The organism is Rathayibacter sp. AY2B3, assembly GCF_002931755.1.
GTDB lineage: Bacteria > Actinomycetota > Actinomycetes > Actinomycetales > Microbacteriaceae > Rathayibacter.
In genome coordinates, this window is the sequence record NZ_PSUG01000002.1 from 1 (window position 1) to 55608 (window position 55608).

Below are 55608 nucleotides of genomic sequence, written 5' to 3' on the forward strand. Positions count from 1 at the left end.
GGTCACCCTCGACCGCAGCGGCTCCTTCGGCTACACCGTCCGCGTCGTGCCGCGGCCCCGCCCCTGTCCTCCGCTCGCGAGATGCCACTTGAGTACGCGACACGCCGACGAACGCGTGCCGGAGTGGCATCTCGCGGAGAGGGATGGTGCGGGGTCAGCCGGCGGCGGCGGTCAGCCCGAGCTCGGCGGAGCGGGCCAGGAGCGGGTGCCGCGGCACGACGCGGACGGTGTAGCCGAAGGAGCCGCTGCGGTCGAGGGTGACCACTCCGGCGTACGGCACGCGCCCCACCGCGTCGGCCGGCACCACGGCGCCCGACTCCTCGACCACCTCGAGCTCGTGATGGCCGACCTCGGTGAGCGAGCCGTCGGCGGACGTCGTCCCGTAGACGACCTCGACCGAGACGTCCTCCGGCGAGAGCTCGCCCAGGCGCCCGCCCGAGACGAGCACCGTGTCGTGGAGCTCGACGGTCTCGTCGATCACCGTGCGGTGCCGCGTCCTCTGCCCGAGCGGCGAGATGCCGCCGAGCACGTAGCCGGTCCGGCGCTGGGCGAGCGTTGGATCGGCCATCGCCGCCCGCCTGCCCCCGACCGCGGCCGCGAGCTCCTTCAGCCCGAGCGAGCCGGTGACGGGCACGACGCCCACCACGAGCTCGCCGTCCACGTCGACCATCAGCGTCTTGAACACGCGCTCCGGCTCCACGCCGAGCGCCTCGGCCGCCTCGAGCCCGTAGCGCGTCGTGGCCGGGTCGTGCCGGTACTGGCGGGGAATGAAGGGGACGCCCGCCGCCGTCAGCGCGACGGTCGCCGGAGTCCCCGGTCCGCTCCGCGCCATCAGGCGTCCAGCTCGGCCGCCGGCCCGTGCGCGGCGAAGAGCTGCATCGAGGTGCCGGCCACGCGGATGACCTGCCCCGGCTCGAACGACTCGCCGTGCTCCAGCGGCTCCGGCTCCTCGCTGTTCCACAGGCGCGTGTAGCCGGTGACCCCCTCGCCCTCGGCGAGCACGACCGTGGTGTCCTGCTCGACGCCGTGCACCACCAGCAGGACGCGGTCCGGGTCGCCCTCGACCGGGGTCGAGGCCGCGAGGTACTGCAGCGTCCGGTTGGCGGCGGAGGTCCAGTCGTGCTCGCTCATCCCGCGCCCGTGGGCGTCGAACCAGGACATGGTCGTGGCGCCCGGCTCGCTCGCGTCGCCGCTGCCGTAGCGGGAGGGACGCAGCGCCGGGTGCTCGCGCCGCAGGCGCAGCAGGGTCCGCGTGTGCGCGCGGAGCGCGAGCTGCCAGTCGGCCAGGCCCTCCCAGCGCACCCAGGTCAGGTCCGAGTCCTGGCAGTAGGCGTTGTTGTTGCCGCGCTGGCTGCGCCCGGTCTCGTCGCCCGCCGTGATCATCGGCACGCCGGCCGACAGCAGCAGGGTGCCGAGGAGGTTCCGCATCGCCTTGCGCCGCGCCAGCGTGATCCGCTCGTCGGTGGTGGGACCCTCGAAGCCGTGGTTGAAGGAGCGGTTGGTGTCGGCTCCGTCGCGGTTCGACTCGCCGTTGCCGATGTTGTGCTTGACGTTGTACGAGACGAGGTCCGCGAGCGTGAAGCCGTCGTGCGCGGTGACGAAGTTGACCGACGCGAGGGGTCCCCGCTCCGCCGAGAAGGTGTTGGAGGAGCCCGAGAGCCGGGTGGCGAAGCCGCCGATGCCGACGGGGGCCGTGCCGGCGCGGCGGGCGTAGTCGATGTCCGAGAGCCAGAAGTTGCGGGCGCGGTCGCGGTAGCGGTCGTTCCACTCCGACCACCCGGCCGGGAAGTTCCCGGTCTGCCATCCGCCCATGCCCACGTCCCAGGGCTCGGCGATCATCTTCACGCCGGCCAGCGCCGGGTCCTCGACCGCGGCCCGCAGCAGCGGGTGGTCGCTCCGGAAGTGCGCGATCTCGTCCCGGCCGAGGGTCGCGGCCAGGTCGAGCCGGAAGCCGTCGATCCCGACCTCGCCGGACCAGTAGCGCATCGAGTCCAGAGCGAGGCGCTGCGCCGCGGGCCGGCCGAAGTCGATCGTGTTGCCGCAGCCGGTGACGTCCACGTAGTGGCCCTCGGGCGTCTGGCGGTACCAGCCGGCGTCGTCGATGCCGCGCAGGCTCGACATCGGCCCGCCCGGCCCCTCCTCGGCTGTGTGGTTGTAGACCACGTCCAGGATCACCTCGAGGCCGGCCTCGTGCAGGAGCTTCACCATTCCCTTGAACTCGCGGAGCACCGCGGTCGGTCCGCCGCGCTGCGCGGTCGAGGAGGCGTAGGCGGCGTGCGGCGCGAAGAAGTTCAGCGTGTTGTAGCCCCAGTAGTTGGTCAGGCCCTGCCGCAGCAGGCGCTGCTCCGACACGAACGCGTGCACCGGCAGCAGCTCGACCGCCGTCACGCCCAGCTCGAGCAGCGCCGAGACCGTCGACTCGTGCGCCAGGCCGGCGTAGGTGCCGCGCAGCTCCACGGGGAGCGCCGGGTTCAACCGGGTCAGCCCCTTCACGTGCGCCTCGTAGATCACGGTGCGGTCCATCGGGGTGCCGGGCCGGGAGGAGGAGCCCCAGTCGAACGAGTCGTCCACGACGACCGAGCGCCACTCGTTCTCCGCCACCCGGTGCAGGCCCCGGGAGTACGGCTCCAGCAGGGGCCGGCGGGGGTCGAAGCGGTGGCGGGGGCCGGTCGGCCCGTCGACGCGCAGGGCGTAGCGGCGGCCGGGGGCCAGCAGATCGGAGCGCGCGGACCAGACCGCGTCGTCGTCGCGCGCCAGCGGGACCGTGCGGGTCACCCAGGTCGAGTCCTTCTCGTCGTACAGCAGCAGATCGACGGCGCTCGCGCTCTCGGACCAGACCCGCAGCTCACCGCCCTGATCGTCCACGGTCACGCCGAGCCGGGCCAGGGGATCGTGAGAGGTCATGCGACTTACAGTAGTGACGGGCACCGGCTCCCTCCGTGCCCCCGACGCGGGACGAAGGGCTGCTGTGATCTACCTCGACCACGCCGCGACCACCCCGTTGCGCGCCTCGGCGCTCGCCGCGTTCGCCGAGGCGTCCGCCCATGCCGGCAACCCCTCCTCCGTGCACGGCTCCGGCCAGGAGGCGCGCCGCCGCCTGGAGGACGCCCGCTCGGCGCTCGCCGGAGTGCTCGGCTGCGAGCCGATCGAGGTGATCCTCACCGCAGGCGGGACCGAGGCGGTCAACCTCGGCGTCAAGGGCCTCTACTGGCAGCGCCGGAGCGAGGATCCGGCCCGCGTCCGGGTCCTGGTCGCCGAGGGGGAGCACCACGCGACCCTCGACTCCGCCGCCTGGCTCGCCGAGCACGAGGGCGCCGTCCTCGAGTGGCTGCCGCTCGACGACGAGGGAAGCCTGCGACCGGAGGCGCTCGCCGCGGCGCTGGAGGAGGACCCCGGCTCGGTCGCCCTGGTCACGGTGCTCTGGGTCAACAACGAGATCGGCACGATCAACCCGATCGGCGAGCTCGCGGCTGTCTGTGCGCGCGCCGGCGTCCCCCTCCACGTCGACGCGGTCGCCGCCCTCGGGCACGTGCCGCTGCGGATCGCCGAGATCCGCCGAGCCTCCGGCTCCGGGCGCGGCGCGGGACTGGCCGCAGTCAGCGTCTCGGGTCACAAGGTCGGCGGGCCGATCGCGACCGGCGCCCTCGTCCTCGCCCGCGACGCCCGCGCGGTTCCGGTGCTGCACGGAGGCGGACAGCAGCGGGGAGTCCGCTCCGGCACCCAGGACGTCCCCGGTGCCGCGGCCTTCGCCGCCGCCGCGGTCGAGGCGGACGCCGAGCTGTCGGCGGAGGCGCAGCGCCTGGCCGCCCTGCGCGACCGGCTCGTCGCGGGCGTCCTCGCCGCCGTGCCGGGCGCGACCCTGACCGGGCCCGCCCTCGACTCCGGGCGCCGGGTCGCCACCAACGCGCACCTCGCCTTCCCCGGTGCGCAGGGCGACTCCCTCCTCTTCCTCCTCGACACCGCGGGCGTCTCCGTCTCGACCGGGTCCGCCTGCACGGCGGGGATCCCGGAGCCCTCGCACGTGGTCCTCGCGCTCGGCCGGAGCGAGGACGAGGCCCGCGGGGTGCTCCGGATGACGCTCGGCCACACCTCGACCGACGAGGACGTCGACGCCTTCCTGGCGGCGCTGCCCGGCGCCTACGCCCGCGCCGCCCGCGCCGGACTCTCGAACCGCGCGGTGCTGCGCGCCTGAATCCCTGCCGGCCGCGCCCGCGGGAAACGTAGACTCGCACGGTGAAGGTTCTGGCGGCGATGAGCGGTGGAGTGGACTCGGCGGTGGCCGCGGCCCGCGCGGTGGAGGCGGGGCACGACGTGGTGGGCGTGCACCTCGCCCTGAGCAGGATGCCCGGCACGCTGCGCACCGGCAGCAGGGGGTGCTGCACGATCGAGGACTCGATGGACGCGCAGCGCGCCGCGAACGTCCTCGGCATCCCGTACTACGTGTGGGACTTCTCCGAGCGGTTCAAGCTGGACGTCGTCGACGACTTCGTCGCCGAGTACTCGGCGGGCCGCACCCCGAACCCCTGCATGCGCTGCAACGAGCGGATCAAGTTCGCCGCCCTGCTCGAGAAGGCTCTCGACCTCGGCTTCGACGCCGTCTGCACCGGCCACTACGCCTCCCTCCGCACCGCCGCCGACGGGACCCCGGAGCTGCACCGCGCGAGCGATGAGGCGAAGGACCAGTCCTACGTCCTCGGCGTGCTGACGGAGCAGCAGCTGCGGCACTCGATGTTCCCGCTCGGCTCCACGCCGTCCAAGGCGATCGTGCGCGCGGAGGCGGCGGAGCGCGGCCTCAGCGTCGCGAGCAAGCCCGACAGCTACGACATCTGCTTCATCCCCGACGGCGACACCCGCGGCTGGCTCGCCGAGCGCGTCACCCCCGAGACCGGAGCGATCGTCGACCGGGACGGCGCGGTGGTCGGCTCCCACGAGGGCGCCCACGGGTACACGGTGGGCCAGCGCCGGGGCCTGCACCTCGGCGTCCCTGCGCCCGACGGACGGCCGCGCTTCGTCCTGGAGGTCCGGCCGGTGAGCAACGAGGTCGTGGTCGGTCCGCGCGAGGCGCTGCGCATCGGCGAGATCGCCGGCGAGCGGTTCACCTGGGCGGGCGCCGCTCCCGAGGACGCGGACGCGCCCTTCCGCTGCGACGTCCAGATCCGGGCCCACGCCGACCCGGTCCCCGCCTCCGCCGTGGTGTCGCAGGTCGATGGCAGGGTGGAGCTCGTGATCACTCCGGACTCGCCGCTCGACGGCGTCGCCCCCGGCCAGACGGCCGTCGTCTACCTCGGCACCCGCGTGCTGGGCCAGTGCACGATCGACCGCACGGTCGCGGCCGACGCCGCGGTGCTCCGATGAGCGCCGTCGAGCCCGCCGCCCGCGTCGAGGCGCTTCGGACGCGGATCCGGTCGGCGAGCGACGACTACTACGCGGCCGACTCGTCGCCGCTGTCCGACGCCGAGTACGACGCCCTGGTGCGCGAGCTCGCCGCGCTCGAGGCCGAGCACCCCGAGCTCGCCGCCGAGGACTCGCCGACGCAGACCGTCGGCGGGATCGTCGGAGCGGGCCTCGCTCCGATCGACCACGCCGAGCGGATGCTCTCCCTCGACAACGTGTTCTCGGCCGAGGAGCTGCGCGAATGGTGCGAGAAGACGGTGGCCTCGGCCGACCGCCCCGTCGCCTGGCTCACCGAGCTCAAGATCGACGGCCTCGCGATCTCCCTCCACTACGAGAACGGCCGCCTCGTCACGGCGGCGACCCGCGGCGACGGCCGCACCGGCGAGGACGTCACCGTCAACGCGCTCCGCGTCGCGGGAATCCCCGAGCGCCTCTCCGGCGAGGGCCACCCGGCACTCGTCGAGGTGCGGGGCGAGGTCTTCATCCCCGTGGCCGCCTTCGCCGAGCTGAACGCCCTCCAGGAGACTCTGCGCGACGAGGCGGTCGAGGAGGCGCGGACCCGGTGGTCGTCCCGCCCCGCCGCCACCCGCGGCGCCTTCGAGGAGGAGAAGGCGCGCACGAGCGCGCTCCGGCGCTTCCCGACCTTCGCCAACCCGCGCAACGCGGCGAGCGGCGGCCTCCGCCAGCAGCTCGACAAGAAGTCGGGTCTCGACCTGCGTGCGGGCGAGGCGCGCGTCGGCTCCCTCGCGCTCTACGTGCACGGCATCGGCGCCTGGCCGGACCCGCCGGTCTCGACCCAGTCCGAGGTCTACGGCCTGCTCTCCTCCTGGGGACTGCCGGTCAGCGGCCACAACCGCGTCTCGGCCTCGGTGGAGGAGGTGCTCGCCTTCGTCGAGCGCTACGGCCGCGAGCGGCACTCGGTCGAGCACGAGATCGACGGCGTGGTCGTGAAGGTGGACGAGCTCGAGCTGCACGACGAGCTCGGCGCCACCAGCCGGGCGCCGCGCTGGGCGATCGCCTACAAGTACCCGCCCGAGGAGGTGCACACGACGCTCCTCGACATCGTCGTGAGCGTCGGGCGCACCGGCCGCGCGACGCCGTTCGCCCAGATGACCAAGGTGAAGGTCGCGGGGTCCGAGGTGCGTCAGGCCACGCTGCACAACGCCGACGTGGTGAAGGCGAAGGGCGTGCTCATCGGCGACACGGTCGTGCTGCGGAAGGCCGGGGACGTCATCCCCGAGGTGCTCGGCCCGGTGGTGGAGCTCCGCGACGGCACCGAGCGCGAGTTCGTGATGCCGACGCAGTGCCCCGAGTGCGGCACCACGCTCGCTCCGGCCAAGGAGGGCGACGTCGACCTGCGCTGCCCCAACGCGGAGTCCTGCCCCGCGCAGGTCCGCGGGCGCGTCGAGCACATCGGCAGCCGCGGTGCGCTCGACATCGAGGCGCTCGGCGAGGTCAGCGCCGCCGCCCTGACCCAGCCCCTGGTGCCCGCCGAGCCGCCGCTGCGGACCGAGGCCGGCCTGTTCGAGCTCACGGTGGCCGATCTCTTCCCGATCGAGGTCGTCGTCCGCGACTCCGAGACGGGTCTGCAGAAGCTCGACGCGAAGGGCGATCCGAAGGTCGTCACGCCCTTCAAGCGCAAGCGGCAGCTCGCCAAGGACGGCGCCGTCGACCCGGAGGCGGGAGCCTTCGCGGGGGACGCCTCCTCCGTGCCCTCCACCAACGCCCTCCGGCTGATCGAGAACATCGAGCGGGCGAAGACCAAGGAGCTGTGGCGCCTGCTGGTCTCGCTCAGCATCCGGCACGTCGGCCCGGTCGCGGCGCGCGCGCTGGCGGGATACTTCGGCTCGCTCGACGCGATCCGCGGAGCGAGCCGCGACGAGCTCGCCGCGGTCGACGGGGTGGGCGGGATCATCGCCGACGCCCTGATCGCCTGGTTCGAGGTCGACTGGCACGTCGAGATCGTCGACCGCTGGGCCGCGGCCGGAGTGCGCTTCGCCACGCCCGGCCACCCCGGTCCCGGTGCCGCGGACGCCGCAGGCGGGGTGCTCGCGGGCCTCACGGTCGTGGCGACCGGCAGCCTGGAGGGGTACTCCCGCGAAGGGGCCCAGGAGGCGATCCTCGCGGCCGGCGGCAAGGCCGGCTCGAGCGTCTCGAAGAAGACCGACTACGTCGCCGCCGGCCCCGGCGCCGGCAGCAAGCTCGGCAAGGCCGAGGCCCTGGGGCTCCGGATCATCACCGCGGCCGAGTTCCACCTCCTGGTGACCGAGGGACCGGCCGCGATCGCGCTGCCGGAGGAGGCGTCCGCCGACGCGCCGGAGGACGACGCCGTCCCGGAGATCGACGCCGTCCCGGACACGGCCGCCCCGACCACGGAGGAGCCGACCGGGCCCGATGCCTGACGCGGGCGGCGAGGAGCGGCGCGCGTTCCTGCGCCGCTCCCTCGCCGACGCCGCGTCGCTCGCACTCGACGCCGCGGCTCGGCCCACGGCCGCCGAGCGCCGGAGCGCCGAGGCGCTCGGACGGATCGACCACCTGGTCGTGCTCTCCTTCGCCGGCCGCAGCCGCGACCAGGTCCTCGGCGCGCTCGACGATCCGGACGGCCCGGTGTTCGCCGGCGGCACGGACGCCGTGATGACCGCGCCCGGCCCGGACGATCCTCCGGGCGCGCGCTTCGCCCCCGAGATGCTGCCGGTGCACGCGCTGCTCGCCACGGCCTTCGCCCGGGCCGACGACTGGCGCGCCGACGGCCGCGATCCGCTGCCGGCGGCCCTGCACGCGGCCCGGGAGACCGGCACCGGCTGGGCTCTCGCGATCGACGAGCGGCAGGGCGTCTCGACCACGCTCCTCGCCGATCCGGAGTGGCCCCACGGCGATCCGGGTGCCGCCGGCTCCCGTGGCGGGCGCCTCCTGGCCGTCGACGCGCTGGCCGCCGAGGCCGCCGCCGGCACCCTGCCTCCGCTCGTCCTGGTCGAGCCGCGCTCCCTCGTCGATCCGGCCGACTTCGCCGACGCCGCAGCCGCCGGCACCGATCGATCCGCCGATGCGCGGCTCGCGGAGCAGCTGCTGCACGTCGTGGCCGACGCCGTCCGCGCCGGGGAGGGAGCGGGGCGGCGGATGCTGCTCCTCGTCACCGCGCGGGGGAGCGCGGACCGGCCCGGCACCGTGCCGGCGCTCGTGCTGGCTTCTGCGGTCCCCTCGGGCGCACGGATCGGCGTGCCGCTCGGTCCGGAGGCTCCCGCGCAGCTCGTCCGCGCCCGGGCGGGCGTGCGCCGCGCCCTCGTCGATCCGCAGGTCCGAGAGCTGGCCGCACTCCTGAGCGGTCCCGACCGGCCCCTCGCGCGCTGGCCCCGCACGGCACCGGCGTTCGCGCCGCCCGCGCCGGTCGGGCGGCGCCTCCGCGACGCGGCCCGCCGCGCCCGCGTCGACCTCGAGCCGGAGGCCGGACTGCTCGCCCGACTCCGGGCCGCCGCCCCGGGCGCGTCGCTACACTCCGAGCAGGCGCAGGCGGCGCAGGAGAGGCGGCGGAGATGACCAGCGAGCGGACTCCCTCGGAGCACGACGACGCAGCGCCCCGCTCCCGCTCCCGCCGCCGCTTCCTGGCCGGAACCGCCGCCGCCGGAGTCGGAGCCGGAGCCCTCGCCGGCGGCGCGATCGGCGCGGCCGTCGCCTCCGGTCGACGTCGCGAGGAGGAGCCGCGACTGCCCGCCCGTGCGGAGCCGGGTTTCGACCACGTCGTCGTGATCATGTTCGAGAACCGCTCCTTCGACAACGTTCTGGGGCGCCTCTACGGACCGGACGACCTGCCCGCGGGCGAGAGCTTCGAGGGCCTCCTCCCCGACGAGCGGACGAACACCAGCGCCGGGGGCCTGACCGTCGGCACGCACGTCTACGAGGGCGCCACCGACTCCGTGATGCGCCAGCCCGACCCGGATCCCGGCGAGGAGTACCCGCACGTCAACACCCAGCTCTTCGGCACGGTGGATCCGCCCGAGAACGCCGACCGCACCGTCGGCGCCATGATCGCGCCCTTCAACGCGCCCGCCGACGCCTCCGCCCCGACGATGAGCGGCTTCCTCGAGGACTACGTCCAGCACCTGCGGGTGATGAAGAAGGGGCAGGAGCCCACGGCGGAGGAGGCGCGGACGATCATGGGCGGTTTCTCGCCGGAGATGCTGCCCGTCTTCTCCACCCTCGCCCGCGAGTTCGCCGTCTTCGACCACTGGTTCTGCGCCGTCCCCTCCCAGACCTTCTGCAACCGCTCCTTCCTGCACGCGTCGACCTCGCACGGCTTCGTCACGAACAAGCAGGGCGGCGGCTACGAGAAGTGGCTCGCCGACGATCTGGCCGACGCGCCGACCGTCTTCAACCGCCTCGAGGAGGCGGGGAAGACCTGGCGGGTCTACTTCGACGCGCTGCAGGTGGTCTCGTACACCGGGTTCCTGCATGCGCCGGTGCTCGAGAAGTACTGGAAGACGCACTTCTCGACGATGGACCGCTTCTACGCCGACGTGGAGAACGGCGAGCTGCCCGACTACGCGTTCCTCGAGCCGCGGCTCGTCTTCGACCACAACGACATGCACCCGCCGACCGGCGTCCTGCACGAGGACGAGGTCGACGGCACGCCCGTCTACGACAGCGCTCTGTCCGACGTCCGCGCCGGTGAGCTGCTGCTGCACCAGGTGTACTCGGCGATCCGGGAGAGCGCGAGCACGACCGGCTCGAACGCGGTGAACACGCTCCTGCTGGCGACCTTCGACGAGCACGGGGGCCTCTACGACCACGTCCCCCCGCCGCCGGCGACTCCGCCGGGCGACGGCCGCGAGGGCGAGATGGGCTTCGCCTTCGACCGGCTCGGCTGCCGCGTACCGGCGATCGCCGTCTCGGCGTACACGAGGGCCGGCACGATCGTGCACGACGAGCTGCACCACGGCGCCGTGATCCGGACCCTCAGCGCCCTGCACGGCCTCGAGCCGCTGACCTCTCGCGACGCCTCCGCCCCCGACCTCTTCGGGGTGCTGACCCTCGACGAGCCGCGGCAGATCGGCGACTGGCCGACCACGGTGCCGCAGTACCTGCCCCCGAACCCCGAGGCGGCACCCGCGCATCCGGCGCACGTGAACCGCGACAAGCCGCTGAGCCCGCCCGCCGTCGGCCTGATGGGACTGCTGCTGGCCCGGTACGGCGAGCCCGGCGAGGACCTGCCGACCACCTACGAGGGGGCGTACGACGCGCTCCTGAAGCACGGCGCCAGCCTCTTCGGCGGCTCCTGACGGGCGGGCGGCGCGGGCGGAGGCGGTGCGGGTGCGCCGAGTAGACTGGCGGCCGGAAATCCCCCCGAACCACCAGACGGAGACGCATGTCCGAGATCACGGCCGACACGGTCGCCCATCTGGCCCAGCTGGCCAGGATCGACCTCACTTCCGACGAGATCGGGAGCCTCACCAGGGAGCTCGGCCAGATCGTCGACTCCGTGCGCGCGGTCCAGGCCGTCGCCACGCCCGAGGTGCCGGCGACCAGCCACCCGATCCCGCTCGAGAACGTCTTCCGGCCCGACGTGGTCGGCGAGACCCTCACGCTCGAGCAGGCGCTCTCCGGCGCGCCCGAGCACGACGGCAGCCGCTTCCAGGTCTCCGCGATCCTGGGGGAGGAGCAGTGAGCGCGCACGGCGACGAGCTCGTCCGCCTCAGCGCGTCCGCCCTCTCCGAGAAGCTGGCCGACGGCTCGGTCTCCTCGGTCGAGGCCACCCGCGCCCACCTCGAGCGCATCGACGCGGTCGACGGGGCGGTCCACGCCTTCCTCCACGTCGCGCGCGAGGGCGCCGTCTCGTCCGCCGAGGCGATCGACCGCCGGCGCGCCGACGGCGAGTCGCTGCACCCGCTCGCCGGAGTGCCTCTCGCGGTCAAGGACGTCATCGTCACGAACGACATGCCGACCACGAGCGGCTCCCGCATCCTCGAGGGCTGGCGCCCGCCCTACGACGCGACCGTCATGCGCAAGGTCCGCGAGGCCGGGCTGGTCCCGATCGGCAAGACCAACATGGACGAGTTCGCGATGGGCTCGACGACCGAGCGCAGCGCCTACGGTCCCACCCACAACCCGTGGGACCTCGACCGCATCCCCGGCGGCTCCGGCGGCGGGTCCGCCGCGGCCGTCGCGAGCTACGAGGCGCCCCTGGCCCTCGGCTCCGACACCGGGGGATCGATCCGCCAGCCCGCGCACGTGACGGGCACCGTCGGCGTGAAGCCGACGTACGGCGGAGTCTCGCGCTATGGAGCGATCGCGCTCGCCTCGAGCCTCGACCAGATCGGCCCCGTCTCCCGGACGGTCCTCGACTCCGCCCTGCTGCACGACGTCATCGCGGGCCACGACCCGCGCGACTCGACGTCGCTGCGCGACTCCTGGCCCTCCTTCGCCGACGCGGTGCGCCGCGCCGACGTGACGGGCCTCCGGATCGGCGTGGTCAAGGAGCTCGACGGCGGTGAGGGCTTCCAGCCCGGCGTGCTCGCGCGCTTCCACGAGGCGCTCGAGATCCTGCAGGGCGCCGGCGCGGAGGTCGTCGAGGTGAGCCTCCCGAGCGTCGAGCACGCGGTCGCCGCCTACTACCTGATCCTCCCCGCGGAGGCCTCCAGCAACCTCGCCAAGTTCGACTCGGTCCGGTTCGGACTCCGCGTCACGCCCGAGGGCGGCGGCACGGTCGAGCAGGTCATGTCCGCGACCCGCGAGCAGGGCTTCGGCCCCGAGGTCAAGCGCCGGATCATCCTCGGCACCTACGCCCTCTCGGCCGGCTACTACGACGCCTACTACGGCAGCGCGCAGAAGGTCCGGACGCTGGTGCAGCGGGACTTCGACGCGGCCTTCGCGAACGTCGACGTGATCGCCTCGCCGACCGCGCCGACCACCGCCTACCGCCTCGGCGAGAAGCTGGACGACCCGCTGGCGATGTACCGCGGCGACGTCGCGACCATCCCGGCGAACCTGGCCGGAATCCCCGGCATCTCCGTCCCCGCCGGCCTCGCCGACGAGGACGGGCTGCCCGTCGGCGTCCAGTTCCTCGCCCCCGCCCGGGAGGACGTGCGCCTCTACACCGTGGGCGCCGCGCTCGAGGCGCTGCTCGAGGAGAAGTGGGGCCGCCCGCTGCTCGCGCAGGCCCCCGACCTGACCCACTCCGTGCTCTCCGCGACCGAGGAAGGTGCCGTCTGATGGCCTCCGCGCACACGTCCGCTCCCGAGCTGATGGACTACGACGAGGTCTTCGAGACCTTCGAGCCGGTGCTCGGCTTCGAGGTGCACGTCGAGCTCAACACGAAGACCAAGATGTTCTCGGACGCGCCGAACGAGTTCGGGTCCGAGCCCAACACGAACACGACCCCGGTCGATCTGGGCCTCCCGGGCTCGCTGCCGGTCGTGAACGAGCAGGCCGTCCGCTACTCGATCAGCCTCGGCCTCGCCCTGGGCTGCTCGATCGCTCCGTCCAGCCGCTTCGCGCGCAAGAACTACTTCTACCCGGACCTGGCGAAGAACTACCAGATCTCGCAGTTCGACGAGCCGATCGCCTTCGAGGGCTCGGTCGAGATCGAGCTGGCCGACGGCTCGCTCGTGCAGATCCCGATCGAGCGCGCGCACATGGAGGAGGACGCCGGCAAGCTCACGCACGTCGGCGGCGCCACCGGCCGCATCCAGGGCGCCGAGTACTCGCTCGTGGACTACAACCGCGCGGGGGTCCCGCTCGTCGAGATCGTCACGAAGCCGATCCACGGCGCGGGGAAGAGCGCGCCCGAGTACGCGAAGGCCTACGTCGCCACGATCCGCGACATCGTGCTGGCGCTGGGCATCTCGGACGCCAAGATGGAGCGCGGCAACCTCCGCTGCGACGCGAACGTCTCGCTCCGCCCGATCGGCCAGGAGAAGCTGGGCACCCGCACCGAGACCAAGAACGTCAACTCGCTCCGCTCGGTCGAGCGCGCCGTCCGCTACGAGATCCAGCGCCAGGCGGCGATCCTCGCCGCGGGCGGCACGATCACGCAGGAGACGCGCCACTGGCATGAGGACACCGGCCGCACCTCCGCGGGCCGGCCCAAGAGCGACGCCGACGACTACCGCTACTTCCCGGAGCCCGACCTGCTCCCGGTCGTGCCGAGCCCCGAGCTGATCGAGGAGCTGCGCGCCGCGCTCCCCGAGAAGCCCGCCGACCGCCGTCGCCGCCTCACGACCGAGTGGGGCTTCACCGACCTCGAGTTCCAGGACGTCGCCAACAGCGGCCTGCTGGTCGAGATCACCGAGACCGTCTCCGCGGGAGCCGCTCCGCAGGCCGCCCGCAAGTGGTGGACCGGCGAGATCGCACGCCTCGCGAACGCGGCGGGCGAGGACCCGGCCTCCCTGGTCACCCCGGCCCAGGTCGCCGAGCTCGCCGGTCTGATCGAGAGCGGCACGCTGACCGACCGCCTCGCCCGGGAGGTCCTCCAGGGCGTCATCGCCGGAGAGGGCACCCCGCAGGAGGTCGTCGACGCCCGCGGACTCGCGGTCGTCTCGGACGACGGAGCGCTCATCGACGCGATCGACGCGGCACTGGCCTCGCAGCCCGACGTGCTCGCGAAGATCCGCGACGGCAAGGTGCAGGCCGCCGGCGCCGTGATCGGCGCCGTGATGAAGGCCATGAAGGGGCAGGCCGACGCCGCCCGCGTCCGCGAGCTCGTCCTGGAGCGCGCGGCCGGCTGAGCCGGTGCGCGGGGAGGTGGGGTCATGAGCGGTGGAACCGGTGGCGCGCCCCTTCCCGCGCGGCTCGAGCTGCCGGCGGGAGCGCTCCTGCGACCGCTCGTCTCGAGCGACGCGGACCTCCTGCACGCGGTGATCGGCGAGCAGCGGCCGTGGCTCGCGGCTCTCCTCCGCGCGGACGATCCGGCCGCGCTTCCGTCGGCGTCCCTCGGCGACGACGTGCGCGGACTCCTCCGCCTCGAGGAGGAGTCGCGTGCGGGCAGAGCGCACGCGTTCCTGCTCGTCGGCCCCGACCGCACCGAGGCGCTGGGCGCTGTGAGCGTCCGACCCGGCGGCGGCGACTCCGCCGAGGCCTCCTGGTGGGTCGTCCCCGCCGTCCGCGGGTCGCGGCTCGAGGAGGAGCTCGACGCCTACGCGCGCCGCTGGCTCCAGCAGCACTGGCCCTTCGACACGGTCACCACGCCCGACAACCACCCCGACGACCCCGCCGCCCTGGCCGGTGCGAACATCGTCGCGCTCGTGCCCGCCGCTCCGGAGCGGACGGTCCTGCCCGAGCCCGACGAGGCCTCGGCGGCGCGCCTCTGGGCGGAGTACCGCTCCGCCCGTCCGGACGCCGAGGAGGAGCTCCCACCGGTGGAGTCCTTCGGCGACAGCACGGAGATGGCCGACGAGCTGCTGGGACTGGTCCGGCGCGGAGTGAAGACGGCCACCGCCTCGCTCGCCGAGGAGGGAGCGCCCGCGGCCGGCGACCACTGGATCGTGTGCGACGGCAAAGGAGCCGCGCGTGCGGTCCTGCTGATCGAGGAGGTGCGGATCGGCCCGCTCGACTCGGTCGACGACGCCTTCGCCTGGGCGGAGGGCGAGGGGGACCGCACCCGCGCCTCCTGGCTCGACGGGCACCGGCGCTACTTCTCCCGCGTCTCACCGGGCGGCATCGGCGACGTGGTCTTCGAGCGCTTCCGCGTGGTCTGGCCGGAGGCCGACGCCGAGCGAGCGGCCTCCTTCGCCCGCTCGGTGGGGGCGTCCCGGCCCGAGGAGCTCGACGGGACTCCCGCCCAGGACTAGGGGGTTTCCCGGATGTCCCGCTCAGGCGCCCTGCGCCAGAGTGGAGGCATGGCTACTCTCGTGCGCCCCCGTCGGGGCAGGATCATCGCCGGCGTCTGTGCCGGTCTCGCCCGCCGTTTCGGCTGGAGCCCCTTCGTGGTGCGTCTCCTGTTCGTGCTCTCCTGCCTCCTCCCGGGGCCGCAGATCATCGCCTACCTCGTGATGTGGGTGGTCATCCCGAAGCAGAAGTGACCGCGGCCTCCGCTCCGAGCAGCCTCTGAGAGAACGCTCAGCACCTGGAGCGGCGGGAGGCCTACGGTGGCGGTGTGCGTCCGTGGGGCGCCGAGGAGGAGATCATGGGATTCCTGGACCGACTGCTGGGCCGCGACGAGCAGCCCGAGAGCGCACGCCGCTCGACGTACGCGCCGCCGCAGGCCGCGGACCGCAGGCCCGAGTACGGCTCCCCGCCGGCGACGTCTCCGCGCAGCGACGATGAGCGGGCCATCGAGCGCTACCGGTACCTCCTCCGCACCGCACCGCCCGAGGCGATCGAGCAGGTGCACCGCGAGGCGTTCGAGCAGCTGACCCCGGAGCAGCGCCAGCAGGTCTTCCGTGAGCTCAGCGAGGGCGCCCCCGTCGGCGACGCGCCGAAGGACGACGACCCCCGCACGCTCGCCCAGTCCGCCACGCGGAGCGAGCTGCGCCAGCCCGGCTTCATGGAGCGGCGCTTCTCCGGCGGCGGAGGCGGCATGGGCTTCGGCGGCGTCCTCGCCTCCTCGATGCTCGGCACGATCGCCGGGTTCGCGATCGGCTCGGCCATCGCGGGCGCGTTCCTCCCCGACGCGGGAGGCGACTACGCCGGCGGTGACGGCGGGGGAGACGCCTCGGCCGACGGTGGTGCGGATGCGGGAGGGGCGGACGCCTCCGGCGCGGACGCCGGAGACGGCGGCGGCTGGGGCGACTCCGGCGGCGGCGACTTCGGAGGCGGAGGCGACTTCGGAGGCGGTGGCGACTTCGGAGGCGGCGACTTCGGCTTCTAGCCTCGATGCGGAGGGCCCCCGATCACGGACAGTGGTCGGGGGCCCTCCGCTCGTTCCGGGCTAGTCCTCGTCGGTGAGCATGGCCTTCACCTGTCGGCGGAGGACCTTGCCGATCATGCTGCGCGGCAGCTCGTCGACGACGGTGATCCGCTTGGGGACCTTGTAGGGGGTCAGCGCCTCCCGGACGGCCTTGCGGGCGGCCGCGACGTCGAGCTGCGCGCCCGGCTCCAGGACGACCGCCGCCGCCACGGACTCGCCGCTGCGCGGATCGGGCAGGCCGACCACCGCCACCTCCCTGATCTCGGGCAGGCGGAGCAGCACCTCCTCCACCTCGGACGGCGAGACGTTGAAGCCGCCCGTGATGACGAGCTCCTTGATCCGGTCGACGATGCGCACGAAGCCGTCCTCGTCGATCGTCGCGATGTCGCCGGTGCGGAACCAGCCGTCACCGGTGAAGGTCGCGGCCGTCTCGTCGGGCTTGCGGTGGTAGCCCCGGAACACCTGCGGACCGCGCACGACCAGCTCGCCCTGCTCGCCGGTCGCCACCTCCGTGTCGGGATCCTCGGGGTCGACGATCCGCACGTCGGTACCGGGCAGCGGGAGCCCGACCGTCCCGGCGCGTCGCGTCGGACCGACCGGGTTGGCCATCAGGACCGGAGAGGTCTCCGAGAGGCCGTAGCCCTCGACGAGCGTGCCTCCGGTCAGTGCCTCGAACGAGTCGACCAGCGCCGGGTCGAGCGGCATCGCACCCGAGATGGCGATCTCGATGCCGCGCAGGGAGACGCCCCGCTGCTGCGCGCTGCGCGCCAGGCGCTCCGCGATCGGCGGAACGGCCGGGAGGAAGGTGGCGGGGTGCTTCTCGACGACCTTCAGCACCAGCTCCGGGTCGAACTTCGGGAACAGCACCAGGCGCGCGCCCATGCTCATCGCGAAGGTGAGGCAGAGCGTCAGCCCGTAGGCGTGGAACATGGGGAGCACCGCGTAGACCACGCAGTCGCCGCGGCGGACCGTCGGCACCCAGGCGCGCGACTGGGCGGCGTTCGCCGTCAGGTTCGCGTGGGTCAGCTCGGCGCCCTTGGGTGTGCCGGTCGTGCCGCTCGTGTACTGGATGACCGCGAGGTCCTCCGCGACCGGGCGCGGGTGCGCCGGGTCGATCCGCCGGCGCAGCAGCGACTCCCACTCGATCGCACCGCGGGCCGGCCCGGTCAGCGCGGCGCGCGACTCCCGGGCCTTCTTCAGCGGCAGGCGGAGGGCTGCGCGCATCGAGGCGGGCATCGCGCGGGTGAGGTCGACGGCGACGACGGTCTCGACGCCGAGATCGGCCGGGAGGTCCTGCACCGTCGGCACGACGCGGTTCCAGGCGATCGCGACGCGGGCGCCGTGGTCCTCGAACTGGTGGCGCAGCTCGCGCGGGGTGTAGAGCGGGTTGTGCTCGACCACCACTGCGCCGAGCCGGAGGACGGCGTAGAACGCGACGACGTGCTGCGGGCAGTTCGGGAGGACGAGGGCGACCGGGTCGCCCGCGCGGACGCCCAGGCGGCGCAGGCCCTCGGCGGCCCGCTCCACCTCGTCGGCGAGCCGGGAGTAGCTGGTCGAACGTCCGAAGAACTCGAGCGCGACCTGGTGGGGATAGCGCTCGGCAGACTCGGTGACGATGTCGACGAGCGAGCCGGTCGGGAGCTCGAGCTCCGTCGGCACGCCGGGCGCGTAGCTGCGGATCCAGGGGCGGGGCGGGTGGGTGCTCACCCGCCCCACTCTAGGAGGAGGTGCCGGGGCTCAGGCTCCCTGAGCCACCGCGTCCTCGATCGGGGTGGGACCGGAGACGATCTCCCACGTCTTCGCGATGGAGGTCGGCTGAGCCAGGGCGGCGATCACCGTGGCGGCGACGTCCGCTCGCGGGATGCTCCCCCTCTCGACGGAGGTGCCGAGCGTGATCGTGCCGGTGCCCTCGTCGTCCGTGAGTCCTCCCGGCCGCAGGATCGTGTAGTCGAGGCCGGAGTCGCGCAGGGCCGCGTCGGCGTCGCGCTTGGCCTCGACGTAGGCCTTCCAGCCCTCCTCGGTGTCCTCGGGGAGCGGCTCGTCCACTCCGATGGCGCTGACCTGGACGAAGTGCTGGACCCCGACGATCGCGGCGGCCTTCTGGCTGAGGACGGACGCCCCCAGGTCGACGGTGCGCTTGCGCTCCGGGCCCGAGTCGGGTCCGGCACCGGCGGTGAAGACCATGCCGTCGACGTGGCCGAGCGCCTCGGCGAAGGCCTCGGGCGTGGTGTCCTCGAGGTCGTGCACGAGCGGCTCGCCGCCCAGCCGGACGATGTCCTCGGCGTGATCGGGGTTGCGGATCACTCCGACCGACTCGTGGCCGGCGTCGTAGAGCAGGTGCAGGATCTGCTGCCCCACCTTGCCGTGGGCTCCGATGACGGCGATGCGTGTCATGGATGTTCCTCTCCTCGTCGGGGCGGGTCGCCCCGTGTTCGTGGTCACTCCCATCCTGCCGCGACGTCCCTGGACGCCCCAGGCCTTGACGGCGCTCGGGGGCCGGGCCGTCAGGCGGCCAGGCGGTCGTCCCGTCCGGTGATGGCGAGCAGGCGGCTCTGGAGGGAGGCGGCGTCGTCGACCGGCACGGGCGCGGCGTAGAGGCCGCTCGCGCGCAGGGTCTCCTCCTGGGGCGCGAACAGCTCCCAGACCGCTGCGACGAGCTCCTCGTCGAGCCGCTCGTCGCTGCCGGTGGCGCGGGCGAGGTCCCAGGTGTGGACGGTCACATCGGCCGTCTGCTCCTGCAGCAGCTCGACGGCGCTGACAGTGTCGCGCCCCAGCTGCACGGTCGCGGCCGGGTCGACGGTGCGGACCACGACGCGCAGGCGGTCGGTCACGCGGCGCCATTCGCTCCGCAGATCGGTGGCGACGGACTCGAGGCGCAGCGCCGACTCGTCTCCGCCGGAGAGGAGCGTGTGCGCGCGCTGCGCCTCGCGGACGACGTGCAGCACCAGGGCGCGCGTGTCCCACTCGGTGTCGGGCGTGGGGGCCGACCAGTCCTCGACGGCGCCCAGCCGGAGCTCGAAGGCGCGGTGGGCGCGGTCCTGCAGATCGAGCCAGCGGCTCATCTCGGAGCCGGCGCCGGTCTCGGTGGCGGTGGGGGAGTCGGGCTGCTCGTGCGTCATGGTCTCTCCGGAGCGTCGTGGTGCTCGGGTCAACCGCGAGTGGTCGGCGCTCATTCCCGGCCGGCCCGGGGTCGGTGGTCGAGCGGCCGATGTCGGTGGTGCGTGCGAGCATGGCAGGAATCGTGTGCGAGCAGGACGGAGCGGCGTGAGCAGGCAGGACGGCACGGCGTGAGCGAGCAGGACGGCACCGCATGAGCAAGCAGGACGGAAGCGGGCGCCAGGTCACGACGGAGCCCTTCGACGACCCTCGCGCGAGCATCATGCACATCGACATGGACGCGTTCTTCGCTTCCGTCGAGCTGCTCGACCGGCCGGATCTGCGGGGGAGGCCGGTCATCGTCGGCCACCACGGGGCGCGCTCGGTCGTCACGGCGGCGACCTACGAGGCGCGCCGCTACGGCGTCAACTCGGCGATGCCCATGGCGGTCGCCCTCCGCCGCTGCCCGCAGGCCGTGGTCCTCGAACCGCACATGGAGCGCTACCGCGAGGCCTCTCGCCGCGTGATGGCGATCTTCGACTCCTTCACGCCGCTGGTCGAGCGCCTGAGCATCGACGAGGCGTTCCTCGACGTCGCGGGGGCTCGCCGCATCTCCGGCTCCCCGTTCGCGATCGGCACCGAGATCCGCCGCCGGGTGCACGCCGAGCTCGGGCTGACGTGCTCGGTCGGGATCGCCAGCACCAAGTTCGTCGCCAAGCTCGCCTCCGGCCGCTCCAAGCCCGATGGCCTGCTGGTCGTCCCTGCCGACGGCGTCCGCGAGTTCCTCGATCCGCTGCCCGTGAGCGCGCTGTGGGGAGTCGGCGCGAGCACGGAGGAGGCGCTCGTCCGCCGCGGTCTGCGCACCGTCGCCGACGTCGCGACCACTCCGCTGCCGTCGCTGGTGTCCGCCCTCGGCGAGGCGACCGGGAGGCGCCTGCACGCCCTGGCGAACGGGGTGGACCCGCGGCCTGTCGACACCCGCCAGATCGAGAAGAGCGCCGGACACGAGATCACCTTCGCCGACGACGTGGCCGATCCGGAGCTCGTCCGCCGCGAGCTGCTGCGGCTCTGCGACAAGGTCGCCGTGCGCCTGCGCCGATCCGGAGTGCGCTGCCGCACCGTCGCGGTGAAGGTCCGCTTCGGCGACTTCAGCACCCTCACCCGCTCCCGCACGCTCGTCGAGGCGACGGACGTGGCCCGCGTCCTCTACGAGGCCTCCTCCGCGCTGCTCGACGCGGCCAACCCGATGCGGCGGCCCGTGCGGCTGATCGGCGTGCGCGGCGAGCAGCTCATCGAGGGCGACGACGTCGCGTTCTCCCTGTGGAGCGACTCCGACGACTGGCGCGACGCGGAGCTCGCGGTCGACGGAGTGGCCGCCCGCTTCGGCTCCGGAGCCGTGCGTCCCGCCTCGCTCCTGTCGCGGTCGGCTCCCGAGTCGGCCAAGGGGATCGACCTCAGCGACACGCTCGCTACGCGGAGCCGATCGTCAGACTGATCGGGCGGTGGTCCGAGCCGTTCGGCGGCAGGACCGCGACGGTCGCGGCGGTGACGCCGTCGGCGAGCGCGTGGTCGAGCGCGACGAGCGGCAGCAGCGACGGCCACGTCGCCGGGAAGCCGACTCCGCCCGTGCGGACGAGGCCCGCCTCCGCCAGTACCGGAGCGAAGAGGTGGTCGTCCGTCGGCGTGTTGAAATCGCCGATGACCAGCGTCCGCTCCGACTCGTCGTCGCGGAGAGCTGTGGCGAGGTTCGAGAGCATGGTGTCCCGCTCCTCGTGGTCGCCCGGCCGGAACGAGGCCAGGTGCACCACGAACAGGCGTGCGCTGCCGACCGGTGTGTCGACGTCGACGGCGAGCGCGCGCTCCCAGCCGAGACCGAGGTCGAGCGGCTCCTGCGCGGTCAGCTCGGTGCGGCTCCAGACGCCGACGGTGCTCGAGACGGACGAGTACGGGTACTCGTCGGCCAGCTCGGCGTCGACCGCGTCCACGGCGTCTCCGTCGAGCTCCTGCAGCGCTATCACGTCGGGGCCGCGGGCGGCGAGCGAGGCGGCGAGCTCACCCGCGTCGCCGCTCGTCTCGATGTTCTGGCTGACGACGGTGAAGGAGCCGGACCGCACGGCCGGCGCCGGCAGCGCGACCGGCAGCACCAGCACGCCGTAGACCATCGCCAGCACGGTGACCGCGGCCGCCGTCCTGCGCGATCGGAGGGCCGCCGCGGCCGCGATGAGGAGCAGCACGACCAGCCCCGTCCACGGGATCCCGACCTCGAGGACCGACAGCCAGCCGATCGGATCGGGCAGCGCGCGGTGGAAGGCGAGGAAGGCGGCGAGCACGAGGCTCGCGACCGCCACCACGGCCGAGCGCACGGGGCGGCGGCGGGTGCGGGCGGACATCCGTCGATCATGACAGCAGGTCCCCGGAGGTCCATGGACGAGTCCTGTGCGCCGCGGCGGGCCGCTTGTCGCCGCGGAGAGCCGCGGAGTACCGTCGCACCATGCCCAACATCGCAGTCTCCCTGGCCGACACCGTCACCACCGCGGGTACCGCGACCATCTACGGCGAGCCCGTCACCGTCGACGGCGTCTCGCTCGTCCCCGTCGCCCTCCGCTGGTTCGGCTTCGGCGGAGGCAGCGGCTCCGAGGACGGCCAGGAGGGCGGCGGCGGAGGCGGCGGCGCCACGGTCATCCCGATCGGCGCCTACATCAAGGACGACCTCGGCCTGCGGTTCCAGCCGAACGTGATCTCGGTCCTCGCCGTCGGCATCCCCTTCGTGTGGGTGACCGGCAAGGCCCTCGCGCGCATCATCCGCGCCCTCAAGAAGTAGTCGGAGCGGCCCCGCGTCAGCTGGCGCGCTGCTGGCGCGCGGGGTACCACTTCTTCTTCGTCCGGCCGAAGCCGACGATCAGCCGCTCGGCGTCGTCCGGCCGGCGGGGGTCGTAGATCACCGCGGCGGGCTCGCCGGCCATCCACGCGTCGCCGCGCCTCAGCGGATACTTCTGCGCGCGCTTCTCCACACCCTCCGCGGTCCGGTAGACGACCAGGAGCCTGCCCAGATCCCGCGCCGAATCGCGGTCGCCGCGCGACGGATCCGGCCCGACGACGCGCGCCGGCACCCGCGTGCCGTAGCTGAGCAGCTCGCGCCGGATCCGCGCACGGCGCTGCCAGAGCAGGGCCTGCAGCAGGACGATCAGCAGCACGGCCAGGACGACGACCACCGACCACGACATGACGTCTATGATTGCGGACGAACACGGGAGTCCGGTGCACCGGGCTGAGAGGAAGGCAGCAGCCTTCGACCGTCGAACCTGATCTGGGTCATGCCAGCGAAGGAACGTTTCGATCTCCTCTTACCAACCCGTGCCCTCCATTCGCTTCCACGAAAGGGCACGTCAGTGCAGAACACGAACGCGCAGAACACGAACGCGCAGAACACGAACGCGCGAAACACGAACGCGCGAAACACGAACGCGCGAAACACGAACGCGCGAAACACGAACGCGCGAAACACGAACGCGCAGAACCTCACCTCCTCCGGCCCGGCCCGGCGCGATCTGCGCTGGCGGGTCGTCGACATCGTGGTGGCGAGCGTCGTCGCCGTCGCGAGCGGGATCGTCTTCTGGGCGTGGGGCCTGGCGACGAACGTCCTCGGCCTCGCCTTCGAGTTCCTGCCCGGACTCGGCGGTCTCCTCGGCGGCGGCTGGCTCTTCGCCGGTGTCCTCGGCGGCCTGATCATCCGCAAGCCCGGAGCGGCGCTCTACACCGAGCTGGTCGCCGCGGCCGTGTCGGCTCTCATCGGCACCCAGTGGGGCTTCACCGTGCTGATCTCCGGACTCGTGCAGGGACTCGGCGCCGAGATCGTCCTGGCGCTCTTCCTCTACCGCAGCGGCCGTCCGCTCGTCGCGATGCTGGCCGGCGCCGGTGCCGGGCTGGCCCTCGCGATCAACGACCTGCTGTCGTACTACGCCGTCAACGACGCGCTGTTCAAGACCGTCTACGTCGCCTCCTCGATCGTCTCGGGCGCGCTCCTGGCCGGGCTGCTGTCCTGGTTCGCGGTGCGGGGGCTCGCAGCCTCGGGAGCGCTGGACCGCTTCGCCTCGGGGCGCGAGGGCCGGACGGTCGAGGGAGCCGGCGCGGGCGCTCGATGAGCGGCGCCTCCGTCCGGGCGCGGGGCTGGAGCTGGCGGCACGCGGGACGCTCCCGCGACGCCCTCACCGGTCTCGATCTCGCGCTGGAGCCGGGGGAGCGCGTGCTGCTCCTCGGCCCGTCCGGCGCGGGCAAGAGCACGCTGCTGCACGCCCTGGCCGGCGTCCTCGGCGGGGAGGAGGACGGCTCCGCGGCCGGCGAGCTCGAGATCGACGGAGCGGCGCCGCTCACCCGGCGCGGTGCAGCAGGGCTCGTGCTGCAGGATCCGGACACCCAGGCGGTCCTCGCGCGGGTCGGCGACGACGTCGCCTTCGCCTGCGAGAACCTCGGCGTGCCGCGCGAGGAGATACCCGGACGAGTGCGGGAGGCGCTCGGCGACGTCGGACTCGACGTGCCGCTGGACCACTCCACCTCGGCGCTCTCGGGCGGGCAGAAGCAGCGGCTCGCCCTGGCGGGTGTGCTCGCCATGCGTCCGCGGCTCCTGCTCCTCGACGAGCCCACCGCCAACCTCGATCCAGACGGCGTGCGCGAGGTGCGGGCGGCGGTCGAGCGCACGGCCGCCCGCACGGGAGCGACGCTGATCGTCGTCGAGCACCGGGTCGACGTCTGGGTCGGCCTCGTCGACCGGGTCGTGGTGCTCGGGCGGGACGGCGCGGTCGTCGCCGACGGCGCTCCGGCGGAGGTCCTCGATCGGGCGCACGACGTGCTCCGCGCCTCCGGCGTCTGGCTGCCGGGAGACGTCCCCGCCCGGCGCGCCGCGAGCGCGCTGCCGTCGCCCGCCGCCCTGAGCGCCCAGGGCCTCGCCATCGGCCGGCCCGTTCTCGGGCGCCGCCGCGCGAGCGTCGTGGCCTCCGGGCTCGACCTCGCCGTCGACACCGCGCGGGCCACGGCCGTGCTGGGACCCAACGGCGCGGGGAAATCGACCCTCGCGCTCACGCTGGCCGGCCTCCTGCCGCCGGTCGCGGGGCGGGTGACCGCCTCCGAATCGCTCCGCGCCGGTGCGGGCCCCGAGCCGATCCGCTGGACCTCGGCCCAGCTCGCCGGACGGATCGCGATGGTGTTCCAGGAGCCGGAGCACCAGTTCCTCACCGCCCGTGTCCGCGCCGAGCTCGCGCTGGGCGCCCGCGACGAGGCGGAGCGGCATCGGGCGGAGGAGCTCTTGGAGCGGCTCGGCCTCGCGCACCTCGCCGACGCCAACCCCTTCACCCTCTCCGGAGGCGAGAAGCGGCGACTGGCCGTCGCGTCCGCTCTCACCCGGTCACCGTCCGTGCTCGTCCTCGACGAGCCGACGTTCGGGCAGGACCGCCTGACCTGGGAGGTGCTCGTCGATCTCCTCGCCGAGCAGCGCGACGCAGGCACGGCGGTGCTCGCCGTCACCCATGACGAGGCGCTGGTCGCCGCCCTCGCCGACTCGGTCCTCACCCTCGGCGTCCGCGAGGCGGTGTCGGGATGACGCTCCTCGACTCCGTTCCCGCGCGCAGCCGGATCGCCCGCGCCAACCCGGTCGCCAAGCTCCTCGCCAGCCTGGTGATCGCGTTCGCGCTCCTGCTCACGGTGGATGCGGTCTCCGCGGCGACCGCGCTGGCGCTCGAGCTGCTGGTTCTGCCCTTCGCAGGGCTCCGCGCGGGAGAGCTCGTGCGGCGGACGGCTCCCGTCTGGATCGCGGCTCCGCTCGCCGGCTTCTCGACGGTCCTCTACGGGCGCGACAGCGGCGCCGTCTACGCGGAGTTCCTCATCGTCTCGGTCACGGAGGGATCGGTCGCCCTCGGGCTGGCCATCGCGCTGCGCGTCCTGGCGATCGGCCTGCCGAGCGTGGTCCTGATCGCCACCACCGACCCGACCGACCTCGCGGACGGCCTCGCGCAGATCCTGCGCCTGCCCTCGCGCTTCGTTCTCGGCGCTCTCGCCGGCATGCGGCTCGTCGGCCTGCTCGTCGACGACTGGCGCACCCTGTCGATGGCCCGCCGGGCCCGAGGGGTCGCCGACGGTCGCGGGCCCGTCGAGGCGCTCCGCAGCCTCGCGGCCCGCACGTTCTCGCTGCTCGTGCTGGCCATCCGCCGGGGGAGCAGACTCGCGACGGCGATGGAGGCGAAGGGCTTCGGCTCCGGCATCCCGCGCACCTGGGCGCGGCAGTCGCGCCTCGGATCCGGCGATGTCCTGCTGCTCGCGGGCGGGGTGCTCATCGCGGCCGTCGCCGTGACCGCCTCCGTCGTCACCGGCTCCTGGAGCTTCGTCCTGCATGGCTGAGCGGATCCCGCCGCTCACGGATCGGACGGCGCGCGACCTCGCCCGCTCCGTGATCGCCCGGCGCCGGCGGACGGTGCTGCTGGACGGACCGAGCGGCTCCGGCAAGTCGACGTTCGCGCGCGCGCTGGTCGAGCAGCTCCGTCTCGTGCCGGCGGCACCGTCCGTCGTGCTCGTGCGGATGGACGACCTCTACCCCGGCTGGACGGGCCTGGACCGGGCGTCGCGGGAGACGGCCGCGACGCTCGTCCGCCCCCACGGTCTCGGCCTCGCAGCGCACTGGCGGCCCTGGAACTGGGCCGCGGAGACGACGGCCGGGTGCCGCGTCGTCCGCGAGACGCTTCTGGTGCTGGAGGGCTGCGGGTCGGCCGGCGCCGCCGCGCGCCGTCACGCCGATCTGGTGGTCTGGCTCGAAGCCGACGACGACGTGCGGCGGACGCGTGCGCTCGACCGCGACGGCGAGCTCTTCGCTCCGCACTGGGACGCGTGGGACCGCGACTTCCGCTCCTACTGCGCTCGGGAGCAGCCCCGGGACCACGCCGACCTCGTGCTGGACACGGGCGGCGCGGGAGCGGTGCGCGGCTGAGGGGTCCCCTCCCAGCGCGGCGACGCGCGGAGGCCGGTGGGAGGCTCTCCTTCGGCGGCGATCAGGCCCAGCCGAGCTCGTGCAGCCGATCGTCGTCGATGCCGTAGAAGTGCGCGATCTCGTGGACGAGCGTGACGTGGATCTCGTCGCGCAGCGCGTCCAGATCGTCGCACGCGGCGAGGTGCGGCTCGCGGAACAGCACGATGCGGTCGGGCATCTCGCCGAAGCCGTAGCGCTCGCGCTCGGTGAGGGCGACGCCGTCGTAGTAGCCGAGCAGATCCAGAGTCCCGTCCTCGGGCCGGTCCTCCACGACGAACACGACGTTGTCGAGCCCGTCGACCATGTCGTCCGGGAGCGCGTCGAGCTCGGAGACGACCAGGGCTTCGAAGGCGTTCTCGTCCAGCTCGAGCATCCGGGACCTCTCTGCGTCGGCGATCGCTGCCGTTCGCCGGATGTGCGAAGAGGCCCGGAGTCGGAACTCCGGGCCTCTTCCGCTGCATGCACAGCCACTGGGGTGAGTAACGGGGCTCGAACCCGCGACCTCCTAGACCACAACCAGGCGCTCTGCCAACTGAGCTATACCCACCAGGAGCGTGTTCCGACGGGGCGACCCGCCGAAGCAACTGTACGAGAGTACTACATCCGCGAGGCGAACTCGTCCACGACGGCGGCCGACACGGCCTGCACCTCGGCGGTGCTCGGCCCCGGCTGCTCCACGAACACGGCCCGGCGGTAGTACTGCAGCTCGCGGATGCTCTCGAGGATGTCGGCGAGGGCGCGGTGGCCGCCGTGCTTCTGGGGCGCGTTGAAGTAGATGCGCGGGAACCAGCGGCGTGCCAGCTCCTTGATCGTGCTGACGTCGACGTTGCGGTAGTGCAGGTGGCCGTCGAGGCGCGGCATGAACTTCGCGAGGAAGGCGCGGTCGGTGCCGATCGAGTTGCCGGCGAGGGGGGCCTGCTGCTCCGCCGGGACGTGCTTGAGCACGTACTCGAGCACCTCGTACTCGGCCTCCGCGACGCTGACGCCGGAGGGGATCTCGACCAGCAGGCCGGAGGTCTCGTGCATCGACCGGACGAAGTCGCCCATGTTCTCGAGCGCCGTCGCGTCGGGCCGGATGACGAGGGAGAGCCCCTCGTCGAGCGGGTTCAGCTCGAAGTCGGTGACGACGACGGCGATCTCGACGAGCTCGTCGACGGAGAGGTCGAGCCCCGTCATCTCGCAGTCGATCCAGACAAGACGGTCGGGGGCGCTACTCATGCGGGGCAGTCTATCGGCGGCCGCCGACACCCGGTCCGGCCGCCCCGCTCCTCCTACACTGGATCCTCGTGATCACGCTCGCCTGCTGCCTCCTGATCGTCAACGCCGTGTGGAACGCGATCGTCTGGCCGCCCTTCCTCCGCCGCGTCCGCAAGGACCCGCGGGCGCGGGACGCGGACGGCCGCGCCACGACCTTCCTCCGCGTGCACACCGTCCTCATCGGCGTCTCGCTCGCCCTCGCCGTCGTCTCCCTGGTCGTGGGAGTGCTGGGACTCGTCCGGGGCGCCTAGACCCCGGCGGGCGCGGCCCCCGCGCTTCGGTATCGTGGTCGGAGTCCGCCCCCGTAGCTCAGCGGATAGAGCAGGAGCCTTCTAATCTCTTGGTCGCAGGTTCGATTCCTGCCGGGGGCACCATCGGATCGGGAGCGCGCCGGTCGCCGTCCCGGGTCCTCTTCCGCGATGGCCCGTCGATCATCGACGACGCGTCGCACTCGTCTTCGGGCCGCGCCTCGGGCGGCAGCGGGCTCCTTCGAGGAGTGACGCCCGGCACCCACGGGGTTTTCCTCCGCTCCGGTGCCCCTCGGACGAGGACTCGCGGTCGCTGCACCAATAACACACCGGCAAATCGGAGGCAACACCGGCGTGTTTCCCACCCGATGTCGTTTGAGTGTCAGTCAGGCACCTAGTCTTGGGGTGTCCGGAATTACAACGACGTAACGAACGGAGGTACGACCATGCTGCTCCTCGCCATCCTCGGTGGAATCGCCGTCGCGTGGACGATCGTCGCGGCGCCACTCGCCGTACTGGTCGGCCGAGTCGCCCGTGCACGTGATGCACACAGCTAGTCAGTACACGCACCGCCCGCACCACGGAGAAGGCCCCGATCGCACTCGCGATCGGGGCCTTCTCTCGTCCGCCGGGGCGGCTCAGACCGACGTGTGCTCCTCGCGGCGGTCGTCGTCCGAGGCGGGACGTTCGAACCGGGTCTCGTCGGCTCGCACCACGGCGTCGTCGTCGGCTTCCGCCGGTACGACCGGACGGTCCCCGTTCTCCTGCGCAGAGGGGATCGCGTCGGGCTCCGCGTCCGAGGACTGCGGCTGCTCCGGGGACGGAGCCGAGCGCTGCGGGTCGACGGGCGGCAGCTCCTCGACAGGGCGCTCGCGCGAGGGCACCTCCAGGCGGTCGACGTCGGCGAGCAGGCGGCGGGTCTCCTCCTGCGAGGCGTCCCCGGCCGACGCGGGGAGGACGATCGTGGGCGTCTGCGGGGCTGCGCCGGACGCGGAGCCCGCACCGACGACGACCGGCGCGACGGCGGTCGGCGGAGCGGCCGCGGGAGCGGTGCGCTCCGGCGCGGACTCGCCGGCGCTCGCGACCCGATCGGACGACGGTGCGGACTCGGCGGAGCGGTCGCGACCGGTCTCCGAGAAGCGCCAGCGCTCGAGGTCGGCGAGGAAGGCCTTCCGGGCGCGTCCGGGCTTGTCCCGCCACTGCACGAGACGGTCGCGGAACTCGCCCACGCTGGCCTGCGTCTGGTAGCCGCCGGTGCTCGACGTGTGCTTCAGCTCGGCGAGCTCGTGAGCAGCCCAGTTGGCCGCGACTCCGGAGCCCTTGACGGGCAGGAGGCGCAGGTGGGTCTCGGCCTGCGCGGACGCGCGGTCGCTGAGGACGCGCTCCGGGCTGCTGAGGACGTTCCACGCGGAGGCGTCGACCGCGGCGTCGACGAGCGTGGCGATGACCGCGTTCTTCCGCTCGTGGTCCTGCTGGCGGATCAGTCGCGCGATCGACGCGCGGAAGACGGAGCCGATCACGATCGCTCCGACCACCACGGCCAGCAGGACCACAGCGGCCGTGAAGACCGCCTGGTGCCCGTCGCTCGTGCGGATCCAGGACATGAACTCGTTCCACCACTGCATGGGGCGAACGCTATCCGGGGCGGTCGCCGCGGCCCGGTCGGCACGCCGCCGACCGGGCGGATCGGCGCGTCAGGCGACGCGGAAGACCTCGATCGCGTCGTCGACGCTCCAGAACTCGCCGAGCTCGGCGCCGGCGGGCATGCCCGCTCTCAGCAGCCGGGCGCGGTACCGCTCGCCGAGCGGATCCTCGACCAGCTCGATGTGACCGACGACGGCGCCCGAGCCGGTGCTCACGCGCCACAGCCGGGCGTTGACCCGGGTGAGCGTCGGCGGGGTGCGGGTGGCGTGCAGCGTGGACAGGGACATCGGTTCCTCCTGCTCGAGTCTCGGAGCACCCACCGGCCGAGTGCTGTCGCAGACTACGGCGGACCACCGACATCCCCGCCGGCGCGTCAGCGCAGGGTCGTGCCGTGCACCGCGAACTCCTCGATCGCGTCGGTCTCCTCCTGCGAGAGGGGGCCGGCGTCCAGCGCGGCGACGTTCTGCTCGAGCTGCGCGACGCTCGACGCGCCGATGATGGCGCTCGTGACGGTGGGCACCCGGAGCACCCAGCTCAGGGCGAGCTGGGCCAGCGACTGGCCGCGCTGCTGCGCGATCGCGTTCAGGCCGCGGGCCCGCGTCAGGTACGCCTCGTCGATCCGGTCGGAGGAGAGGAAGCGCGACGTCGCCGCTCGGGACCCCTCCGGCACGGTGCCGTCGAGGTAGCGGTCGGTCAGGAGCCCCTGCGCCAGCGGCGAGAAGACGATGCAGCCGGTGCCGAGCTCGTCGAGCACCGGGAAGAGGCCGTCCTCGGGTCCGCGGTCGAAGAGCGAGTAGCGGGGCTGGTGAAGGAGGAGCGGGACTCCGCTGCCCGCCAGAGCCGCCTGCGCGGCCCGGGTCTGCTCGGGCGAGTAGTTGGAGATGCCGGCGTAGAGCGCCTTGCCCGACTCCACCGCCGAGACGAGAGCGCCCATCGTCTCCTCGATCGGAGTCTCCGGGTCCGGCCGGTGCGAGTAGAAGACGTCGACGTAGTCGACGCCGATCCGCTGCAGGCTCTGGTCGAGCGAGGAGAGCAGGTACTTGCGCGAGCCGCCGTCCCCGTACGGGCCGGGCCACATGTCGTATCCGGCCTTGGACGAGATGACGATCTCGTCGCGGTACGGGCGGAGGTCCTCCGCGAGGATGCGGCCGAAGGCCGTCTCGGCGGCACCGTACGGCGGTCCGTAGTTGTTCGCGAGGTCGAAGTGGGTGACGCCCAGGTCGAACGCGCGGCGGAGGATCGCGCGCTGCGTGTCGAGGGAGCGGTCGGATCCGAAGTTGTGCCAGAGGCCCAGCGACAGGGCGGGCAGCAGCAGACCGCTCCGTCCGGTGCGTCGGTAGTCCATGCGGTCGTAGCGGGCGGCGGCGGCGTCGTAGCTCACGCCGCGACTCTATTGCAGGGGGAGGATCCGCGGAATGCAGGGGGCGGGGAGCGTGTTGGACCGACTGACGCCTCCGGCACCCCGGACGCGTCGACGCGACAGGAAGTGAGTCACACGCAATGCGCACATTCGTACTCGCCGGAGGATGCTTCTGGTGTCTGGACGCCGTCTACCGCGTCCTCGACGGCGTGACCGACGTCGTCTCCGGCTACACCGGCGGCCGCACGACCGAGCCCGACTACGAGGACGTCTGCTCCGGGCGCACCGGTCACGCCGAGGCCGTCGCCGTCACGTTCGACCCGGACGTCATCCCCGAGCAGGTGATCCTCGACGTCTTCTTCACCCTGCACGACTCGCGTCAGCTGAACCGCCAGGGCAACGACGTCGGCACGCAGTACCGCTCGGCGATGTTCTACTCCTCCGACGAGGAGAAGGAGCTGTTCGAGTCGGCGCGCGACCGCGCGTCCGAGTGGTGGGACGGACCGATCGTCACCGAGATCTCGCCGCTGGGCGTCTACTACCCGGCCGAGGACTACCACCAGGACTTCTTCGCGAAGAACCCGGGCCAGGGCTACTGCATGGCGGTCGCGCTGCCCAAGGTGAACAAGATCCGCACGTCCTACTCGAGGTACATCACCGCGTCGTGACGTTCCTCCACAGGGGACGATCCGCTCGTCCTCTCCTCAGAAGGGCCCGCCTCCACCTCGGAGACGGGCCCTTCGTCGCGACACTGGCCCTGCGGCGCCCGAGCGGTACCAGCCCCCTCCGCCCGGGCGCCGTCCCCGTCGCAGCCGTGGCGGGGCAGGAGTAGAGAGGACACGACCATGACCGACACCCTGACCGTCATCGGGACCATCGGCACCGAGCCCCGGAGCATCGACACCTCGAGCGGGACCGCGATGACCAGCTTCCGGCTCGCTTCGACGCAGCGGCGCTACGACCGCTCGGAGCAGCGCTGGGTCGACGTCTCGACCAACTGGTACACCGTCACCGCCTTCAACGGCCTGGCCGGCAACGCGCTGTCCTCCCTCTCGCGCGGCGACCGGATCCTCGTCACCGGGCGGCTCGGGGTGAGGGCCTGGGAGGCGGGAGGCAAGACCGGCACCGACGTGGTCCTCACCGCCGAGGGCATCGGGCACGACCTCGCCTGGGGGACCAGCAGCTTCACGAAGACCGTCGGGCGCGCCTCCGCTCCCGCCCCCGCCGCCGAGCCGGCGTGGAGCGAGGAGGCGCCGCGCGAGGGCGCCCCGGCGGCGGACTGGGGAGCGGCGGGCCACGACCGCGGCGATGCGGCACCCGAGCCGCCGGTGGCGGTGGGCGTCGGCGGAGGCGCTCCCGGTCTCTCGGTAGGATCCGGGGAGACCCCGTTCTGATCCGGGGGACCGGAGCGAGAGCCGTCCCGGTCGGGAGGAGCCGGGCGTGACACGGAACCGAGCGGCCCGCATCGCGCTCGCGCTCGGCGGTCTCGCCGTCTGCCTCGCCGGCTGCACGTCGCCGTCGGCGCCGGACCCCGTGGTCTCCTCCTCCGCGGCCGAGGCGCCGGCACCCGTGGAGTCCACCGCACCCGTCGCCTTCGTGCCGGGCGGGACGACCGAGCAGAACCTCCCGGTCTTCGAGCAGACCCTCCGAGCTGCGGCCGAGCCCGATCCGGAGGTGAGCGGCTCGAGCGTCGTCGACGCGCTCGTGGCAGCGGGGTTCTCCCGCGAGTCGATGCAGCTGACGGCCGACGAGACCTCGGTCGGGCTCGACGCGGACTCGGTGCAGGTCTCCGTCAAGCTCGGCGAGTCGTGCCTCATCGGCCAGTACGGCCCGAAGAGCGGCGGGGTGCGGGCGGTGATCGCGGCACCGATCGCGACCGGCGCGTGCCTGGTCGGCCGGACCGTCCCGATCGAGGGCTGACGCGCCGGCGTCGATCGGCAACGGTTCGACCCCGCGCCCCGGTCGGGGACGGAAAGGGCGAAAGGATCCTCGACACCGTCCCCCTCCCTCGGTCGCGAAGGGGTCGAGGCGCCGTCCGCCATGCCCGGAGGACCACGTCGACCGGTGCGGATCCGAGCATCGACGCCCACTCTCATGACGGGGCGGCCGGCGGGGGAGGCGGTCGGCGCCGTCCCGCCCTTCCCTCAAGGCTGCTCCGCACGGTTAGGCTGCCCTGACCGACACGTGTGCCCCAGCGCGGGCACAGGGTCGGACGTGCCGACGGGAGCGCTCGGCACGAGGACCACGACGAGGGGGAACTCGCCATGACCACATCCCGACCGCAGACGACGACGCGAGCGAGGTGGATGCGCACCGCCCTCGCGGTAGCGAGCACGGCAGCCGTCGTCCTCGGAGTGACGACAGGAGCCGGAGCGGCCGCCGCCGCGGAGAGCCGGATGGTCGCTCTGACGAGCCCCTACAACTGGTCGACCACCGAGACGTTCTCGGCCGCCCAGATCAGTCCCGTCGCGGGCGACGTCACCGGGCTCGACGTCACGCTGTCCGACTCCGCTCGGCCGACGGGTTCCTACCCGGCGTTCACGACCTACAACTGGGCGATCGGGGACTACGACCTGGTCGGCTCGGCGAACCTCGCATCCGGGAGCCGCAGCTTCCGCATCGACCTGAAGCAGCCCCTCGCCTCGTTCGGCGGCGGGACCGTCGCTCTGCAGATCACCGCGCAGAAGCAGCCGATCAAGAACCCCCGGGAGCCGATCGGCCAGCCGGTCGACAGCGGTTACGAGCTGACCACGTCGGCCACCCTCTCCGTCGCCGGAGCCTCCGGCAGCGGCGGCGTCGGCGGGGTCGACCTCAGCGGGACCGCGCAGACGCTCCAGCGCAGCGCCGCGTACTTCGCGTACAGCAACGCCGCCGAGGTGCCGGAGGTCAAGGGCGGCGACACCGTCGTCCTCGAGTCCAACCAGCCCGGCTTCTACGACCTGCAGGGACTCGCCGCGTACGTCGGATCCAGCAGGACCGAGCGGATCCCCGCCCAGGTGACCGCGGACAACGACCAGTCCAAGGTCACCGTGACGATCCCCTCCAGCGCCTACGACGCCTACAAGGACCGCGCGAGCAGCCTGCTCCAGGTCACCGGCGTCAGCAACGGCAGGGTGCAGCAGCCCCGCGGAGCGACCATCACATCGGACGCCGCGGTCCGCGTCACCGGAAGCGGACCCACCACCCCGCCCGTCACCCCGACGCCCACGGCCACCGCGACCACCCCGCCGGTGACGCCCGCGCCGACCACCACTCCGACGGCTCCGCCCGCCGGCTCGCCGGTCGTCTCGCGCATCTCGGGCTCCGACCGTCAGGGCACCGCGGTCGAGGTGTCCAAGCGCACCTTCCCGGCGAACGTCCCCGTCGTCTACGTCGCCACCGGGCAGAACTTCCCGGACGCGCTCAGCGCCGGACCCGCCGCGGCCACGGCGGGCGGGCCGCTGCTCCTGGTCGACCGCGACTCGATGAGCCAGGTCGTCCGCACCGAGCTGACGCGCCTCAAGCCCGCGAAGATCGTCGTCGTCGGCTCCGAGCTCAGCGTCGGCAGCCAGGTCTACAGCGACCTGGCCGGGTACGCGACCAACAGGAACATCACGCGCCTCGGCGGAGTCGACCGCTACGACACGTCGAAGAAGATCCTGCAGTACGCCTTCCCCGCCGGCTCCTCGAGGGCCTGGCTGGCGACGGGCGAGAAGTTCCCCGATGCTCTGAGCGCCAGCGCCGCGGCCGGCGCGAAGGACGCTCCGGTGGTGCTGACCAACGGCACCGGCTCCACGGTGGACCCCCTCACCCAGCAGATCATCAGCGGCCTCAAGATCAGGACGCTGACCATCGCGGGATCCTCGCTCTCGGTCAGCGACGGCATCGAGCGCTCGATCACGGGCCCGTCGATCACCCGCATCGGCGGGACCGACCGGTACGACACCTCGGAGAAGCTGAACAAGGCGGCCTTCACCTCGGCGGAGACCGTCTACCTCGCGACCGGTGAGAAGTTCCCCGACGCCCTGGCCGGCGCCACGGCGGCGGGCTTCACCGGGAGCCCGCTCTTCGCGGTCCAGCCCACCTGCGTGCCCCGGGCGGTCCTCGCCGACATCTCCGCGTCCAAGGCGACTCAGGTGATCCTGCTCGGCAGCACCGACACGCTGTCCGAGGCGGTGGAGCGCCTGACGCCCTGCAGCTGATCCGCACCGTCGGCCGCTGACGAGATCCGCCCTCCCCACCGGCTCCGGCCGGAGCGGAGGGCGGATCTCGTCAGCGGCGGTCCCTCCGACGCGGACCGGCGAGTTCCCGTTATCCTCGTCTGGTGCGGACGGTCCCGCGGCCCGCGCACCGCGTCGGCCGGGGCCCGGCGTCCCGCCCCGGTCCGAGCCTGCGTCAGCGCCTCCGCGCGGAGCAGGGGACCGGCGGGCGAGGCGACTCCGCGCAGACCGACGGACTTGAGGACTGGGTATGGCTGAATACATCTACTCGATGGTGCGCGCGCGGAAGGCGGTCGGTGACAAGCTGATCCTGGACGACGTGACCATGTCGTTCCTTCCGGGAGCGAAGATCGGCGTGGTCGGGCCCAACGGCGCCGGCAAGTCGACGATCCTGAAGATCATGGCGGGGCTGGACACGCCGAGCAACGGCGAGGCGCGGCTGAGCCCGGGCTACACCGTCGGCATCCTGATGCAGGAGCCCGAGCTCGACGAGACCAAGACGGTGCTCGAGAACGTCCAGGAGGGCGTGGGCGAGATCAAGGGCAAGATCGACCGCTTCAACGAGATCTCGCTCGCGATGGCCGACCCGGACGCGGACTTCGACAGCCTCCTCGCCGAGATGGGCACCCTGCAGGAGGCGATCGACGCCGCCGACGCCTGGGACCTGGACTCGCAGCTCGAGCAGGCGATGGACGCCCTGCGGACCCCGCCGGGGGACTCCCTCGTCACCAACCTCTCGGGTGGCGAGAAGCGCCGCGTGGCGCTCACCAAGCTCCTCCTGCAGAAGCCCGACCTGCTGCTGCTCGACGAGCCCACCAACCACCTCGACGCCGAGAGCGTGCTCTGGCTCGAGCAGTTCCTCTCGAAGTACCCCGGCGCCGTGCTCGCCGTCACCCACGACCGGTACTTCCTCGACAACGTCGCGGAGTGGATCGCCGAGGTCGACCGCGGCCACCTCTACCCCTACGAGGGCAACTACTCGACGTACCTCGAGAAGAAGAGCGCCCGCCTGGAGGTCCAGGGCAAGAAGGACGCCAAGCTCGCCAAGCGCCTCACCACCGAGCTCGACTGGGTGCGCAGCAACGCCAAGGGCCGCCAGGCCAAGTCGAAGGCGCGCCTGGCGCGCTACGAGGAGATGGCAGCGGAGGCCGAGAAGACGCGCGTGCTCGACTTCGAGGAGATCGTCATCCCCGTCGGCCCCCGCCTGGGCTCCCAGGTCATCGACGCGAAGAAGCTGCACAAGCAGTTCGGCGAGCGCGTCCTGATCGACGACCTGAGCTTCACCCTGCCCCGCAACGGCATCGTCGGCGTCATCGGCCCGAACGGCGTCGGCAAGACCACGCTCTTCAAGACGATCGTCGGCTTCGAGCCGCTGGACTCCGGCGACCTCAGGATCGGCGAGACGGTCGACATCTCGTACGTCGACCAGAGCCGCGGCGGCATCGACCCGCAGAAGAACCTGTGGGAGCTCGTCTCCGACGGGCACGACTACATCACCGTCGGGAAGACCGAGATCCCCTCCCGCGCCTACGTCTCGCAGTTCGGCTTCAAGGGCCCGGACCAGCAGAAGAAGGCCGGCGTCCTCTCCGGCGGCGAGCGGAACCGCCTCAACCTCGCGCTGACGCTCAAGCAGGGCGGCAATCTGCTCCTGCTCGACGAGCCCACCAACGACCTCGACGTCGAGACCCTGGGCAGCCTCGAGAACGCGCTCCTCGAATTCCCGGGCTGCGCCGTGGTCATCACGCACGACCGGTGGTTCCTCGACCGGATCGCGACCCACATCCTCGCCTACGAGGGCACCGAGGAGGATCCGGCCAACTGGTACTGGTTCGAGGGCAACTTCGAAGCCTACGAGGAGAACAAGATCGAGCGCCTCGGCCCGGACGCGGCGAAGCCGCACCGCTCCGCCTACCGCAAGCTCACCCGCGACTGATGCGCCTTCACGTCGCCATCCCGCTGCGCTGGTCGGACTTCGACGCCTACGCGCACGTGAACAACGCCGAGATGCTGCGCCTGCTCGAGGAGGCGCGCATCCAGGCGTTCTGGAAACCGGACTCGCCGCAGCCCGGCGGGATGGCGACGGCGGTCCTCGACGCCCGGCCGGGCGCCGAGTCGATCAGCCTCATCGCCCGGCAGGAGATCGAGTACCTCGCGCCCATCCCGTACATGCGCGCGCCGATCGACGTGGAGCTGTGGATCGGGCGGATCGGCGGCGCGAGCCTCGAGGTCTGCTACGAGCTCTACTCGCCCGCCGGCGTCGTCCCGCGGGTGCTCTTCACGAAGGCGGCCACCACTCTGGTACTGGTCACCGCCGCGACGGGCAGGCCCCAGCGCATCCCCGAGGAGCTCCGCGAGGCGTGGGGCCCCTACGTCGAGGAGCCCATCACCTTCTCGAAGCGGGGCTGAGCTCAGCCCAGGGGGACGCGGACCATGCCCTCCTGGGCGACGCTCGCCACGAGCACGCCCTCCTGGGTGTAGATCCGCCCGAGCGAGAGTCCGCGTCCGCCGGACGCGCTCGGCGCCTCCTGCACGTAGAGGAGCCACTGGTCCACGCGCGCGGGGCGGTGCCACCACATCGCGTGGTCGAGGCTCGCGATCCGCAGGCCGGGCGTCGTCCAGGCCGCGCCGTGCCGGCGGAGCGTGGATTCGAGGATCGTGTAGTCGCTCGCGTAGGCGAGGGCGGCGCGGTGCAGCATCGGATCGTCCGGCAGCGGTCCGAGCGAGCGCATCCACACGCTCTGGTGCGCGACCCGCTCGGGGTCGGCCCGGAGGTAGACCGGCTGCTCGACGTGCCGCACGTCGAAGGGGCGCTGAGTGGCCCAGAAGCTGCCGACCGGGTGGTCGACGCCCGCGAGGATCTCGGCGGTGCTCGGCAGCGACTCCGGGTCGGGGATCCCCTCCGGCATCGACGCCTGGTGGTCGAGGCCCTCGTCCTCGGTCTGGAACGAGGCGATCATCGAGAGGATGGGGCGGCCGTTCTGGTAGGCCTGCGTCCGCCGCGTGCAGAAGGAGCGGCCGTCGTGGATCCGGTCGACCGAGAACGTGATCGGCAGGGAGACGTCCCCGGGGCGGAGGAAGTACCCGTGCATCGAGTGCACGGAGCGCCCCTCGACGGTGCGACCGGCTGCGATGAGCGACTGCGCGAGGACCTGGCCGCCGAAGACCCGCCCCTCGGGCATCCACTGCGAGGGACCCGTCGAGATGTCCTCGCTGGTGCGGGCGCCGGTGTCCGTCAGGTCGAGCGCGGTGAGGAACGAGGACAGGGGATCGGGCACGGTACCTCCGGGGTGTCGGTCGGTGGGGCGAACGGCCTCGGGTAAGTTTATCGACGCGATGAGTTCGTCCTTCTCCCTGGCGGATCCGCCGAGCCTGTCGGATCTGCGCGTCTTCCTCGGCCGTTCGGCTCGGGTCGAGGACGGTGCGGTCCGGCTCCTCGCCGACGACCACGTGCTGGCCGCCTACACCCCGATCCTCCAGCCCCGCGGTCTGCTGGACCGCTCCGCGACCGTGCTGGGCCTGCGCGTCTTCGCGCTCGACGAGCCCGCCGGCTTCGACCGGGTCGTGCCGATCCGAGCGCTGTCGGACCGTCTCGCCCGGCTGCAGTGGGAGCCGGGCGGAGCGGACGGCAAGCCGGTCGTGCTGCCCGACGGCGACGACGCGACGGCGGGGCCCTGGGCGGGTGTCTCCCCGCCTCGCGGCGGCTGGGCCCGGCGGGAGCCCGTGGACCCCGGCTTCCTGGAGCGTGTGGCGCGCGAGGGGATCGACGAGATCGCGGCGGCCGTCGGCTCCGAGACGGGCGAGCAGATCGTCGGACGCGTGCGCTCGAGCGTCTGGGGCCGACCGCTCGTCGGCCTCGAGGACGTCCCCGCGGGAGCGGCGTTCGCCCTCTTCGCGCTCGGGTTCCTCGGCGCCGACGACCCCGTGGCCCTGCTCGAGAGCGGCGCCTGGCGCCGGCTCACCTCGCGCCGCGGGCACGTGCTGGTCCGCACCCCGGGCTGAGCGGCTACTCCTCGAAGGTGTTCACCATCGCGTGGGCGGCGCGCTCCAGGTAGTCCCAGAGCAGGGCGTCATCGGCCGGAGCGAGCTCGAGATCGTCGACGGCGGTCCGCATGTGCTGGAGCCAGTGGTCGCGGGCTTCGGGGTTGATCCGGAAGGGCTGGTGCCGCATCCTCAGGCGCGGGTGCCCGCGCTCCTCGCTGTACGTGCCCGGTCCGCCCCAGTACTGCTCGAGGAAGCCGGTGAGGCGCTGGATCGCGCCCTCGAGGTCGTGGTCGGGGTACATCGGCCAGAGCACCTCGTCCTCGCGGACGCCCTTGTAGAACCGACGGACGAGTCGCTCGAACGTCGGCCGACCGCCGAGGTGCTCCCAGAAGCTGCGCAGCGGAGGAGTTCCGCCGATCTGCAGGCCGCTCACGAGCGCGGTCCCGTCGGACCGGAGGTGCCGCCGCCGTCCTGAGGTGGCGTTCCGCTCCCGCGCCGCAGCGCCCGGGGGAGCCGCACGGGCTTGCCGTGCTCGGTGCTGATCGTGGGGGAGGGCGTGGTCCGCGGCGGCTTGGCGCCTCCGACGCTGGTCGCTCCCTCGAAGCCCTCGAGGACGACGGTGGCCAGCGAGGGGAGCTTCACGTCGAGCGCGTCGAGCGACCTCTTCAGGCGCAGGCGCAGCTCGCGGGCGACGTCGTCCTTCGCGGTGGTGCGGGTCTTGACCACGACCCGGATGACCAGGGCGTCGTCGGCGATGGACTCCAGGCCCCAGAGCTCCGGCTTGTCGATGATCCGGGCCCGCCAGCGGCTGCTCGCCGCCAGCTCGTTCGCGGTGGCGAGGACCGTGGACTGCACCTGCTCGAGATCCGTCTCGTAGGGCACGGCCAGGTCGACGATGACGCGCGACCAGCCCTGCGACATGTTCCCGACCCGGACGATCTCGCCGTTCCGGACGAACCAGAGGGTCCCGTTGACGTCGCGGATCTGCGTCACACGGACGCCGACCGACTCGACCACGCCCGTCGCCTGCCCCGTGTCGACGACGTCGCCGACCCCGAGCTGGTCCTCCGCGACCATGAACAGTCCGTTCAGGACGTCCTTCACGATGTTCTGAGCGCCGAAGCCCAGGCCCGCGCCGAGGGCGGCGGTCAGCAGGGCGAAGGAGCCGATGAGGTCCTTGTCGATGGTCGTCACGATCATCACCAGGGCGATCACGACGATCAGGATCGAGCTCAGGTTGTTGAGGATCGACCCGAGCGTGCGCGTGCGCTGCACGACCCGCACGGCCGCGAGCGGCGACGCGGCGATCGACTGGGTGTCCTCGACCCGCTGGCGGCGCTTCACTCCCGACACGATCTGGTCGACGACGCGGCCGATCATGAAGTGGGCGATGACGCGCACCAGCAGCGCGCCCAGCACGATCCCGAGGATCGCGACCACCTTCCAGAAAGGCTCGGACTCGAAGAAGGAGACGGTGGCGGCGACAGGGTCCGGGGTGGAGGTCTGAAGAAGCAGCATGACCGCTCCAGGCTACGGGACGCCTCCCTCCGAGTCGGGTGCACGGGCCCCGAGCGCGTATAGATTCGAAGCGGGTCCGCTCGGACCCGGACACCGCCCTGGGAAGGACGCCCGATGCTCCACTCCACCCGGACTCCCGCCGAGAAGCGCCGCCTCTTCCGCGAGCGCCTCGCCTCGGGCGAGCTGCTGCAGCTGCCCGGCGCGTTCACTCCGCTCTCCGCGCGCCTCATCGAGGCGAAGGGCTTCGACGGGATCTACGTCTCGGGCGCCGTGCTCTCGGCCGAGCTGGGGCTCCCGGACATCGGGCTCACCACGCTCAGCGAGGTGGCCGGCCGCTCGCAGCAGATCGCGCGCCTGACCGACCTCCCGGTCCTCGTCGACGCGGACACCGGCTTCGGCGAGCCGCTGAACGTCGCGCGCACGGTGCAGATGCTCGAGGACGCCGGAGTGGCGGGGCTGCACATCGAGGACCAGGTGAACCCCAAGCGCTGCGGGCACCTGGACGGCAAGGCCGTCGTCGACGAGGCGACGTCGGTGCGGAGGATCGCGGCGGCCGTCGACGCGCGCCGCGACTCCGATCTGGTGATCATGGCCCGCACCGACATCCGCGCCCTCGACGGCCTGCCTGCCGCGATCGACCGCGCCAAGCGCCTCGTCGACGCCGGAGCCGACGCGGTGTTCCCCGAGGCGATGCGCGACCTGTCCGAGTTCGAGGCCGTGCGCGCCGCGATCGACGTGCCGATCCTCGCCAACATGACCGAGTTCGGCAAGAGCGAGCTGTTCACCGCGCAGCAGCTCGCCGACGTCGGCGTGAACGTCGTGATCCACCCGGTCTCGCTGCTCCGGATCGCGATGGGGGCCGCGATGCGGGCGCTAGACGCCCTCAAGGCCGAGGGGTCGCTCCGCTCGGAGGTCCCGGGCATGCAGACGCGCGCCGAGCTCTACGAGCTCCTCGACTACGCGTCCTACAGCCGCTTCGACGAGAGCGTCTTCGACTTCTCGCTCGCCGACCACTACGGCGCCTGAGCGCGCCGACCCGCACGAACCGGCGGCGCCCCCCGGCGCCGCCGCCCGCCTCTCGCGAAGGAGCGAAGGATGAGCACGACCGATCAGGACATCCGCAAGGGACTCGTGGGGGTCGTCGTCGACACGACGGCCGTCTCGAAGGTCGACCCGGCGTCGAACTCACTGCTCTACCGCGGCTACCCCGTGCAGGAGCTCGCGGCGGGGACCTCGTTCGAGGACGTGGCCTGGCTGCTCTGGCACGGCGAGCTCCCGACTGCGGAGGAGGCGGCCGGGCTGGCGGCCGTGGAGCGGTCCCACCGCGGCCTGGCCCCCGAGGTGCGCACCGTGATCGACCTGCTGCCGCTGTCGGCGCATCCGATGGACGTGGTGCGGACGGCGGTGAGCGTCCTGGGCGCCCTCGACGAGGATGCGGACGCCGACGCTCCCGAGGCCGTGCTGGAGCGCTCCGTGCGGCTCTGGGCGGCGCTGCCCGCGATCGTCGCCTACGCCCAGCGCCGCCTGCGCGGTCTCGAGCCGATCGAGCCGCGCGACGACCTCGACTACTCCGAGAACTTCCTGTGGACGACCTTCGGCGAGGTGCCGGAGCCGGTCGTCGTCGACGCGTTCCGCGTCTCCCTAGTGCTCTACGCCGAGCACTCCTTCAACGCCTCGACCTTCACGGCCCGCGTCGTGACGTCGACGCTGTCGGACGTCTACTCCGCGGTGACCGCCGCCGTGGGAGCGCTCAAGGGCCCGCTCCACGGCGGGGCGAACGAGGCCGTGCTGCACGTGCTCGACGAGGTCGGGACCGGACCGGAGGCGGACCGGCGGTCCCGCGAGTGGCTCGCCGAGGCTCTCGGGCAGCGCCGGAAGGTCATGGGGTTCGGCCACCGGGTCTACAAGTCCGGCGACTCGCGGGTGCCGACCATGGACGCCGCTCTCCGGCGGCTCGCCGAGCACGAGGGGGCCGGCGAGCTCATGGAGCTCTACGACGCTCTGGCCGAGGCGATGGCCGAGCGGACGGGGATCCTGCCGAACCTCGACTACCCGTCCGGCCCCGCCTATCGGCTGATGGGGTTCGACACCGAGATCTTCACGCCGCTGTTCGTCGCGGCGCGCGTGGTGGGCTGGACCGCCCACGTGATCGAGCAGCGGGGCTCGAACGCGCTCATCCGGCCGCTGTCCGCCTACGACGGGCCGGAGCGCCGCTCTGTCCCGCAGCGCTAGGCGCCGGAGGCGCGGCGAGCGCCGTCCGGTCCCGCAGCGCCGAGCGCCGGGGGACCGGACCGCTCCGGGTCAGCCCCGGGCGTCCCGCTCCTGGGCGCGGAGCGCACGCTCCACGCCGGCCAGGTTCTCGATCACGAGACGGCGCAGCGCCGGGATCTCCGGGTTCGCGTCGAGCCACGCGCGGGTGGCGTCGACGATCTCCCGCGAGGGCGTGGCGGCCGGGTAGAAGCCGACGACCAGGTACTCGGCGATCTTGTAGCTCTTCGACTCCCAGAGGGAGCGGAGGGCGTCGAAGTAGACCGGCACCATCGCGTCGAGCAGATGCGGGTCGGCGGCGCGCTGGAAGCCCAGGCCCGTCGAGCGGACGATCGTGTTCGGCGCCGAGTCGTCGGCCGTGACCGAGTCCCAGGCCGCGCGCTTCGCCTCCGCGGTCGGCAGCGCGGCACGGGCGTGCGCGGCCGACTGCTGGCCGGTCGCCGTGTTGTCCGAGGCGAGCGCCGCGTCGATGTCGCCCGCGTCGGCCCGCCCGCCGGCGACCAGAGCGATCAGCAGCTCCCAGCCGAGGTCGGTGTCGATGTCGAGGCCGTCGAGCGCGGTCGAGCCGTCGAGCAGCGCCTGCACGGCCTCGAGGTGCGCCGGGGTCGACGCGATCGCGGCGAAGAACTTGACGAACTGGAACTGCGCGTCGCTGCCCGGCTCGGCGCTCTGCGCGAGCGTCCACAGCTGATCGCCCGCCTCCTCGACGACCTCGGCCCGGTACTCCGGAGCGACGTACTGGGTGGCGGTGGCGACGAGCTGGTTGAGAACCGTCCGGAGGGTCGTGGACTCGGTCTCGGTGGCGATGTTGCCCAGGACGAGGCGGACGAAGTCGCGCGGCGCCGACTCGGCGTCCCGGGTCGAGTCCCAGACCGAGCCCCAGACCAGCGAGCGGGCCAGCGGGCTCTCGATGCTCGCGAGGTGCTCGACGGCCACGGCGAGCGAGGCCTCGTCGAGGCGGACCTTCGCATAGGCGAGGTCGTCGTCGTTGAGCAGCACGAGCGCCGGACGGGTGCGGCCGATCAGCTCGGGCACCTCGGTGCGCTCCCCGTCGACGTCCAGCTCGAGGCGGTCGACGCGGACGAGGCGCTCGCCCTCGAAGTCGTACAGGCCGATCGCGAGGCGATGCGGGCGGATCGTCGGGTACTCCTCGACCGCGCTCTGCAGGATCGCGAACGACGCGATGGATCCGCTCTCGTCGACCGCGATCTCCGGGCGGAGCGTGTTCACGCCCGCCGTCTCGAGCCACTGCGCCGACCACTCGGTGAGGTCGCGCCCACTGGTGGCCTCGAGCTCGACCAGCAGATCGCGCAGCTCCGTGTTCGAGAACGCGTGCTTGACGAAGTACTCGTGGACGCCCGCGAGGAACTCCTTCTCGCCGACCCACGCGACGAGCTGCTTGAGGACCGACGCGCCCTTCGCGTAGGTGATGCCGTCGAAGTTGACCTGGACGTCCTCGAGGTCGGTGATGGTCGCGACGATCGGGTGGGTCGAGGGCAGCTGGTCCTGGCGGTAGGCCCAGCTCTTCTCCATCGCGGCGAAGGTGGTCCACGCCTCGGTCCACTCCGTCGCCTCCGCGGTGGCGAGGGTGGAGGCGTACTCGGCGAACGACTCGTTGAGCCAGAGGTCGTTCCACCACTTCATCGTGACCAGGTCGCCGAACCACATGTGGGCGAGCTCGTGGAGGATCGTGACGACCCGGCGCTCCTTGATCGCGTCCGTCACCTTCGAGCGGAACACGTAGGTCTCGGTGAAGGTCACCGCTCCCGCGTTCTCCATCGCGCCCGCGTTGAACTCGGGGACGAACAGCTGGTCGTACTTCGCGAACGGGTACGGGACGCCGAACTTCTCCTCGTAGAAGGCGAAGCCCTGCTTCGTCTTCTCGAACACGTAGTCGGCGTCGAGGAAGGGCGCGAGCGAGGCCCGGGCGAAGACCCCCAGCGGGATGGTGCGGCCGTCGGAGGAGACGAGCGAGTCGGTCTCCACCACGTAGGGGCCGGCCACGACGGCCGTGATGTAGGAGGAGATGCGCGGGGTCGGCTCGAAGCTCCAGGTCGCGATCCCCTCGCCCGCCGGGACCGGCTCGGGAGTGGGCTGGTTCGACACGACCCGCCACTGCGCGGGCGCGGTGACGGTGAAGCGGAACTCGGCCTTGAGGTCCGGCTGCTCGAACACCGCGAAGACGCGGCGGGAGTCGGGCACCTCGAACTGCGAGTAGAGGTACACCTCGCCGTCGACCGGGTCGACGAAGCGGTGCAGGCCCTCGCCGGTGTTGGTGTAGAGCGCGTCGGCGACGACGGTGAGCTCGTTGTCCGCGGCCAGGGACTCAAGGCGGATGCGGACGCCGTCGGCGACGTCGGCCGGGTCGAGCTCCGCGCCGTTGAGGGTGACGGAGTGGACGGTGCCCGTGACGGCGTCGATGAAGCTCGAGGCGCCCTCGGTGGCGGAGAAGCGCACGGTGGTCGTGCTGAGGAAGGTCTCGGCGCCACGGGTCAGGTCGAGGGCGATGTCGTAGTCGTGGACCCGGATCAGCGAGGCGCGCTCCTGCGCTTCGCTCCGGGTGAGGTTGTCTCCTGGCACGGGGGTGCTCCATCCGTTCGTCTCGGGCGCTGCCGCGGGCGCCGGGGTGGGGGCGCCGCCGATCCACCCTAGGGCTGCCGGGACCCGCCGTGGAGTCTCCGTGAGGTCGATCCTGCGGAGCCGCCGGGGAGCGCGGACGCGGCCGCGGCGAGCGGCGTACCGTGTCCCCATGACCTCTGTGGACTTCTGGTTCGACCCCTCCTGCCCGTGGGCCTGGATGACCTCGCGATTCGTGGACGAGGTGACCCCCGCCCGCGACCTCGACGTGCAGTGGCACATCATGAGCCTCGCCGTCCTGAACGAGGACAAGGACGTGGACGACTCGTACCGCGCCTTCCTCCCGCGCGCGCTGCGCTACACGCGCCTGGTCGCCGCCGTCGCCGAGCGCGAGGGCCGCGAGCACGTGAAGCCGCTCTACGACGCTCTCGGAACCCGGATCCATCCGGGCGGCCGCACGGACACCGACGCGGTGATCGCCGAGTCGCTCGCCGAGCTCGGGCTGCCCGCGGAGCTCGCCGCGTACGCCGACTCGGACGAGTACGACGAGCCGATGCGCGCCTCCCACTTCGACGGGATCGAGCGGGTCGGCCAGGACGTCGGCACCCCGGTCATCGCGATCGGCGACGTCGCCTTCTTCGGCCCCGTCATCTCGCCGATCCCGAGGGGGGAGCAGGCGCTGACGCTCTGGGACGGCATCGTCGCGGCCGCCTCCTTCGACGGCTTCTTCGAGCTCAAGCGCTCGCGGACCCGCGACCCGCGGTTCGACTGAGCCGACCCGCGGTACTCTGGCTCCCGGCCCGGTCACCGCGGGCCCCAAACGGCTCTTCCGGAGGAGTTCTCTCGTGCGCATCCACATCGCCACGGACCACGCAGGGCTGGACTTCAGCCGTCACCTGATCGAGCACCTCGGCGCCGCCGGTCACGAGGTGATCGACCACGGCCCCACGTCGTACGACCCGCTGGACGACTACCCGTCCTTCTGCATCAACGCCGCCGCCGCGGTCGTGCGCGATCAGGAGGCGGGGGTCGAGGCCCTCGGCGTCGTCTTCGGCGGCTCGGGCAACGGCGAGCAGATCGCGGCGAACAAGGTCGCGGGCGTGCGCGCGGCCCTCGTCTGGAACCTGAGCACCGCCGTGCTGGCCCGCCAGCACAACGACGCGAACGTCATCTCGATCGGGGCGCGCCAGCACTCCGTCGAGGAGGCCACCGGCTTCATCGACGCGTTCGTCGCCGAGCCCTTCACCTTCGAGGAGCGCCACGTGCGCCGCATCGCGCAGCTCGCCGAGTACGAGGCCACCGGCGACATCGCCGGCCGGGTAGTCGACTCCGCCGCGAAGGAGCGCTGAGTGCCCGAGGGGCACTCCGTCCACCGGATCGCCCTGCAGTTCGAGCGCGACGTCGTCGGGCACCGCGTCTCGACCAGCAGCCCCCAGGGCCGCTTCGCCGAGGGGGCCGCGCTCCTCGACGGGCGCGAGGTCCTCGAGTCCACGGCCGTCGGCAAGCACCTGCTGCTGCGCTTCGAGGGCGACCTGACGCTGCACGTCCACCTCGGCCTCTACGGCGCGTGGGACTTCCTCGGGCACGTCTCGCCGCTGTTCCCGGACGGCAAGGCCGGCAGCAGCATCGGGGCTCCGCGCCGCCGCCGCGCCGTGCGCCTCTCCGAGACGGTGCACGAGACCGACTCCGACCTCGACGAGTTCCCCCCGCCGCCCGTGGGCGCGGTGCGCGTGCGCATCATGACGGAGGAGACCGTCGCCGACCTGCGCGGTCCCACCGCGTGCGAGGTGATGGACCCCGCCCAGGTGGAGGCCCTCCTCGCCCGCCTCGGTCCGGATCCGGCCGACGACGACTCCGACGAGGCGCGCGACCGCTTCGTGAACCGGCTCCGCAGGACGGCGACGCCGGTCGGACTGGTGCTGATGGACCAGTCCGTCGTCAGCGGGATCGGCAACATCTACCGGGCGGAGCTGCTCTACCGCGCCGGCCTCGACCCGCACACTCCCGGCAAGCAGGTGCCGCTGGAGCTCGCGCAGGAGCTGTGGCGCGACTGGGCGGACCTGCTCGAGGACGGCATCCGGACCGGGATGATGATCACCCGCCGCGGCCTCACGAAGACGGAGCGCTCGAGAGCCGTCCGCAGCCGGGCCGAGCGCAACTACGTCTACAAGCGCGAGGGCCTGCCCTGCCGCGTCTGCGGCACGAACGTGCTGCTCGAGGAGATCGGCGCGCGCAAGCTCTACTGGTGCCCGGTGTGCCAGTCGTGAGCGCCGGTGGAGGGGCACTGCCCCTGTCCCGCGCTCCGCGACCGGTCCCCGCCGCGCTCCGCGAGGCCGCCCGATGACCGGCGGTCTCCTGCTGCGGGGCGCCCGCCTCCTCGGCTCGTCCCGACCCGGTGCCGTCCTCCTGCGCGACGGCCGCGTGGAAGCGGTCGGACCGGACGCTGCCGCCGCCCCGGGCGACGAGGTGCGCGACCTCGACGGGCGCTGGGTGCTCCCCGGCCTCTGGGACGAGCACGTCCACTTCTCGCAGTGGGCGATGACGGCCCCGCGCCTGGACGTCTCATCGGAGGACTCGGCCCGGGGAACAGCGGACGCGGTCCGACGTCGCCTGGCGGAGGAGCCCGGCACCGGCACGCTGATCGGCTTCGGCTTCCGGGACGGGCTCTGGCCGGAGCCGCCGACGACCGCGCTCCTGGACGACGTGTCTTCCGAGCGGCCTGTCGTGCTGATCAGCGGCGACCTGCACTGCGCCTGGCTGAACTCCGCGGCGTACCGTCGGTACGCCGTCGCTCCCGAGCCCGAGCTGCTGCGCGAGGACGCCTGCTTCGAGCTCGTCACCGCACTCGGCGCCCTCGGCGACGACGAACTCGACGCGCTCGCGGACGCGGCGGCCCGGCGTGCGGCGGCTCGCGGAGTGGTCGGCGTCGTCGACCTCGAGATGCGCTGGAACGCGGGGGACTGGCCCCGGCGCGTCGCCCGCGGGACGCGCTCCCTCCGCGTCGACACCGGCGTCTACCGCGACCACCTCGAGCGCGCCCTCGCGGAGGGACTGCGCACGGGGGACGAGCTCGACGGCGGCGCCGGACTGCTGCGGATGGGCCCGCTCAAGGTCCTGATCGACGGCTCCCTCAACACGAGGACCGCCTACTGCACCCACCCCTACGCCGATCACGACGGCTACGGCGTGCTCACCGTGGAGCCGGCCGAGCTCGACGAGCTGCTCGCCCGCGCGGCCGCGGGCGGCATCCGCTCCACGGTGCACGCGATCGGCGACGCCGCGGCGACGCTGGCCCTGGATGCCCTCGGCCGGGTCGGCGGGGGCCGGATCGAGCACGCTCAGCTGCTCGCGGAGACCGACCTTCCGCGGTTCGCCGCGCTCGGCGTGGAGGCCGGAGTGCAGCCCGCGCACGCGCTCGACGACCGCGAGGTGGCGGAGCGGTACTGGCCGGGACGGACCGGCCGGGCGTTCCCGCTGCGCTCGCTGCTCGACTCCGGGGCCCGCGTGGTGCTCGGCTCGGACGCTCCGGTCGCTCCGCTCGACCCGTGGGTCGCGATCTCGGCCGCGGTCTCGCGGGCGCTGCCGGGCGACGAGCCCTGGCACCCGGAGCAGCGGGTGAGCGTCGAGGAGGCGATCGCGGCCTCGACCCGGGTGCGGCGGCTCGCGCCCGCGGCCGGCGATCCCGCCGATCTCGTGGTGGTCGACCGCGATCCGCTCGCCGCCGACGCGGGAGCCCTCCGATCCATGCCGGTCGCCGCGACCCTCCTGGCGGGCCGCTTCACGCACGGCGGCTGACCCGCGCCCGACGCGACTCCGGCTGCTCCGGATCGCGCGGACGGGCCCGGGAACGACGACGGCCCGCGGGATCCGAGGATCCGCGGGCCGGTCGAGGCGTGGTGCTCAGCTCTCGCTGACGTGGGCGAAGAGGAACCAGCGGTCCTTCTCGAGGCCGCGGCCGATCTCGATCGCGACGTCCTGGCTGCTCGCGTCGATCTCGGCGAGCTCCGCGATCGCCGTGTTGACGGTCGCGATGGCGGTGTCCATCTGGCGGATGATCTCGACGATCGCGTTCTCGGAGCGCTGGAAGCCGGGGGTGAGGGGCTCGGACCGCGTCGCCGAGGCGACGGTCTGGATGCGGGCGTCGACCGGGAGGCCGAGGGCGACGACGCGCTCCGCGGCGAGGTCGGCCCACTCGATGGCGCGGCCGACGATCGCGTCGAGCAGCTCGTGGACGCCGATGAAGTTGGCATCGCGGACGTGCCAGTGCGCCTGCTTGCCGTTGACGGCGAGCGCGGTCATCTCGACGACGACGGGGCTGAGGAACTGGGCGACTCCGGATGCGACATCCGGGTTCGACGAGGTGAGCGACGTGACGGACGTGGTGGACATCGTCTGGTCCTTTCGAGAGGGGGTGACTGATCGTCAACAGTACGCAGATCCCTCGGCGCCGCAAGGAAGCGCAGGCTCGGCTCAGTCGGGCGAAGGACAGGCTCACCTCGGTCGTGGAGGGGTGTCACGGGGGCTTCCCCCCGGGCGCCCGGAGCCGTGCCGCCGGTACGCTCGACCGGGTCGCGGCGGCGGCGGGAGCGGACGGGAGGCGCGGATGAGTGGAGCATCGACGGCCCTCGGCGAGGCTGCGCGCGCCTACCTCCGGCTGTGGCGCGGACTGCCCCGGGAGGTGCTCGCACTGGTCGCCGCGATCCCGGTCGCCCTGCTCGGCGCCTTCTGCGCCGGTGTCGCGCTGGCCGTCGCGCTCGGGCTCGTCGGAGTCCTGATCGGCCTGGTGTTCCTGCCCGCCGCCCTCTACACGGCGCGCTTCTTCTCGCGGGCCGCCGTCGGCCTCGACCTGCTGGCCGGACGGCCCGCCGTCCCCCGGCCGCAGTGGCGGCGACCGCCCTCCTCCGTCACCCCGTCGACCTTCGCCCTCTACGGTCCGGTGATCGACGGGCACTACTGGCTCGCTCTCCTGCACACGCTCGTCGTGGCTCCGGTGCTCGCGCTGCTGTCCGGACTGCTCCTCGCGCTGTGGACCTGGGCGGGCCTGGGCACGGTGGCGGCCGCGCTCACGGGAGCCCCCGGTCCGGCCCGCCTGCTGGCCGAGAACGGAGCCGCTCTGCTGGGCGCCCCGCAGCCGCCGGCGGGACTGGTCGCCGCGGCGACGGTCGCCACGACCGTCCTCTTCGTCTCGACCCTGCCGTTCGCCACCCGCGGCCTCTCCCTCCTGCACTGGCTGGTCGACCGCCTCCTGCTCGGCCCGTGGGAGTCGGAGGCGCTCCAGCGCGAGGTCGCCGAGCTGAGCGCCTCCCGCGGTGCGGCCGTCGCTGCCGAGGACCGCGCGTTGCGTCGGCTCGAGCGCGACATCCACGACGGCCCGCAGCAGCGCCTGATCCGGGTCCAGATGGATCTGGCCTCGGCCCGCAACCGGCTCGCCGCCGACCCGGAGTCCGCCGCGCGGCTGGTCGACGAGGCTCGCGAGCACGTGCGCGCCGCACTGGACGAGCTGCGCGCCCTCTCCCGCGGAGTGGCGCCGCCGATCCTGCAGGACCGGGGCTTCGAGGCGGCGGTTCACTCGCTCGCCGAGCTCAGCCCGGTGCCGGTCGAGGTGCTCACCGAGAACCCCGTGGCGGACGTCCCGCCCGAGGTCGAGCGCAGCGTCTACTTCGTCGTCGCCGAGCTGCTCGCCAACGCCTCCAAGCACTCCCGCGCCCGTTCGGTGCGGGTGCATCTCGACACCCGCGACTCCGGCACTCCGGGGGAGCGCTGGCTCGACGCCTGGGTGGTCGACGACGGAGTCGGCGGAGCGGCGCCTGTCGCCGGTCACGGCCTCGAAGGGGTCGGCGGGCGCGTCCGGGGCCTGCGCGGGATCCTGAGCGTGGAGTCGCCGGTCGGTGGACCGACCACGGTCGGGGTGCACGTCCCGTACCGCCCGGCCGTCCTATCCTGAGGGCGTGCCCGTGATCCGCGTCGCCATCGCCGAGGACTCGGTCCTCCTGCGCGAGGGCCTGGTCCGCCTCTTCGAGGACGCGGGGTTCGCCTCCGTCGGCGCCTTCGGGGACGCGGACGCCCTGCTCGCCGATCTGGCGCGGGACCCGGCCGCGGTCGACGTCGCCGTGCTCGACGTCCGGATGCCGCCGACCTTCCGCGACGAGGGCGTCCGCGCGGCGCTGGAGATCCGCCGCCGCTACCCGGGCGTGTCGGTCCTGCTGCTCAGCCAGTACGTCGAGGTCACCTACGCACAGGAGCTGCTCGGCTCCGGCGACGGCGGACTCGGCTACCTCTTGAAGGACCGGGTCGCCTCCGTGGAGGAGCTGCGCGACGCCGTCGAGCGCGTCGCGGCGGGCGGGACCGTCCTCGACCCCCAGGTCGTCGCCTCGCTCCTGCAGCGCAACCGCGACCCGCTCGCCTCGCTGACCCCGCGGGAGCGGGAGGTGCTGGAGCAGATGGCCCAGGGGCGCACGAACGCGGGCATCGCCTCCGCTCTCTTCGTCGGCGTGGGGGCCGTGGAGAAGAACGTGACCGCGATCTTCCAGAAGCTCGGGCTCGAGGACTCGGGCTCCGACCACCGGCGGGTGCTGGCCGTCCTCGCCTTCCTGCGCGCCGGGCGCTGACCACCGGAGAAGAGGAGAACCCGATGCCGTCGAGTCCTGCAGAGGGCGCCCGCGTCCTCGCCCTGACCGGGGGACGCTCCCCGGAGATCGCGGACAGCGCCTGGGTCGCTCCGGGGGCCACCGTGATCGGGTCCGTGCGCCTGGGGGAGCGGGCGAGCGTCTGGTACGGCGCCGTCCTGCGCGCCGAGCACGCGCGGATCGAGCTCGGCGCCGGCAGCAACCTCCAGGACGGCGTCGTCGTCCACGTCGACGCCGACTACGACGCCGTCATCGGCGCCGGCGTCTCGGTCGGGCACAACGCCGTGCTGCACGGCTGCACCCTCGAAGACGACGTGCTGGTCGGCATGAGCGCGACCGTCCTGAACGGGGCCGTCATCGGCACCGGCTCGCTGATCGCCGCGGGCGCCGTCGTCCTCGAGGGGACGGTCGTCCCGCCGGGCTCGCTGGTGGCGGGTGTGCCCGGACGGGTGCGGCGGGAGCTGACGGAGCAGGAGCGCGAGGGCATCCGCCGCAACGCCGCCTCGTACCTCGCCCTGACGGAGGAGCACCGCGGCGCGGTCGGCTGAGCACGCCCGGGACCGCCCCGGAACGACGAAGAGCCCCGGACATCCGGGGCTCTTCGAGAGGAGAGGGGCTGACGAGAATCGAACTCGCATCATCTGTTTGGAAGACAGAGGCTTTACCACTAAGCTACAGCCCCGGATCGGCGGCCTGACGACTGCGAACCGGTGCGACCGGGTCTCTCGACCGGGCACCAGGACAGCGTAGTACATCGCGCGAGCACCGTGGACACCCGGTCGGCCGCCGCCGCGCGGTTCCGGCCGCCGCTGCCGCGGTGCAGTACACTTGCGAAGGCCATTTCGGCGTGTCGCGCAAGCGCACGTGCGGGGACGGCTCGACGAGAGTCTCACGCACGGTGCCCAGGCCCGCGCATCCGGGGCGTAGCTCAGCTTGGCTAGAGCGCCCGCTTTGGGAGCGGGAGGTCGCAGGTTCGAATCCTGTCGCCCCGACCACGAGTACTCATCGTGACGACATCGACCCGTGACGACCGTCATCCGGCGCCGACACCAACCAGCACAGGAGATCCCCTCACGTGAAGACCACGGTAGAACAGCTGAGCCCGACCCGCGTGAAGCTCGCGATTTCGGTCACCCCGGACGAGCTCGGCCCCAGCATCACGCACGCCTACGGCCACATCGCCGAGCAGATCAACGTCCCCGGCTTCCGCAAGGGCAAGGTCCCGCCCGCCATCGTCGACCAGCGCGTCGGCAAGGCCGCGGTGCTCGAGCACGCGGTCAACGAGGGCCTCGACGGCTTCTACCGCGAGGCCGTCCGCGAGACCGAGGTGCGCCCCCTGGGCCGCCCGCAGGCGGACATCGTCGCCTGGCCGAGCGACAAGGACTTCACCGGCGACCTCGAGCTCGCCATCGAGGTCGACGTGCGCCCCGAGATCACCGTCCCGGACTACGACGGCATCGAGCTCACCGTCGAGGCGGCCGAGGTCACCGACGCCGACGTCGACGCCGAGCTGGACAAGCTCCGCAGCCGCTTCGGCACCCTGGTCACCGTGGACCGCCCGGCGAAGACCGGTGACTTCGCGCAGATCGATCTGGTCGCCTCCATCGACGGCGTCGAGGTCGACACCGCCAACGCCATCTCCTACGAGCTCGGCTCGGGCGAGCTGATCGAGGGCATCGACGAGGCGCTCGACTCCCTCACCGCGGGCGAGAGCACCACGTTCACCGCTCCGCTGCTCGGCGGCGACCACGCCGGCGAGCAGGCCGAGATCGCCGTCGCGCTCACCGCCGTCAAGGAGCGCGAGCTCCCCGAGGCCGACGACGACTTCGCGCAGATCGCCAGCGAGTTCGACACCATCGCCGAGCTGCGCGAGTCGCTCAAGGAGCAGGCCGCTCAGCAGAAGACCTTTGGCCAGGGCGGCGAGGCCCGCGAGAAGCTCGTCGAGGCGCTGCTCGCCCTCGTCGAGGTCCCCGTGCCCGCCGGGCTCGTCGAGGACGAGGTGCACCGCCACCTCGAGGGCGAGAACCGCCTCGAGGACGACGAGCACCGCGCCGAGGTCAAGGAGGCCAGCGAGAAGACCTTCAAGACCCAGATCCTCCTCGACCACGTCGTCGAGCAGGAGAAGGTCCAGGTCAGCCAGGACGAGCTCACGCAGTACCTCATCCAGGGTGCGGCGCAGTACGGCATGGAGCCGAACGAGTTCATCAAGATCCTGTCCGAGAACAATCAGATCGGCCAGATGGTCGGCGAGGTCGCCCGCAACAAGGCGCTCGCGATCGTCCTGGGCAAGGCGAAGGTCACCGACACCGAGGGCAACGCTGTCGACCTGACCGCGTTCACCGCGGTCCCCGGCGACGACGAGGCCGTCGAGGCCTCCGACGAGGCCGTCGCCTCGGACGAGACCGAGGTCGCGGAGGAGGCCCAGGCCGCCGCCGACGCCGAGGTCCCCGCCGAGGAGCCCGCCGCCGAGGAGGAGCCCGCCCCGGCCCCCAAGAAGAAGCGCGCGCCGGCCAAGAAGAAGGCCGCCGCTCCCGCCGAGGAGACCCCGGCCGCGGAGTAGTCACCGCGAGCACGGCAGGAGCCGCCCCCCGATCCGTCGGAGGGCGGCTCCTGCCGTTGCAGGGCTCCGGTCCGCCCCGGGCGAACACGGGCGACTCCCGCTCCGCCCCCGGCGAACACGGCCGGATCGGCCTGGCGGCGTCCGATAGATTCGCCTGCGAAGCGACAACTGAAACGGAGCAATACATGGCCGACATGGTTATGCCCAACAGTGTTTTCGACCGCCTGCTCAAGGACCGGATCATCTGGCTCGGTTCCGAGGTGCGCGACGAGAACGCGAACGAGATCGCCGCGAAGCTCCTGCTCCTGGCAGCCGAGGACTCCGAGCGGGACATCTACCTCTACATCAACTCGCCCGGCGGCTCCATCACCGCGGGCATGGCGATCTACGACACGATGCAGTTCGTCCCGAACGACATCGTGACCGTGGGCATCGGAATGGCGGCCTCCATGGGCCAGCTGCTCCTCACCGCCGGAACCCAGGGCAAGCGCTACATCACCCCGAACGCGCGGGTGCTCCTCCACCAGCCGCACGGCGGCTTCGGCGGCACGGCCTCCGACATCCAGACCCAGGCGCAGCTCATCCTCGACATGAAGAAGCGCCTCGCCGAGATCACCGCCAAGGCGACCGGCAAGACCGTCGAGCAGGTCAACGAGGACGGCGACCGCGACCGCTGGTTCAGCGCCGAGGAGGCCCTCGCCTACGGCTTCGTCGACCACATCCGCTCGTCGGCGACCGACGTGGCCGGCGGTGGCGGTACCGCCATCGACGAGTAGTCCAGCGAACGCGCCGAGAGATCAGGAACAGACAATGACCACACCCACCTTCGGCGGAACGGCGTTCGGCTCCGGAGCCGCACCGTCCTCGCGCTACATCCTCCCCACGTTCGAGGAGCGCACGGCCTACGGCTACAAGCGCCAGGACCCGTACGCCAAGCTCTTCGAGGACCGCATCATCTTCCTCGGAGTCCAGGTCGACGACGCCTCCGCGGACGACATCATGGCCCAGCTCCTCGTGCTCGAGAGCCAGGATCC

Annotated in this window: 53 protein-coding genes, 4 tRNA genes, 1 pseudogene and 1 riboswitch (1 of these 59 only partly in view); of the genes and pseudogenes, 39 read left to right on the plus strand and 19 right to left on the minus strand. The window is 72.8% G+C overall.

Annotated elements, in window-relative coordinates:
- Positions 1-400: 400 nt before the first annotated feature.
- Positions 401-832: pseudogene (locus C5C24_RS18280) on the minus strand (aminoacyl-tRNA deacylase); the annotation flags it as partial.
- Complete coding sequence (glgX, locus tag C5C24_RS01250; protein ID WP_104304109.1) at positions 832-2904, minus strand: glycogen debranching protein GlgX; 2073 nt, start codon at positions 2902-2904, stop codon at positions 832-834. The gene glgX and the pseudogene C5C24_RS18280, both read right to left, overlap by 1 nt.
- Before the next feature lie 64 nt (positions 2905-2968).
- Here glgX and C5C24_RS01255 point away from each other — a divergent pair, with 64 nt between their 5' ends.
- From C5C24_RS01255 to C5C24_RS01305, 11 genes are all read left to right on the plus strand, one after another.
- Positions 2969-4192, plus strand: a complete 1224-nt coding sequence (locus C5C24_RS01255; protein ID WP_374955315.1) for a cysteine desulfurase family protein — start codon at positions 2969-2971, stop codon at positions 4190-4192.
- A gap of 41 nt (positions 4193-4233) precedes the next feature.
- Positions 4234-5355 carry a tRNA 2-thiouridine(34) synthase MnmA gene (gene mnmA, locus C5C24_RS01260; protein ID WP_181110256.1) on the plus strand — a complete coding sequence of 374 codons (1122 nt, stop codon included), beginning with the start codon at positions 4234-4236 and terminating at the stop codon, positions 5353-5355.
- Entirely contained in the window at positions 5352-7796 is a 2445-nt protein-coding gene (gene ligA, locus C5C24_RS01265; RefSeq protein ID WP_104304111.1) for an NAD-dependent DNA ligase LigA, read from the plus strand. The genes mnmA and ligA overlap by 4 nt, the downstream gene beginning before the upstream one ends.
- The gene (locus C5C24_RS01270; protein ID WP_104280534.1) at positions 7789-8928 is read left to right on the plus strand and encodes a hypothetical protein; all 1140 of its coding nucleotides are present in this window, start codon (positions 7789-7791) and stop codon (positions 8926-8928) included. Before ligA ends, C5C24_RS01270 begins: the two co-directional genes overlap by 8 nt.
- Complete coding sequence (locus C5C24_RS01275) at positions 8925-10667, plus strand: alkaline phosphatase family protein (RefSeq protein WP_104304112.1); 1743 nt, start codon at positions 8925-8927, stop codon at positions 10665-10667. The genes C5C24_RS01270 and C5C24_RS01275 overlap by 4 nt, the downstream gene beginning before the upstream one ends.
- An 86-nt stretch (positions 10668-10753) precedes the next feature.
- Complete coding sequence (gene gatC / locus C5C24_RS01280) at positions 10754-11053, plus strand: Asp-tRNA(Asn)/Glu-tRNA(Gln) amidotransferase subunit GatC (RefSeq protein WP_104226848.1); 300 nt, start codon at positions 10754-10756, stop codon at positions 11051-11053.
- Positions 11050-12597: an Asp-tRNA(Asn)/Glu-tRNA(Gln) amidotransferase subunit GatA gene (gatA, locus tag C5C24_RS01285; RefSeq protein ID WP_104276018.1), complete on the plus strand. Its 1548-nt coding sequence runs from the start codon at positions 11050-11052 to the stop codon at positions 12595-12597. Before gatC ends, gatA begins: the two co-directional genes overlap by 4 nt.
- Positions 12597-14111 (plus strand): Asp-tRNA(Asn)/Glu-tRNA(Gln) amidotransferase subunit GatB, encoded by a 1515-nt coding sequence (gene gatB / locus C5C24_RS01290; protein ID WP_104280535.1) that lies wholly within the window; start codon positions 12597-12599, stop codon positions 14109-14111. Before gatA ends, gatB begins: the two co-directional genes overlap by 1 nt.
- A 24-nt stretch (positions 14112-14135) precedes the next feature.
- Positions 14136-15173 carry an ASCH domain-containing protein gene (locus C5C24_RS01295; protein WP_104304113.1) on the plus strand — a complete coding sequence of 346 codons (1038 nt, stop codon included), beginning with the start codon at positions 14136-14138 and terminating at the stop codon, positions 15171-15173.
- 48 nt (positions 15174-15221) lie between these two features.
- Positions 15222-15404 (plus strand): PspC domain-containing protein, encoded by a 183-nt coding sequence (locus C5C24_RS01300; protein WP_104223873.1) that lies wholly within the window; start codon positions 15222-15224, stop codon positions 15402-15404.
- 104 nt (positions 15405-15508) lie between these two features.
- Positions 15509-16192, plus strand: a complete 684-nt coding sequence (locus C5C24_RS01305) for a hypothetical protein (protein ID WP_104304168.1) — start codon at positions 15509-15511, stop codon at positions 16190-16192.
- Positions 16193-16252: 60 nt separating this feature from the next.
- Here the strand turns inward: C5C24_RS01305 and C5C24_RS01310 are convergent, their stop codons facing one another.
- The 3 genes from C5C24_RS01310 to C5C24_RS01320 all read right to left on the minus strand — a co-directional run bounded on the left by C5C24_RS01310 (position 16253) and on the right by C5C24_RS01320 (position 19350).
- Positions 16253-17938, minus strand: a complete 1686-nt coding sequence (locus tag C5C24_RS01310; RefSeq protein WP_104304169.1) for a long-chain-fatty-acid--CoA ligase — start codon at positions 17936-17938, stop codon at positions 16253-16255.
- A gap of 30 nt (positions 17939-17968) precedes the next feature.
- Positions 17969-18625 carry an SDR family oxidoreductase gene (locus C5C24_RS01315; protein WP_104276022.1) on the minus strand — a complete coding sequence of 219 codons (657 nt, stop codon included), beginning with the start codon at positions 18623-18625 and terminating at the stop codon, positions 17969-17971.
- 110 nt (positions 18626-18735) lie between these two features.
- Positions 18736-19350, minus strand: a complete 615-nt coding sequence (locus C5C24_RS01320; protein ID WP_219812806.1) for a TIGR03086 family metal-binding protein — start codon at positions 19348-19350, stop codon at positions 18736-18738.
- A gap of 191 nt (positions 19351-19541) precedes the next feature.
- On the opposite strand from C5C24_RS01320, the gene dinB reads away from it, so the two are divergent.
- Positions 19542-20822 (plus strand): DNA polymerase IV, encoded by a 1281-nt coding sequence (dinB, locus tag C5C24_RS01325; protein WP_104304114.1) that lies wholly within the window; start codon positions 19542-19544, stop codon positions 20820-20822.
- Here the strand turns inward: dinB and C5C24_RS01330 are convergent.
- Positions 20797-21717 (minus strand): endonuclease/exonuclease/phosphatase family protein, encoded by a 921-nt coding sequence (locus tag C5C24_RS01330; protein WP_104280537.1) that lies wholly within the window; start codon positions 21715-21717, stop codon positions 20797-20799. The genes dinB and C5C24_RS01330 overlap by 26 nt on opposite strands.
- 101 nt (positions 21718-21818) lie before the next feature.
- Here C5C24_RS01330 and C5C24_RS01335 point away from each other — a divergent pair, with 101 nt between their 5' ends.
- Positions 21819-22148, plus strand: coding sequence for a hypothetical protein (locus C5C24_RS01335; protein WP_104223724.1), 330 nt, complete (start codon positions 21819-21821; stop codon positions 22146-22148).
- 16 nt (positions 22149-22164) lie between these two features.
- Here the strand turns inward: C5C24_RS01335 and C5C24_RS01340 are convergent, their stop codons facing one another.
- Entirely contained in the window at positions 22165-22551 is a 387-nt protein-coding gene (locus C5C24_RS01340; RefSeq protein ID WP_104304115.1) for a DUF3592 domain-containing protein, read from the minus strand.
- 14 nt (positions 22552-22565) lie between these two features.
- Positions 22566-22673: riboswitch (TPP riboswitch) on the plus strand.
- A gap of 43 nt (positions 22674-22716) precedes the next feature.
- On the opposite strand from C5C24_RS01340, the gene C5C24_RS01345 reads away from it, so the two are divergent.
- The 4 genes from C5C24_RS01345 to C5C24_RS01360 are packed head-to-tail and all read left to right on the plus strand — an operon-like array spanning position 22717 to position 26297.
- Complete coding sequence (locus C5C24_RS01345; protein ID WP_374955316.1) at positions 22717-23469, plus strand: ECF transporter S component; 753 nt, start codon at positions 22717-22719, stop codon at positions 23467-23469.
- Positions 23466-24920 (plus strand): ABC transporter ATP-binding protein, encoded by a 1455-nt coding sequence (locus C5C24_RS01350; RefSeq protein WP_104280538.1) that lies wholly within the window; start codon positions 23466-23468, stop codon positions 24918-24920. The genes C5C24_RS01345 and C5C24_RS01350 overlap by 4 nt, the downstream gene beginning before the upstream one ends.
- Positions 24917-25714, plus strand: a complete 798-nt coding sequence (locus tag C5C24_RS01355) for an energy-coupling factor transporter transmembrane protein EcfT (protein WP_104304116.1) — start codon at positions 24917-24919, stop codon at positions 25712-25714. Before C5C24_RS01350 ends, C5C24_RS01355 begins: the two co-directional genes overlap by 4 nt.
- Positions 25707-26297, plus strand: a complete 591-nt coding sequence (locus tag C5C24_RS01360; protein WP_146082489.1) for an AAA family ATPase — start codon at positions 25707-25709, stop codon at positions 26295-26297. The genes C5C24_RS01355 and C5C24_RS01360 overlap by 8 nt, the downstream gene beginning before the upstream one ends.
- Positions 26298-26358: 61 nt before the next feature.
- On the opposite strand, the gene C5C24_RS01365 is transcribed toward C5C24_RS01360, so the two are convergent.
- The 3 genes from C5C24_RS01365 to orn all read right to left on the minus strand — a co-directional run bounded on the left by C5C24_RS01365 (position 26359) and on the right by orn (position 27554).
- Positions 26359-26709: a metallopeptidase family protein gene (locus C5C24_RS01365; protein WP_104276029.1), complete on the minus strand. Its 351-nt coding sequence runs from the start codon at positions 26707-26709 to the stop codon at positions 26359-26361.
- A 98-nt stretch (positions 26710-26807) separates the two neighbouring features.
- A tRNA-His gene (locus tag C5C24_RS01370) sits at positions 26808-26883 on the minus strand.
- Positions 26884-26933: 50 nt separating this feature from the next.
- Positions 26934-27554, minus strand: a complete 621-nt coding sequence (gene orn, locus C5C24_RS01375) for an oligoribonuclease (RefSeq protein WP_104276030.1) — start codon at positions 27552-27554, stop codon at positions 26934-26936.
- A 68-nt stretch (positions 27555-27622) separates the two neighbouring features.
- Between orn and C5C24_RS01380 the strand changes: the two genes are divergently transcribed.
- Complete coding sequence (locus tag C5C24_RS01380) at positions 27623-27844, plus strand: SCO4848 family membrane protein (RefSeq protein ID WP_104223717.1); 222 nt, start codon at positions 27623-27625, stop codon at positions 27842-27844.
- A gap of 47 nt (positions 27845-27891) precedes the next feature.
- Positions 27892-27967, plus strand: a tRNA-Arg gene (locus tag C5C24_RS01385).
- A 512-nt stretch (positions 27968-28479) separates the two neighbouring features.
- On the opposite strand, the gene C5C24_RS01390 is transcribed toward C5C24_RS01385, so the two are convergent.
- The 3 genes from C5C24_RS01390 to C5C24_RS01400 form a co-directional block, all read right to left on the minus strand.
- Positions 28480-29466: a hypothetical protein gene (locus C5C24_RS01390; RefSeq protein ID WP_104304117.1), complete on the minus strand. Its 987-nt coding sequence runs from the start codon at positions 29464-29466 to the stop codon at positions 28480-28482.
- Positions 29467-29535: 69 nt separating this feature from the next.
- Positions 29536-29772: a hypothetical protein gene (locus C5C24_RS01395; protein WP_104223715.1), complete on the minus strand. Its 237-nt coding sequence runs from the start codon at positions 29770-29772 to the stop codon at positions 29536-29538.
- Positions 29773-29858: 86 nt separating this feature from the next.
- Positions 29859-30830 (minus strand): aldo/keto reductase, encoded by a 972-nt coding sequence (locus C5C24_RS01400; protein WP_104280677.1) that lies wholly within the window; start codon positions 30828-30830, stop codon positions 29859-29861.
- 155 nt (positions 30831-30985) lie between these two features.
- Between C5C24_RS01400 and msrA the strand changes: the two genes are divergently transcribed.
- From msrA to C5C24_RS01430, 6 genes are all read left to right on the plus strand, one after another.
- A complete protein-coding gene (msrA, locus tag C5C24_RS01405; protein ID WP_104304118.1) occupies positions 30986-31513 on the plus strand; it encodes a peptide-methionine (S)-S-oxide reductase MsrA in 528 nt (175 codons plus the stop codon).
- Positions 31514-31690: 177 nt separating this feature from the next.
- On the plus strand, positions 31691-32239 hold the full coding sequence (locus C5C24_RS01410) for a single-stranded DNA-binding protein (RefSeq protein ID WP_104276034.1): 549 nt from the start codon (positions 31691-31693) through the stop codon (positions 32237-32239).
- Positions 32240-32285: 46 nt separating this feature from the next.
- Entirely contained in the window at positions 32286-32765 is a 480-nt protein-coding gene (locus C5C24_RS01415; protein WP_104276035.1) for a DUF6993 domain-containing protein, read from the plus strand.
- A gap of 344 nt (positions 32766-33109) precedes the next feature.
- Complete coding sequence (locus C5C24_RS01420; protein WP_146082490.1) at positions 33110-35026, plus strand: cell wall-binding repeat-containing protein; 1917 nt, start codon at positions 33110-33112, stop codon at positions 35024-35026.
- A 268-nt stretch (positions 35027-35294) separates the two neighbouring features.
- Complete coding sequence (gene ettA / locus C5C24_RS01425; protein ID WP_104304119.1) at positions 35295-36977, plus strand: energy-dependent translational throttle protein EttA; 1683 nt, start codon at positions 35295-35297, stop codon at positions 36975-36977.
- On the plus strand, positions 36977-37450 hold the full coding sequence (locus tag C5C24_RS01430; RefSeq protein WP_104223707.1) for a thioesterase family protein: 474 nt from the start codon (positions 36977-36979) through the stop codon (positions 37448-37450). Before ettA ends, C5C24_RS01430 begins: the two co-directional genes overlap by 1 nt.
- A gap of 2 nt (positions 37451-37452) precedes the next feature.
- Here the strand turns inward: C5C24_RS01430 and C5C24_RS01435 are convergent, their stop codons facing one another.
- Positions 37453-38319, minus strand: a complete 867-nt coding sequence (locus C5C24_RS01435) for an acyl-CoA thioesterase II (protein ID WP_258065003.1) — start codon at positions 38317-38319, stop codon at positions 37453-37455.
- Between the two features lie 58 nt (positions 38320-38377).
- Here C5C24_RS01435 and C5C24_RS01440 point away from each other — a divergent pair, with 58 nt between their 5' ends.
- Positions 38378-39043: a hypothetical protein gene (locus C5C24_RS01440; RefSeq protein WP_104280544.1), complete on the plus strand. Its 666-nt coding sequence runs from the start codon at positions 38378-38380 to the stop codon at positions 39041-39043.
- A gap of 4 nt (positions 39044-39047) precedes the next feature.
- On the opposite strand, the gene C5C24_RS01445 is transcribed toward C5C24_RS01440, so the two are convergent.
- Together C5C24_RS01445 and C5C24_RS01450 are read right to left on the minus strand one after the other, a co-directional pair.
- On the minus strand, positions 39048-39458 hold the full coding sequence (locus tag C5C24_RS01445; RefSeq protein WP_374955317.1) for a globin: 411 nt from the start codon (positions 39456-39458) through the stop codon (positions 39048-39050).
- Positions 39455-40543 (minus strand): mechanosensitive ion channel family protein, encoded by a 1089-nt coding sequence (locus C5C24_RS01450; RefSeq protein ID WP_104276040.1) that lies wholly within the window; start codon positions 40541-40543, stop codon positions 39455-39457. Before C5C24_RS01450 ends, C5C24_RS01445 begins: the two co-directional genes overlap by 4 nt.
- 114 nt (positions 40544-40657) lie before the next feature.
- On the opposite strand from C5C24_RS01450, the gene prpB reads away from it, so the two are divergent.
- Positions 40658-41569: a methylisocitrate lyase gene (gene prpB, locus C5C24_RS01455; protein ID WP_104276041.1), complete on the plus strand. Its 912-nt coding sequence runs from the start codon at positions 40658-40660 to the stop codon at positions 41567-41569.
- A gap of 69 nt (positions 41570-41638) precedes the next feature.
- Positions 41639-42775, plus strand: a complete 1137-nt coding sequence (locus C5C24_RS01460) for a bifunctional 2-methylcitrate synthase/citrate synthase (RefSeq protein WP_104280545.1) — start codon at positions 41639-41641, stop codon at positions 42773-42775.
- Positions 42776-42844: 69 nt separating this feature from the next.
- Here C5C24_RS01460 and pepN read toward each other — a convergent pair whose 3' ends face one another.
- Complete coding sequence (pepN, locus tag C5C24_RS01465; RefSeq protein WP_104304120.1) at positions 42845-45391, minus strand: aminopeptidase N; 2547 nt, start codon at positions 45389-45391, stop codon at positions 42845-42847.
- A gap of 169 nt (positions 45392-45560) precedes the next feature.
- Between pepN and C5C24_RS01470 the strand changes: the two genes are divergently transcribed.
- The 4 genes from C5C24_RS01470 (at position 45561) to C5C24_RS01485 (ending at position 49183) form a co-directional block, all read left to right on the plus strand.
- A complete protein-coding gene (locus tag C5C24_RS01470; protein WP_104276044.1) occupies positions 45561-46160 on the plus strand; it encodes a DsbA family protein in 600 nt (199 codons plus the stop codon).
- Between the two features lie 73 nt (positions 46161-46233).
- The gene (locus tag C5C24_RS01475) at positions 46234-46737 is read left to right on the plus strand and encodes a ribose-5-phosphate isomerase (protein ID WP_104276045.1); all 504 of its coding nucleotides are present in this window, start codon (positions 46234-46236) and stop codon (positions 46735-46737) included.
- Positions 46738-47655, plus strand: coding sequence for an Fpg/Nei family DNA glycosylase (locus tag C5C24_RS01480; protein ID WP_104304121.1), 918 nt, complete (start codon positions 46738-46740; stop codon positions 47653-47655).
- A gap of 73 nt (positions 47656-47728) precedes the next feature.
- Positions 47729-49183 carry an amidohydrolase gene (locus C5C24_RS01485; RefSeq protein WP_104304122.1) on the plus strand — a complete coding sequence of 485 codons (1455 nt, stop codon included), beginning with the start codon at positions 47729-47731 and terminating at the stop codon, positions 49181-49183.
- 105 nt (positions 49184-49288) lie between these two features.
- Here the strand turns inward: C5C24_RS01485 and C5C24_RS01490 are convergent, their stop codons facing one another.
- On the minus strand, positions 49289-49777 hold the full coding sequence (locus C5C24_RS01490; RefSeq protein ID WP_104304123.1) for a Dps family protein: 489 nt from the start codon (positions 49775-49777) through the stop codon (positions 49289-49291).
- A 214-nt stretch (positions 49778-49991) separates the two neighbouring features.
- Between C5C24_RS01490 and C5C24_RS01495 the strand changes: the two genes are divergently transcribed.
- The 3 genes from C5C24_RS01495 to C5C24_RS01505 are packed head-to-tail and all read left to right on the plus strand — an operon-like array spanning position 49992 to position 52562.
- Positions 49992-51332, plus strand: coding sequence for a histidine kinase (locus tag C5C24_RS01495; protein ID WP_104276049.1), 1341 nt, complete (start codon positions 49992-49994; stop codon positions 51330-51332).
- Between the two features lie 4 nt (positions 51333-51336).
- Positions 51337-51996, plus strand: a complete 660-nt coding sequence (locus tag C5C24_RS01500; protein ID WP_104276050.1) for a response regulator transcription factor — start codon at positions 51337-51339, stop codon at positions 51994-51996.
- A gap of 23 nt (positions 51997-52019) precedes the next feature.
- Positions 52020-52562 (plus strand): gamma carbonic anhydrase family protein, encoded by a 543-nt coding sequence (locus C5C24_RS01505; RefSeq protein WP_104276051.1) that lies wholly within the window; start codon positions 52020-52022, stop codon positions 52560-52562.
- 63 nt (positions 52563-52625) lie between these two features.
- Here the strand turns inward: C5C24_RS01505 and C5C24_RS01510 are convergent.
- Positions 52626-52696, minus strand: a tRNA-Gly gene (locus C5C24_RS01510).
- A 235-nt stretch (positions 52697-52931) separates the two neighbouring features.
- Between C5C24_RS01510 and C5C24_RS01515 the strand changes: the two genes are divergently transcribed.
- From C5C24_RS01515 to C5C24_RS01530, 4 genes are all read left to right on the plus strand, one after another.
- A tRNA-Pro gene (locus tag C5C24_RS01515) sits at positions 52932-53009 on the plus strand.
- Positions 53010-53089: 80 nt separating this feature from the next.
- The gene (gene tig / locus C5C24_RS01520; RefSeq protein ID WP_104304124.1) at positions 53090-54574 is read left to right on the plus strand and encodes a trigger factor; all 1485 of its coding nucleotides are present in this window, start codon (positions 53090-53092) and stop codon (positions 54572-54574) included.
- A 185-nt stretch (positions 54575-54759) separates the two neighbouring features.
- Positions 54760-55350, plus strand: coding sequence for an ATP-dependent Clp protease proteolytic subunit (locus C5C24_RS01525; protein WP_097165884.1), 591 nt, complete (start codon positions 54760-54762; stop codon positions 55348-55350).
- A gap of 34 nt (positions 55351-55384) precedes the next feature.
- A protein-coding gene (locus C5C24_RS01530; RefSeq protein WP_104280549.1) for an ATP-dependent Clp protease proteolytic subunit crosses the window boundary here: on the plus strand, positions 55385-55608 show its beginning. Its footprint extends 442 nt past the window's final position; 224 of the gene's 666 nt are visible here — the first part of the coding sequence; its start codon is at positions 55385-55387; its stop codon lies beyond the right edge, outside the window.

Bases quoted from the DNA above. Each gene is read 5' to 3' on its own strand.
- glgX (WP_104304109.1), bottom strand. From the start codon at position 2,904: ATGACCTCTCACGATCCCCTGGCCCGGCTCGGCGTGACCGTGGACGAT.
- ligA (WP_104304111.1), top strand. From the start codon at position 5,352: ATGAGCGCCGTCGAGCCCGCCGCCCGCGTCGAGGCGCTTCGGACGCGG.
- C5C24_RS01270 (WP_104280534.1), top strand. From the start codon at position 7,789: ATGCCTGACGCGGGCGGCGAGGAGCGGCGCGCGTTCCTGCGCCGCTCC.
- C5C24_RS01275 (WP_104304112.1), top strand. From the start codon at position 8,925: ATGACCAGCGAGCGGACTCCCTCGGAGCACGACGACGCAGCGCCCCGC.
- gatC (WP_104226848.1), top strand. From the start codon at position 10,754: ATGTCCGAGATCACGGCCGACACGGTCGCCCATCTGGCCCAGCTGGCC.
- gatB (WP_104280535.1), top strand. From the start codon at position 12,597: ATGGCCTCCGCGCACACGTCCGCTCCCGAGCTGATGGACTACGACGAG.
- C5C24_RS01295 (WP_104304113.1), top strand. From the start codon at position 14,136: ATGAGCGGTGGAACCGGTGGCGCGCCCCTTCCCGCGCGGCTCGAGCTG.
- C5C24_RS01300 (WP_104223873.1), top strand. From the start codon at position 15,222: ATGGCTACTCTCGTGCGCCCCCGTCGGGGCAGGATCATCGCCGGCGTC.
- C5C24_RS01305 (WP_104304168.1), top strand. From the start codon at position 15,509: ATGGGATTCCTGGACCGACTGCTGGGCCGCGACGAGCAGCCCGAGAGC.
- C5C24_RS01315 (WP_104276022.1), bottom strand. From the start codon at position 18,625: ATGACACGCATCGCCGTCATCGGAGCCCACGGCAAGGTGGGGCAGCAG.
- C5C24_RS01320 (WP_219812806.1), bottom strand. From the start codon at position 19,350: ATGACGCACGAGCAGCCCGACTCCCCCACCGCCACCGAGACCGGCGCC.
- dinB (WP_104304114.1), top strand. From the start codon at position 19,542: ATGAGCAAGCAGGACGGAAGCGGGCGCCAGGTCACGACGGAGCCCTTC.
- C5C24_RS01330 (WP_104280537.1), bottom strand. From the start codon at position 21,717: ATGTCCGCCCGCACCCGCCGCCGCCCCGTGCGCTCGGCCGTGGTGGCG.
- C5C24_RS01335 (WP_104223724.1), top strand. From the start codon at position 21,819: ATGCCCAACATCGCAGTCTCCCTGGCCGACACCGTCACCACCGCGGGT.
- C5C24_RS01340 (WP_104304115.1), bottom strand. From the start codon at position 22,551: ATGTCGTGGTCGGTGGTCGTCGTCCTGGCCGTGCTGCTGATCGTCCTG.
- C5C24_RS01350 (WP_104280538.1), top strand. From the start codon at position 23,466: ATGAGCGGCGCCTCCGTCCGGGCGCGGGGCTGGAGCTGGCGGCACGCG.
- C5C24_RS01355 (WP_104304116.1), top strand. From the start codon at position 24,917: ATGACGCTCCTCGACTCCGTTCCCGCGCGCAGCCGGATCGCCCGCGCC.
- C5C24_RS01360 (WP_146082489.1), top strand. From the start codon at position 25,707: ATGGCTGAGCGGATCCCGCCGCTCACGGATCGGACGGCGCGCGACCTC.
- C5C24_RS01365 (WP_104276029.1), bottom strand. From the start codon at position 26,709: ATGCTCGAGCTGGACGAGAACGCCTTCGAAGCCCTGGTCGTCTCCGAG.
- orn (WP_104276030.1), bottom strand. From the start codon at position 27,554: ATGAGTAGCGCCCCCGACCGTCTTGTCTGGATCGACTGCGAGATGACG.
- C5C24_RS01390 (WP_104304117.1), bottom strand. From the start codon at position 29,466: ATGCAGTGGTGGAACGAGTTCATGTCCTGGATCCGCACGAGCGACGGG.
- C5C24_RS01395 (WP_104223715.1), bottom strand. From the start codon at position 29,772: ATGTCCCTGTCCACGCTGCACGCCACCCGCACCCCGCCGACGCTCACC.
- C5C24_RS01400 (WP_104280677.1), bottom strand. From the start codon at position 30,830: ATGGACTACCGACGCACCGGACGGAGCGGTCTGCTGCTGCCCGCCCTG.
- msrA (WP_104304118.1), top strand. From the start codon at position 30,986: ATGCGCACATTCGTACTCGCCGGAGGATGCTTCTGGTGTCTGGACGCC.
- C5C24_RS01410 (WP_104276034.1), top strand. From the start codon at position 31,691: ATGACCGACACCCTGACCGTCATCGGGACCATCGGCACCGAGCCCCGG.
- C5C24_RS01420 (WP_146082490.1), top strand. From the start codon at position 33,110: ATGACCACATCCCGACCGCAGACGACGACGCGAGCGAGGTGGATGCGC.
- ettA (WP_104304119.1), top strand. From the start codon at position 35,295: ATGGCTGAATACATCTACTCGATGGTGCGCGCGCGGAAGGCGGTCGGT.
- C5C24_RS01430 (WP_104223707.1), top strand. From the start codon at position 36,977: ATGCGCCTTCACGTCGCCATCCCGCTGCGCTGGTCGGACTTCGACGCC.
- C5C24_RS01440 (WP_104280544.1), top strand. From the start codon at position 38,378: ATGAGTTCGTCCTTCTCCCTGGCGGATCCGCCGAGCCTGTCGGATCTG.
- C5C24_RS01450 (WP_104276040.1), bottom strand. From the start codon at position 40,543: ATGCTGCTTCTTCAGACCTCCACCCCGGACCCTGTCGCCGCCACCGTC.
- prpB (WP_104276041.1), top strand. From the start codon at position 40,658: ATGCTCCACTCCACCCGGACTCCCGCCGAGAAGCGCCGCCTCTTCCGC.
- C5C24_RS01460 (WP_104280545.1), top strand. From the start codon at position 41,639: ATGAGCACGACCGATCAGGACATCCGCAAGGGACTCGTGGGGGTCGTC.
- C5C24_RS01470 (WP_104276044.1), top strand. From the start codon at position 45,561: ATGACCTCTGTGGACTTCTGGTTCGACCCCTCCTGCCCGTGGGCCTGG.
- C5C24_RS01485 (WP_104304122.1), top strand. From the start codon at position 47,729: ATGACCGGCGGTCTCCTGCTGCGGGGCGCCCGCCTCCTCGGCTCGTCC.
- C5C24_RS01490 (WP_104304123.1), bottom strand. From the start codon at position 49,777: ATGTCCACCACGTCCGTCACGTCGCTCACCTCGTCGAACCCGGATGTC.
- C5C24_RS01495 (WP_104276049.1), top strand. From the start codon at position 49,992: ATGAGTGGAGCATCGACGGCCCTCGGCGAGGCTGCGCGCGCCTACCTC.
- C5C24_RS01505 (WP_104276051.1), top strand. From the start codon at position 52,020: ATGCCGTCGAGTCCTGCAGAGGGCGCCCGCGTCCTCGCCCTGACCGGG.
- C5C24_RS01525 (WP_097165884.1), top strand. From the start codon at position 54,760: ATGGCCGACATGGTTATGCCCAACAGTGTTTTCGACCGCCTGCTCAAG.